This is a genomic window from Acinetobacter sp. 226, from assembly GCF_048147925.1.
GTDB lineage: Bacteria > Pseudomonadota > Gammaproteobacteria > Pseudomonadales > Moraxellaceae > Acinetobacter > Acinetobacter pecorum.
The window spans coordinates 1-57,671 of the sequence record NZ_JAYWYX010000013.1 but is presented as its reverse complement, the minus strand read 5'-3'; the positions used below and the strand labels follow the sequence as shown (position 1 = coordinate 57,671).

Genomic DNA, 57,671 nt, shown 5'->3' with positions numbered 1-57,671 from the left:
AATGGATGAAGATCAGTTATCGGCCGAGCTGATTGATGCCCAATACGATTTAAGAAAAACGCGCGGCCAGAAAAATGCTAAAAGTCTGCTTATTCTGGTCAATGGTATCGAGTTGGCCGGCAAGGGCGAAGCGGTCAAACAGTTGCGTGAATGGGTCGATCCACGTTATCTGAGGGTGAAGGCCGATGAACCGCAAGCGGTCAGTCCCAAACAGGTGTTCTGGCAGCCTTATGCGCAATTTATTCCAGCCGAAGGGCAGATCGTCGTGCTGTTTGGCAACTGGTATACCGATTTACTTAACAGTGCAATGCGGGTATCTGACCCAATTAATGAAGCACAGTTTAATGAATACCTGAAAGAAATGCAGGACTTTGAGCAGGATCTGAAAAATAACCATGTGGATGTGGTCAAGGTCTGGTTCAATCTGTCATGGAAGGACCTACAAAAACGTTTGAAGGCCATGGACCCAAGTGAAACCCACTGGCATCAAATGCAGGGGGTAGACTGGCGGAACAGAAAACAGTACGAGAACTTGCAGCGGTTGCGGCAGCGCTTTACCGAGGACTGGTTTGTTATTGACAGCAAAAATGAAAAATGGCGCGACCAGCAATTTGCCCAGTACGTTCTGAATGCGATGGAAAACTGTCCCGAACATCGAGTCAGAGCCAGCGGTAAATGGAAACAGGCCAAGATTCCCGAGCAGTTGAAACATCCTGCCAATACGCGGGCTACACCAGAAGAATATAAACCGGAACTGAAAAAGTTAAGCGCTAAGGTTGCCCAAGCCATGCGTTCCGATCCGCGTAATGTGGTGATTCTGTTTGAAGGCATGGATGCTGCGGGGAAGGGGGGAGCCATCAAGCGCATTGTAAAAAAACTTGATCCGCGTGAATATGAAATTTACAGCATTTCGGCACCCGAAACATATGAACATAGCCATCCCTATTTATGGCGGTTCTGGACCAAATTGCAAACCGATGATGACATCTGTATTTTTGACCGTTCCTGGTACGGGCGGGTCCTGGTCGAGCGGGTCGAGAGGCTTATCAGTGCGGCAGAATGGCAGCGTGCCTATGGAGAAATTAACCGTTTTGAGCAGAGTCTGGTCAAGCATCAAACCGTTATCGTAAAAATCTGGTTGGCGATCTCCAAAGATGAACAGGCCGTACGTTTCAAGGCACGTGAAGAAACACCGCATAAACGTTTTAAAATTACCGACGAAGACTGGCGAAACCGGGCACGTTGGGATGATTATCTAAAAGCAGCAGCGGACGTGTTTGAACGTACCTCAACCGATTATGCGCCTTGGCACATTATTGCCACCGATGATAAAAACACCGCGCGGGTCGAAGTGTTAAAGGCCATTTTAAAACAACTTCAGGCAGAATAAATCTGCCTGAAGTAAAGGAAAGCAATAGTTTAAAAGATTCAGCTTGCGCAGGATTAAGCCTGTGCTACCTGTTTTTGCTGGATACTTTTAGCCGTGCGATAGCAGTCTTGGACATGGGCATCGGCAATTTTTTTCATGACAAAATAACCCAGACTAGCAGCAACCAGTTGACCCCCTAGCGGAATGAATTTTGTGACTTGCTTTATCAGCACTTTCGCTGCAACATTGTTCAAAGATTTTTTAACTGCCGTCCGTGCGACCACCAGACCAGAAAACTCTACGCCACGTTTACGCAGTTCTTGCCAGTGGATCTGACGGGTTTTTGGATCGTAAACACTGATCTGGTCAGGGGCCAGGCCAAAGCGGGCATTGATCTCGGGAATTAATTGCGACAAGATACCGACATCAATGACCACGTCCATAAAAGGTACCGGAATAACAGCGGCACCGGCAGAATAGTAGGCGCGTTTTTTGGTGAGTTCCAGGCATTCGTCGCGGATTTTTTCCAGATCCAGGTTCGCGTCGAGACGTTCAGGAATTTTATCTAATTTCATGGGCACTACCTAAGCTCTATGTTGTTTTTTTCCATTCAAGCATCTTTAAGATGCTTTTTTCAAAGAAATTTTTCGACTGAAGTGTGGTTTTAAAGTGTCATAGCGCGCTCGGGATGTATAGTAAATAATCTTTATCGTTTTGTAGTAAAAACCACATTCAGCAGTTCAGGGGAACCAATGGCCATCCATGTTATTCAGAGTCAACGTATTGATGTACTTTTGGATAGTATGCTGCATATTGTCAACCAGACTGCCCGAAATCCGTTTGAAGTGTTACAGACCCGGCACTTTATTGTGCCGTCTCCGGCAGTAGAAAGCTGGCTGACCCAGAAAATTGCCGAGAAAAAAGGCATTAGTGCCAATACCCAGTTTCATCACCGGATTCGCGCCTTTCAATGGGCTTCCTATCAGTGGGTATTGAATGCACCCAAAGAGGTGGAACAGGTGCGCGAAGCCAATATTCCGCGCATTATCATCAAATGGCGGGTATTTCAGGCGCTACGTAAATATATTCTGCCCGAACAGATTTCCTTAGACATGGATCATCCGCTGTATTCTATTATCAAACGGATTTATGACAGTGCTGATCGGCTGGAGCAGGGTACAGAGAAGCAGCTGAAAAAACAGAGCATGCTGTACTGGGTAGCCGAGCAGGTATCGCGTTTGTTCAGCCATTATATGGATTATCGCGGTTATTGCGCGCGTAACTGTCCTCCAAAACACTGTAGCTGCCCGACCAACTGGCTCGAGGCCTGGGGGCAGGATATTGCGCTTGATATCGAACAGATGCTCTATAGCCCCAAAGATGAAAATGGTCATGAGATGCAGGTGGCGGATTTTGTCAAGATTCAGGCACGTGAACTGGAAGCTTGGCAACGCTGGTTGTGGCAGCATGTATTTCAAGATGATTATGCCAAAATCCTGGAGATTGAACGCCTGTATTGGGAGCGGCTGGAGAATGCAGAAACCCGCGCCCAGGCTCTAAAACGCCTGCCGGCCCAGATTGTGGTATTTAGCCTGCTGGAACTACCACCGAGCCAGCTGGATTTTTTACGTCGTCTGGGGCAATACATTGATATCTATATTTTTCACTTCAACCCCTCGCAGGAATACTGGGCGGACAGTGTCGATCCTGACTGGAAAGCCAGATTTGATTTGCAGCGCGAAGAGCGCTTTATTCAGCGTTTTGAAAAAACCCGTCAACGTAAACCAAATGATGCGGAAATAAAAGACTTCAGGATCAAGCAACTGAATTTTAATGCCGAAGACCGGGAATCGCGGCATCCGCTTCTGACCCGATTCGGCAAGCAGGCACGGGATCATTTTTCTCTACTCTCTAAACTGTCTTCGGGGGAAGAGGGTCTCTGGGCCGATGTCTTTGTCGATGAATATCAGGACAGGCTGCTGGCCAAAATCCAGTCGGATATCCTGTATTTATTGGAACCCCAACAGCATCAATATGCTTTAAGCCCTGACGATGATTCAGTACAGATTCATGTCTGTCATTCTTCATTACGTCAGCTAGAAGTCCTCAAAGAACAGCTAATTCACTGGCTGGCTCAAGATACGAATGACGCGCCGCGTCAGCCCAGTGATATTCTGGTGCTGACGCCAAGTCTGAAAGAACTGGAACCGGCAATTCGCAGTGTCTTTGCCCCGCCACCGCGTGAGCGCGAGACTGGCAGCAAACGCCTGCAGAAAGATAACCTGTATTTACCGATCCAGATTGCCGGGGTATCACGTCTGGATGTCAGCAATGCCTGGCGCGCGGTACTGGGCCGGATTCAGTGGGTACGGCGCCGTTTCAGTATTGAGGACTTTGCCGACTGGCTCAGCCTGAATGCCACCCAGCAGTATTATGGTCTGGACTATAGTCAGGTAGAACGGATGTTGCAGTTGCTGACAGATGCCGGTTTCAAGCGTGGACTGGACCAGCAGCATTTACAGCAAAGCCTCAGCGCAGGCGATGAAGATTACCGGTTTAGTTTTAAATTCGCGCTGGACCGTCTGGCGTTGGGGCTGGCGATTCCTGAACATACTCTGTTTCAGGATACCTTGAGTTATGCCAAGGTTCTGACTAGTGATTTTCCGCTGATTTCGACCCTGATCCGGATTTATCAGGATCTGGTACAGCGCCGTGACTGGCTGACTTTGCATGAAACTGGACAACGTACGCCAGTCAAAACCTGGCTGGAATATCTGCGTGCCGATCTGAACGAGTTCCGTGATGCCGGGGTAGAATCACTCAAAACCGTTGCCGAAATTATCGACAAGCAAATGCGGATGCTGACCCTGGCCGATTATCATGACCAAGATGATCCGCATGCCAGTCAAGAGCTAGTGGCACTCAGTCTGCCTCTGCCTTATGTGCTGGAAGAAATTCAGAATACCCTGGAGATGCAGCTGGATCAGGCCGAACCGACCGGACAGATTACTTTTAGCCAGATTGGCCAGATCCGACCATTGCCTTATAAACTGGTGGTGATGCTGAATCTGGATAGCGGTAAATTTCCGAGCCGCAATCAACAGGTTCCGTTTGACCTGATGCGCAGCCTGAAGCCGCAACTTGGTGACCGTTCCCGTCTGGATGACGAGCAGGGCGCTTTTCTGGATGCCTTGCTGCTGGCACAGGAAAATCTATGGCTGTTCTATAATGGCTTTGATCTGGAGGATGGTGAAGCTCGCGATCCATCCACTGCCTTGCAGGAACTGGTTCAGCATCTCGCGCTGATCTGCCAGTCTGAACAGCCGGATGCCGAAGTCGATCCGATGGTGGATATGCATGGTCTGTCCGTGGCTCAACATATCCAACAGCTTTATCATGTACATCCCTTGCAGCCTTTTGATCCGGCCGGATTTATAGATATGCAGACACCACGTTATCAGGATCAGTGGTTTGCGGTAGCAGAGTATATCCGTAGTGCCGAAGGCAAACGCAGCAGTTGGATTAATGCACATTATCCGGCACTAGAACAAAAAGAAATCCGGGTACTCAAAGGTGATGAATGGATCCGCGATATGATTTTCCCTGCACGTCTATTCCTGAAAAGTGTCGGGGTTTCCACAATTCGATTTGCCGATTTGCCGAGTTCCCGGGAACCCTTATTATTGAACAAGCTGGAACAGTATCAGGTACGGGATTTCCTGTTGCAACAAGAGCAGGAGATTGAGCCAAATCTGATGTTGGACCGTTTGCCGGTGGGCAAAACCCAGCAAGCCACCTGGCTGGGCAGCCAGCAGGAACAGCAGCTGTTACAAGAACGTTTGCTACAGTTGGGCAAAGAACTGACGCCAGTCACCCAGCAATCCTGGCAGTTCAGTCCTGAACTGATCATTCATATAAACGTACCTCAGGTTCCACACAGCAGCTACTGGCTGAGTATGCAATCCTCTTCGGCCTCGGAAAAACGCCGTGCCCAGATCTGGCTGGAGTATCTGTTGTGGCTGGCTTACTTAAATGATGATGCACGCTCACCAGAACTGGAGCGCATTGTCATTTTTAGTAATAAAACCCTGAAGTTTTCTGGCTTGAGTTCGAGCAAGGCACATGAGTATTTGCAGCTCTGGTTAAAGGCCTGGGAAATTGGTCAACAGCAGCCGCTGGTCTTGCCGGCAGAATTACTAATGAAAAAAGAGTGGCAGTGGGCCGAGAATGAACAGGGCAAGATGACCATTGTGGAAATGCCGGAATTGCTAAAGGCCTGGAACAACAGCTATGAGAGTGCCAAACCTTTGGCTTCGGATGAATCCAGTCTGCTGCATCAGGACTGGCAATTTATTTTGCAGGATCAGGATCCGGATCTGGCCTTGCAAAATTGCTGCCATGATTTTGCCCATGGCCTGTATGCGCCGATTCATCAACATCTGGAGTGGGTGAAATAGCCGTATGACTTTATTAAAGCAGCAGATGCAAACAGCCATTTCCACCAATCCGATTCAGGACATGAAATTCCGTGGCCTGCACTGGATTGAAGCCTCCGCAGGAACCGGCAAGACCTATACGCTCTCCAGTCTGATGGTGCGGATTTTTCTGGATCAGTATTATCCGCATCAGGTGATTGCGACGACATTTACCCGTAAGGCCACGGCTGAACTGAAAAACCGGGTACGGCTCCGGGTTGAGGAAACCCTGGCCTATATCCAGCATCATCAGCAGCTCAATTCAGTTGAAATCACAGCAAAAATCCAGAATGAAACCGATCCCTTATTTCAGCAGGTACTGAAAGATTATGGTTCACGGCCGGATTATGCCCGTCGCCGTTTACGTCTGGTGCTGAACCAGCTGGATGAACTGTTTGTCGGCACCCTGGACAGCTTTAGCCAGAAACTGTTACGTGAATTTGCATTTGAAAGTGGCAAGATTGAACGTGCAGAACTGACCGAAGATCAGGATCTGTATATCCAGCAGCTGATTCATGATGTGCTGCGTGACTGGATTCAGCAACAGCCACAATATATGGTCAATCATCTGTATGTTCAGAATCTGCTGAAACCGGTGGAGCATTATACCGGGCTGGTGCGTGATGCCCTGAATTTCAGCAAGCAGCATTTCCGCAAGATCGAACCGGCTGAATGTGACCTGAACAGATTGGAAGCCTGCATCCGTCAATTAGTGAATATTCAGGAGCATGATCTTGCCGTCATGCGGCGTTATTGTCAGGAAAGTCCGAAGTATTTTCACAAGAGTTTTTTGACCAAGTTAACCGAAATTTGTGAAAACTTTATGACCTGGAGCGCAGCCCTGAAAAATCAGGGTGGCATGAGTTTCTTTGATGCTGAATTACAGCCGATTATACTGAATCTGTGCCATTTGCGCCGCAAGAAAACCGATTTCCAGCCGACCACTCAGGTCTTTAACAAAAGCTGTCCGGATGCAGAGCAACAGCTGATTTTGCAACATCGTCTGATCGTGGCAATTGATGCGCTGTGCGAGGTCAAACAGTATCTGGATGAGCAGCTGCAACAGCTTACGACCCATCTGGAATTTCATATTATTCAAAGTGTGCAGACCCGTTTGCCGCAAACCTTGCAGCAGCAGGGTGAAACCACTTTTTCCCAGCAAATCCGTACATTGGCGGAAGCATTGCAAGGCCAGCAGGGACAGCGTTTTGCCCAGTTTGTGCAGGCACGTTATCCACTGATTCTGGTCGATGAATTTCAGGACACCAATCAGGATCAGGATGATCTGCTGGCCAAGATCTGGCGCGATGCCAACCGGGTGCAGTCCGGCTGCATGATTATGGTCGGTGATCCGAAACAGGCAATTTACGGTTTCCGTGGCGGCGACATGCTGACTTATAACAAGGCACACGCTGATGTACGCCACAAGCAGGGTCGTGAATATACCCTGATGCAGAACCATCGTTCAGTCAAACCGCTCGTAGAAGTGGTTGATGCGCTGTTCCAGCGGCAAATGGATTTTGGCGAACAGGTGCAGTACACCCGGATTCAGGCGGGTAGTCGCCCACATCCAGATCTGGTCGATATGGGCAGGATCAACCCGCAGCCCTTACGATGGATTCAGCTAGGTGAATCGGATCTGGAAGCAGATCAGGTGGCTTGGAAAATCCGTGCATTGCTGAATCAGTCTGCCCAGCAGCAACTGTACTTTCAGCAGCAAGAGCACCAGCAAAGCCTGAGCGCAGATGATATCGCCGTACTGGGATTTGGACATTTTGCTCTGGAACAGGTGAAGCAGCGTCTGCAGCGTATGGGCATTCCCTGCTATAAGGAATCCAAACAGAGCGTGTTTGCCAGTCCAATTGCTCAGGATGTCGCGGCAGTATTGACGGCGATCATGGATCCTTTCAATGAGGCCAAGGTCAAGCGGGCTTTACTAACCCGTCTGCTAGGCTTCAATCTGAAAAAACTGATTGATTTGCAAGGCCAGAGTGAAGGCCTCAGTCGCTATATTGCCGATCTGGATATAATTCGGGAAATGTGGTTTGAGAAAGGCTTTTTGACCGCCTGGAATTATGCACTGAACCTGTTTCAGGTCTGGACCAATCTGGTGGCCAGTCAAAGTCTGGACAATGAGCGGGTGGTGGTCAATTTGCGCCATCTGACCGAGATGCTGAGCCAGCGGAGTGAATATTATCAGGGGGCGCAAAAACTCTATCATTGGTATTTGCGCCAGCTTCAGTCACCTTCAGACAAGGACAGCGAAAAAGAACGCAAGCTGTCTGGGGATCATGGGGTGCAGCTGATGACCATTCATGCCTCCAAAGGGCTGGAATTTAAAGTGGTGTTTTTATTGGGAGCAGATGCTGCTTTTGATGTGAATAAAGGCAACCTGAATTTTTCCCTGTCTGCGCCTGAACAGGACAACATTCTGGAACAATCCCGGGTGATTGCAGTCAATCACAAGAATTTACATGAGCAGGCGATTCTGCAGAATGCAGCGCGTAATGCTGCCGAAAACCACCGGCTTTGGTATGTGGCGCTGACCCGTGCCAGTCACCGGGTATATGCCATGCTGCAGGACCAAAACGCACAGTCCGATTCCGGGCTGGCCTTCTGGCGTGGTCAGGGAGATCAACGGTTTCAACATGCTTTAAGTCTGGTCGAGCCGTCCCTGTCTCAGGAACCACCGCGTCTGGTGGAGCAGTCGAACCATCATCAGATTGACATGCGGGCGCAACCTTTGCCAGAGCGGCAGTTTTATCCGCGAACCAAAACCAGTTTTACTGCCTTGTCACAGCATCAGCTACATGGACATATCTTGCAGGACGATCTGGTCACGGCTTCTGAACAGCCCGATAGTGCCGCCGATGAAATTCATTTTACCGGTCTGGAAGAACAGCCAGCAGCCGTGCCCTTAGACTGGATTAGGCTGAATTTTCCCAAAGGTACCGTAGCCGGAACATTCTTGCACAGCATTTTTGAACATATCGATTTTCAGGACAGCAGTTACTGGAATCTGGAAATTCGGCGCCGTTTTAAAAATACCGCACCGCAAATCTGGCAGGAACTGAAAGAAAAATTTGAACAGGCTTTTTATATACGTAGTGTACTGGAACAGGCCTTTTTCCTGCATTATCAGGATGCTGTGGTGAATCTGCGAACCCTGTTTCAGGCCACAGTTCAGGCAGATTTCAAAGCCGAGGAATTGCGTCATAGCATGCAGCGCGTATTGTCCAGCCTGAACTATAAGTTATTGACCGGAATTCGCCTGCATGATCAAAGTGAAGCTTATCGCCAGCAATGGCAGCAGCTGTTTTACTCGGCACAACAGCTCGAGCGTTCAGCTCTGCTGGAATTTTTAGGTCAGTTTCAAGTGTATTTCGATGGGCTGGAGGATGATTCCTTTATCCAGTTTTTTGAACAGGAAGTGGCCCAGCTCACAGGCCCTACAAGCACTGAAACGCTGAATGTGGACAGTATTTTCCAGACTGCTTTTGAGGGATTGCTGGACGAGATCACAGAAGATATTTTGCTGAATCTGATGCATCACTGGGTACATGACATTCTGGCCACTCCGATCCAGACAGATTTTGCCTTGGCACAGCTGGAGGCTAAACACTATCTGTCAGAATTTCCTTTTTATATGTCCTTGACCGATGCCCCTTTGCAGATTCGGCAAATCCATCAGCTTTTTCTCGAACATGACATGGTCATGAGCGATTTTAATGAGGCCAAATCGGCGCGATATCTGACCGGTTCCATCGATCTGGTGTATTTCGATGGTCAGCGCTACCATATTGCCGATTATAAAAGTAACTTCCTCGGGCCGGATCAGCAGCACTATAGTGCTGAGGCGATTCAGCAGAATATGAGCCAGTCCAGTTACTGGTTGCAGGCTGCTTTGTATTTGGTGGCGCTGCATCGGTACTTGAGTGCCAATAGGCAGACTTATTCGATTCAGCAGCACTTGGGCGGCGCAACCTATCTGTATTTGCGCGGGATGAATGGACAGGCGCAGCAAGGAGCCTATCATTGGCAACCGGACTCTGAATTCATAGAAAAACTGGATCAAATATTGGGCTATTGTGAGCAGAAAAAATCAGCATGATTTTGCGATTTTATAAAATATGTATAGATTAAACATGAAATTATCCTGTGGATAACTTTGAGGATAACTGTGTGGAAAATGAGCAGAATCACGTGTCACAGCAACATTCCGATTTAATGGCCTGGATTGACTATCTGTGTCAGCCTCCATTCAGTACAGCTGCATTTGATCCGGCAGCAAAATTATTGATCGAGCAACTGCTGGAAGCGATGCAGGCGGGAGATAGCTGTATCGAAGTTAATCCTCAGCAGGTTGCATTATTGCATAATCTGGTTCTAGACCACCGTCAGCAGAGTGCAGGAATTGCACCATTTATTTGTGCAGATCAGCATTTATATCTGTACCGCTACTGGCAACTGGAACAGGCAGTCGCTACACAGTTGGTACGGATCAAGTCACAAACGGTGACTCCGGTGAATTTAAGCGAGCATAATCGCAATCTTCTCTCAGATCCACAGCAGAAACTGGCACTGGAAATGGTTGCGCAGCAGGCACTGAATATTATTACCGGCGGGCCTGGAACAGGTAAAACCTATACCTTGGCGCATATTATTGCTGTGCTGTATGAAGCCTTGCCGCATATACGGATCGCTATGGCAGCACCTACCGGAAAGGCCGCGCAGCGAATGAAAGAAGCACTGCAAAAAGCCTTGCACAGTGAAGCGTTACAACAGTTTGAGCTAGAAGCATTAAAACAGTTACAACCGGTGACCCTGCATCGCTTACTAGGTCTGGGTACTCGCGGACAGCCACGCTTTCATGCCAAGCAGCCTTTGCCCTATGATGTGATCGTGGTCGATGAAGCCTCAATGCTGGATTTGAATCTGTCCCAGATGTTGCTGGCCGCCGTACCGCCTCATGCACGGCTGATTTTACTCGGTGATGCAGACCAGCTGGCCTCTGTGGATGTCGGAACGGTACTGGCAGATTTACAGCAAGTGGCCACTCTGAAGGATAACCGGGTCAATTTAATCACCACGCGACGTTTTGCGGCTGGAGCCAGGATTGGGGCAATGGCAGAGTTTATCCAGCAGAGTCATGAGCCTTCGGCAGTACTACGGAAATTTGAGCAGCAGATTGTGGCAGCCAGTGAGTTACAGGCGATCGATTTGGATCAGGTTGAGATCGACCAGTTGCAGTTGCAATACCTGCTCGCTGGCGCCGAACAGACCGCGCATAACTTGAATCAGTATTATGACCAGCTTATGTATGGTTATCAGGCTTATGTACAGGCCATACAATCAGAAGAAAACTCAGCTGATTTTGAGCAGTATGTGCAACAGGTGGTCAAAACTTTTGATGATTACCGGATTTTAACTGCAATCCGTTCTGGTGATCTGGGGCTGCTCAAGATCAATCTGCAGATTGAGCAACGTTTTCTGGCAGCCCAAGGTCAGTTGAAACAGGGTGACTGGTATGTCGGACGACCTGTGATGATGGGGTATAACGACTATCAGTTGGGACTATCCAATGGTGATATTGGCATCTGTTTTTTACGTGATCACTCTGGTCAGCGTCAGTTTGAAGTGTATTTCCCGAGTCTGGAAAAATGGGTATTAGCCACCCGTTTACCTAAAAGCATTGAAACTGCTTTTGCGCTGACCATTCACAAATCTCAAGGTTCAGAGTTTGCCCATACCGCAGTGGTACTGGATCAATATGCAAAAAACTTATTGAGCAAAGAGTTGATTTATACCGCAATTACTCGAGCTAAAAAGGTGGTCAGTTTATTGGTGGATTATGATGCTTTTACACAAGCACTATGTGTTAGAAGCATAAGAAAAAGTGGTTTGAGTCAGAAAATTATTGAACAATCTAGTAATTTGGTTGGCAAAAAATAATCAAATCGTGTAGGTAAAAGCTTACAAGGATTCAGGAAATTGACGCATAGAGCTTTTACTCAGTATTTGAGAAGATTGGTCCTACAAAATAACTCAACATGGAAAGTTGAGCATAATCGCATAATGATAATAATAATGTCGGTAGACAGCGAACTTACAGTGAAGTAAGTAAAAGAGGAAACTTACAGCCGCTAAGCCTTGTAGTTTTGGGAGAGACTACAAGGCTTTTTTATATCCTGTTATTTTTTAACTTCTAAGTTGTTAGATTATTATCTTAATTCCTTAACCTAATTTATATAATTTATTGAGTAGATTTAGGTAACTAAAGTTAAATAAAACGAGATTAATGTAATATTGTGCAACTGTCAGGCGGGAAATTGTACGCAATGGCTTACACCGAGATGCGCTAAATACCTCTATGTGTCTGGAGAGAGTGTGGCAAAATCTACCATACACGGAAGATGAATTTTCAACAGGATGTTTGAAAATAATAATAAGCGTAAAACGCTATATAACAATACAATAAATAATAATGATAAGAGAAAGAACTACAGCGCCAAAAAGCCCGAGTTTACTCGGGCTTTTTTTTATTCATTTTTTCGGAGCAGGCTGACGATGTGGGTAAATTACATCACGCTTGAGCTTTACAGAAAAATTTCAGTCACATTCATTTCATCATTTTTCCCTTAATCATACTGCAGTATATAAATACTTCATGAACCGGAGCTTAGCGGATCAGCACCCAGAAAATGAGCGACCAAAACTATGCGAAAGTATGGATCTCTTTTTGCAATTTGACGCATTTTCCCTTAAAATATGCAACTTGCTGTAGTGATGCACGGCAGTCAAGGTTTTGAATTCTCATTACTTTGATTTTTATCAAAATATATAAGCATCTCGGAGAAATCGAATGGCTTTAACTAACGCAGATCGCGCAGAGATCATTGCTAAATTTGCTCGCGCTGAAAACGACACTGGTTCACCAGAAGTTCAAGTAGCTCTTTTAACTGCTCAAATCAATGACTTACAAGGTCACTTCAAAGAGCACAAACACGACCACCATAGCCGTCGCGGTTTGATCCGTATGGTTAACCAACGTCGTAAGCTTCTTGATTACCTAAATGGTAAAGACCACGGTCGTTATGTAGCTTTGATCGGTGCTTTAGGTTTACGTCGTTAATTCGATTTAAACTTTATTTTCGGGTTTATTGCATGCTTTGTGCTGTATTGCTGAAAACTAAAGTTGGCTTAGCTTATGGCTAGGTCTGTGGAAGGGGCGAATATTTCGCTCCTTCTTTGTGTTTAAAAATAGTATTTAATCTGGTGAGGTCGGCTTCTAAGCTTTGTCATTTATTCGTCCAGCTGGTCGTGAATGCCAAACCTTAGGGGTCTCCACTAGAATAAAATTAGGAAAAAATAAAACATGTCGATGTTTAATATTGTTCGTAAAGAATTTCAATTCGGTCAGCACACTGTAACTTTAGAAACAGGTCGTATTGCCCGTCAGGCAAACAGTGTTGTAATCACCATGGGTGGTGTACAGGTGCTTGTAGCAGTTGTTGCACAGCCTAAAGCAAAAGCAGGTCAAGACTTTTTCCCATTGACTGTAAACTATCAAGAAAAGCAATATGCTGCTGGTCGTATCCCGGGTGGTTATGGCAAGCGTGAAGGCCGTCAGTCTGAAGCTGAGACTTTAATTTCACGTCTGATTGACCGTCCAATCCGTCCGTTATTCCCGGAAGGTTACTTCAACGAAATTCAAGTAACCGCAACCGTTATTTCTTCTGACAAAACGATGGATGCTGACATTGCTGCAATGTTAGGTACATCTGCTGCATTGTCTATCGCTGGTACACCATTCCGTGGTCCAATCGGTGGCGCACGCGTTGGTTTGATCAACGGCGAATACATTCTGAACCCGAACCTTGAACAACTCAAAGAGTCTGATCTTGATCTTGTGGTTGCCGGTACAGAATCTGCAGTGTTGATGGTTGAATCTGAAGCGAAAGAGCTTTCAGAAGACCAGATGCTGGGCGCTGTATTGTTTGGTCATGACGAAATGCAAATCGCGATCCAGGCGATCAAAGAATTTGCTGCCGCTGCGGGTGCAACTGAGTCAACTTGGGTTGCTCCGGTTAAAAATGAAGAACTTCTTGGCAAATTGAAAGAAGCATTCGAAGCGAAAATTTCTGAAGCATACACCATTGCAGTTAAGCATGAACGTTATGCAGCACTTGATGCACTTCAAGAAGAAGCATTGGCTCAATTCGTTCCTGAAAATGACGAAACTGGCATTGCTGATGAAGTTAACGAATTATTCGAAGATCTTAAATACCGTACCGTACGTGACAATATCCTGTCTGGTAAGCCACGTATTGATGGTCGTGATACCAAAACTGTTCGTGCAATTGACGTACAAGTGGGTGTTCTAGATCGTGCACACGGTTCTGCATTGTTCACACGTGGTGAAACTCAGGCGTTGGTAACAACAACTTTGGGTAATACTCGTGATGCACTGATGGTTGATACCCTTGCAGGTACCAAAACTGACAACTTCATGTTGCACTACAACTTCCCTGCATACTCTGTAGGTGAAACTGGTCGTGAATCTGGTCCTAAGCGTCGTGAAATCGGTCATGGTCGTCTGGCACGTCGTGGTGTTCAAGCTGTACTTCCTGCGGCTGACCGCTTCCCGTACGTGATCCGTATCGTTTCTGACATCACAGAGTCAAACGGTTCGTCTTCAATGGCGTCTGTATGTGGTGCTTCATTATCGTTAATGGATGCAGGTGTTCCACTGAAAGCACCAGTTGCGGGTATCGCGATGGGTCTTGTGAAAGAAGGCGAGCGTTTTGCAGTGCTTTCTGACATCTTGGGTGATGAAGATCACTTGGGCGATATGGACTTTAAAGTAGCTGGTTCTGCAAACGGTATTACTGCGCTACAAATGGACATCAAGATCGAAGGCATCACTGAAGAGATCATGGAATCTGCATTGAACCAAGCTTATGCGGGTCGTATGCACATCCTGAATGAGATGAACCAGGTGATTTCACGTGCGCGTCCTGAAATTTCGATGCACGCACCGACATTCCAGGTAATCAACATCAATCCGGATAAAATCCGTGATGTGATCGGTAAAGGCGGCGCGACCATTCGTGCGATTACTGAAGAAACCAAAGCGGCAATCGATATCGAAGATAACGGTACAGTTCGTGTATTTGGTGAAACTAAAGCGGCTGCGCAAGCGGCAATTGCAAAAATCCAGGCACTTACTGCTGAAGTTGAGCCAGGTACCATCTATGCAGGTAAAGTCATTCGTATCGTAGAATTTGGTGCGTTTGTAAACATCCTTCCAGGTACGGACGGTTTACTTCACATTTCTCAAATCTCGAACGAGCGTATTGCGAATGTGGCAGATGTTTTAAAAGAAGGTCAGGATGTGAAAGTACAGGTTGCGGATGTTGATAACCGTGGTCGTATTAAACTGACTATGAAAGACATCGAACAAGCATAATTGATTGCACATTCACATGGCTGAGTCCATGTGAATAAAAGATCAGTAAAAGCCCTGTACTTTGCCAAGGTGATTGCTTTGGCAGGTACAGGGCTTTTTTGTACCTTATTTTAAGCTGCGTAGTCATGAAGACTTATAAATAAAAGCATTATGTGATTGCTTAAGGTTTCAGCCCGACTCATAATTTTAAGGCTGATAGATAAAGTGGCTTAAGTTTCTATTCAGTCATAGAGCAATTAAAATAGTGAATAGAGAATAGTTTTAATGAAAATTTATTATTTTTATCAGCATCTTTCAGATCATTATCTTTCTGTACAAAAAGAACGCATTACAGATGCTGAAACTCAACTTGAATTTATCTGGATTGATTGCACCCGCATAGATGTTGTAAATCGTGTAGAAACTTGGCAAAAAGAAATATATCAACATGCTCATATGTCTTTAAATGAATTTCATGTAAAAGATATTTTAAATTTAGAGCATCCCTGTTCATTTGATACGATGGATGATTATAACTTGCTGATTTTCCGTAAGCTCATTACTCCGGATGATGAGATAGGGACGACAGATGAACAGCATGAACAAATGTTTGGTCTGGCTACCACACCTGTCAGTTTTATTATCACGCCGCAAGTTCTGGTTACGGTACGTGAACAAGGAAATAAAGTCCTACAAAACTATATTTCCCGGATTGAGCTAAATTTTATTCATTCTAACAGGGAACAGAATAAGTCACGTAAACTTCCAGCTTCACCTTTTGATTTGTCCTTGCGCCTACTAAACAGCATGGTGGATGGTTATCTGGATTTGCGTGTACCGCTGACCCGACGGGTTGGATTCTGGCAGCAAGAATTATTGCAAGGGCGTCGCCGATTTAAGAAATGGGATCAGTTATTACAAGAAAGCATCTCGTTTCAGCAGGTTGAAGATTTATGTGAAGAGCAGATTGATACTCTACAAGAATTCAGGGATGAAATTATAGATAATTACCCACATGCGAAAGGTAAGAAAAAGTCTGAACGACTGGATATATTGCTAGTCCGTATCAATGATTTGATCAGTCATGTGGAGCGAATTCAGAAACATATTGTTCGTCTGCGTGCTTCGATCCAAGCTACTATAGATTTACATTTTTCTGCAATCGCCAACCAAACCAATGAAAACATGCGTATATTGGCCATTATCACGGCCATCTTCGCACCTTTGAGCCTGTTAACTGGTATTTATGGGATGAATTTTGAGTTTATTCCAGGTTTGAAATCTCCCACCGGATTTTGGATAATGCTAATCGTCATGGGTATTACGACCATATTATTAATCTATTATTTTTATCGCAGACACTTGGTGGGTTTGGGCGAGAAAAGCGTGATTGATCTGTTAGCACAGCAAAATAAAGATCAACACATCAACCTGCTCTGGTTGCTGGACTATAAGCCCATCAGGCAGTCTGTCAAAAAAACCGTAGAAAAAGTCGAAAAACTGACCAAATTAAAATAAAAACAGTGACATCTTTTTTGTATACAAAGATAACATTTTTAAGCATAGCCAAGCGGATTCAAACATCAGGCACAATGTGCAGGATGATCCTGGCTTGGCTTGCCTGGCTCCTACTTAAGACAAGTTTCCTGCCTCAGCCGTTTGCGTCAGTATTTTATATATTTCGTCTTTTATTTTTAACTTCTTACGCTTAATCAGTTCAATATCGCTATTGATCTGATTGACTGGATCCAGTTCCAGCTGAGTGATTTGCTTGTCCAGTTCACTATGCTCCTCAAATAACTTGGCAAAGTGTGGATCTTCCTCCCGAAGCTGGACAATTAAATCGCGATATTCGGGGAACATGTATTTGATTTTCTTATTACAATCTTTGGTTTTCATAGTAACTCTAATACTCTCATTTTAAAATTAAATAGATAGCTCTGAGCTACCGCAAAAGCATGCAGATAGACAGAGCATTAGAGGATTTACTTGAGTTGCAAATGTTTAACCTCACGGCGTAACTCTTGCACTTCATCGATCAAATCCAGCATCATGGCAACTGCAGTAAACGAAGCATCGAAATCGCGTTGCAGACGGTAGGCGCGTTGTGCGCGTGATATATCTTCACCCAGGAAGATACTGTGCTGGGTTTTGGAACGGTCCGGCAATATTCCATATTCAATCAGTTGCATGACCCATTCCGGGCTTTGTCCGCATGCTTCGGCAAAGTGAGCCAGGTCAAATGAACGATCATCCACAATTTCCGATGGAATATAACCGTGTGAAAAACTTTCTTGGTATTGAATCGTAGTCATGGATCTACTCCTTAAACCGCCTAACTATGCAAAATGAAAGGAAAATTACGGTGCTGGTATAAAGCACCATCTTTTTCCTGATCTGCATATTTGGCATGATGATTCAGCTGATCATAAATGCAGAGAGAATATACGGGAGCATGCAATGATGCGGCCTCTCTGACCAAATCTGCTTCAGTAGCATCTAAATACAAAAGGATGGAGGCTGAACCTGTTTTTATAGTTTTATATTCGATCAGCAGGGCACGTATATTGACAAAGCTGCGATGAACAGGTGGCACCAAATGAGGATGACATAACAGCCCGAAAGGCAGAATTGAGGTTGAACGAGGCTGAAGATTGATCATCATATATACATGAATAAAAAATAACCGTATTCAAACCATTATTATAATTTTCCGCCCTAGGAAACAGTTTTTATTTGTACCTTCTTGTTTCAAATCATGACAAAGTAAAAAGCCCCTGAAAACAGGGGCTTTAAAATCTATATTTTAAATTAATATTTTACCCAGGTTACACTGCGTCCGATCACTGATACGCCGACGTAACCACGTAAGGTCAGACGTTTACCATTCGTGCTTAAGCGTGCTTTACCTTTGTATACTTTGCCGCTGATCGGATCGAGCACTTTGCCATCATGGTATTCACGCGGTTTTTTTGGATCTGCTTTAAAATCCCAGATAAATGGCAACCCTAGGAAAGGCTTGTTCTTGAGCTGATCTGGACACTTATGGCAGATCCCCATTTTTTCTGCACCTGGCAGGCTGCGTGTTTCAACAATAATCCCTTCATAGCTACCATCCGCTTTCTTGCGAATTTCTACATCTGCACGGGAATAGCCAGATTGATCATCAATGGTTTTCCATTTACCCACTAGCGGATCTTCATAGGCAAAGGCCAAACTTGAAACTACGGCCAAACTCATCCCCATTACTAGAGTATTCAATAATTTCTTCATAACATGCCTGTTGGTAAGATAATCTATTCGTTTTAGAATTATTGCTCTAATTTATTTTAAAAGTGTAATTAAATCAAGAAAATAAAATGTGATTATTTTCTCTTAAATTTTCTGAAAATGAGAAATGTTAGGCTTTTATTGATGTAAATAATATCGCAATTTAAGTAGAGGTCTGGGGTGAGATTTACCAGAGAGTGAAACTTAAGGAACGGGCGAATTTTCTACTGTAAGGACATACTTTTTTCTATTCTTCAGCGTTGTAGAGATTCAAATGGAAAAAAAGCATTCCTGAAGAATGCTTTTTAAAACAGAGAAGTAGGGTTGGTTAGCTCAGATGCTCACCGAAAAGACCTAAAGCTTCTTCAGCCGTAAACGTATACTGGCTATTACAGAACTGACAGTCCATCTCGATCGGATTCTGGAATTCCAGTGTTTCACGGATCGACTCTATACCGATTTGCTGCAAGGCAACGGCACAACGCTCTTTAGAGCAGGTACAGCCAAACTTCAACACTTCCGTATCTGGCAGACGCACTTCTTCTTCATTATATAAACGATATAGAATATCAGTAGCTTGCAACCCAACCAGTTCTTCAGCCTTCAAGGTTTCTGTAAGCATGGTCAGACGTGGCCACAGATCTTCATCTACACGGCGTTGTTCTTCTTCACTATTACGTGGTAACAGCTGAATCAGTAAACCGCCCGCACGCTGCTGGTCACTTGCCAGTACGATGCGCGTCGGAATCTGTGCCGACAGATCGTAATACTGCATCAGACAGCCCGCCAGGTTTTCTTTATCAAGGGGTACGATACCCTGATAGCGTTCACCCATTTCTGGTTCGATATTGATGAACAGAACCGGAGAGTTTAGTGCCTTCAAAACCGTACTGCTGTCTTCGCCCACCAGAAAGTGCGGGTCTTCTTCATAATCCGCCAAAGCACGAACTTCACCCAAATGGTTGCATTCTGCCATGGCCCATTTAAATGTACCTGATGCCTGAATTTGCAGGCTGATACGGCCCTTAATTTTCAATGTACTGGCCAGCAGGGCAGTGGCACTGAGCATTTCACCTAACAGGATTTTAACTGCAGGTGCATAGTCACGTTGCGCTAAAATAGTTTGTAAAGCTTCTTCAAGATGCACCACTTCACCACGAACAGGGCTATCTTCAATAAAAAAGCGTTGGCGTAAATCAGACATAAAATTCTCCATAACCCTGTTTTAATGGTGTCATTATTGTAAAACACAAGTTATGACAGATCATCCCTTAACATATCAATTGTTACGCTGTTTGTATCTGGTTGCTGCGACATCTCTGGTTTTGGCACTTTATAGCGTTGATCTTGAGCAAATAGATACTCCAGTTCAGCCAAACTGTTCCGGTACTTTTTATCTGTTGAATGTTGTTCTGGATCCAGATCATACTGGCTGCTTAAAAGCTGTTCATCCTGTTCACGGAAGTTCTGGATCTGTAACTGGCTTTCTTTGGGGTTAGTATTGAGCTGGTCTAATAAGGCGCGACTCAATTCTAATGCAGAAAGATAGGTTTCACGCCAGATGTGTTGCACGCCCAAATCCTGTAATAACTGCACATGATGCCGGTCACGAGCGCGAACCCATAAACTGATTTCAGGATAATTCAGCCGAAGATGCCGCACGATCAACATTGAGTCTTCAATATCATCAATGGCGACAATGACCTGTTGCGCCGTGGCAACCCCTGCCTGCATCAAGGCTGCCGGTTCTGTCGCATCTGCCTGATAGAAAGGGATATCGTACTGCCCCAGAAGCTCAGTGGCTGGCACAGTACTGTCCATGACACTAAATGCATGCTGTTGTTGCAGTAAAATCCGGGCAATGATCTGTCCGAAGCGGCCAAAGCCAATCAGCAGGATTGGCGTATGGGCTTGAGGATTAATATCAGTTTCAAAAGTCGCTGCCAGATGATTGTGGCGATCCAGACGCGGTAAGATCTGACTGTGCAATAACCAATAAAATGCGGGGGTCAGCAGCAAGGAAAAACTCACCATCCACAGCAAGGGAGAGAGCAGATCACCCGTAATAATCTGGTCGGATACTGCAATCATCAGTGCCAGTAAGGCAAGTTCACCCCCCTGTGCCAAGCTGCCAGCCAGCAGGGTAGTATTGCGCCAGCTATTTTGATAATAGCGTGCCAATACCAAAGTAACAGTAAACTTGATCAAGATTAAAGCCAAAGTTCCGCCCAGAATCATCCAGGGGAAATCTAGCAGATCAGACAATTTTAGTGACATGCCCAGACTGATAAATGCCAGGCCGATCAACAAGCCCTGAAAAGGCCGAATAGCACTTTCTACCGCTGGCCTGAAATCTGAATCTGCCAGTAAAATGCCGGCAAACAAGGCTCCCAGGAATAGATTTATTCCGAGGGTATTCATTAATACCAATAATGCCAAGATCACTGTGACTGTCACAATGACATGTAGTTCATGACCGCCGCTTTTGGCAATCCAGCGATATAGCGGTTGCATCAGGTAACGATTACACAGGAACAGACCGCTCAATGTCGCGATGATCGCAGCAAAGTAGGCCACGCCATGTTCAGTGGATCGAATCCCGGCAAATAAGGGAATGGCTGCAATCACCAGAATGGCCAACAGGGCATGAACCAGCAGAATCGAATAGGTCTGTTGACCATAACTGGTGGCAAACTGTTGCTGGTTGTTCAACTGTTGAATGACCAGTGTCATGGCAGACAAACTGCCGGCAAGCCCAATCACGATGCTAGCAAGCAGACCTTGCTGCAAAAAGGTCCATGCCATCAAACTGAAAATCAGCGCGCTGGTCAGTACTTGTAAAGTTGCCATCATCCATAGGGTGGGGTGGATCTGGAGGATGCGTTGTGGTCTGAGTTGCAGGCCGATCCAGAACATGAGCGCCATCAGGCTGACTTGCATGAAACTACGCATGACTTCGGGTGCCTGAATCAGATGCAAAAGGCCTGGGCTCAAGATAATTCCTGTTAACAGATAGCCCAGCACACTTGGCAACCTGAGCCTTTTACTCAGTGGCACCATCAACAGTGCAATGACCAGAACCAGTGTTATTTGTAACAGTATCGACATTTTCCTGCCCTAAATTTATGCTTGATCCAGACTCGCAGTTTCGTATTCTAGAGCGACCCTCAGGCGCAATATCTCTTAGCTCAGTTCCTGAGGGTCGATGTCCAGCGTGAGCTTCATGCTGGAAGGCTTGTCCTGCAGCATGTTTTGCCACCAGCTGCGCACATAGTAATGCAGACGTGGACGATCCGCTGACAATAGCACCATATGTGACTGATAGCGTCCAGCCTTACGTTCCATTGGCGCAGGAATCGGTCCCCAGATGTCCAGCACCAGATCGGGATATTGCCTGAGAAGAGCTGCATGTTTCTGTAAGAATTCGGTATTTTGTGCCTGATCCTTGGATTCACAGCGAATTAGGATGGCATAACGGTAGGGCGGCATCTGGGCCATCTGCCGTTCTTTTAAGGTCTGCTGGGCAAACACGCGATAATTTTCATTGACCAGGGTATTTAGTAGGGCATGATCAGGCCTGAGCGTTTGCAAATAGACATCGCCTTTGTGTTCACCACGTCCGGCACGGCCAGCCACCTGCACGATCAGTTGCGCAGTCCGTTCAGTAGCACGGAAGTCCACACTCAGCAGACCGGAATCAATATCCAGAATCGCCACCAGCGTCACATAAGGAAAATGATGGCCTTTGGCCAGCATCTGGGTGCCGAGCAGAATTGCCGGTTCGCTTTTCTGAATCTTGTCATAGATTTTCTGCCAGCTGCCGACCCGACTGGTGGAATCGCGATCGACCCGAATCACCTCAAAATCCGGAAAGAGTTCATTCAGATGTTCTTCGACTTTGCCGGTGCCCATGCCCAGTGTAACCAGTTCCTGATGCTGACATTGCGGGCAGTGTTCCGGCATACGGTGAATGGTACCGCAATGATGACAATGCAGATGCTGATAAGGCTGACGGTGTACAGTGAAGTTGGCATCACAGTGCGGACATTGTGCCTGCCAGCCGCAACTGCCACAAAGCAGAACGGGGGCATAGCCACGGCGGTTTAAAAAAATCAGCACCTGTTCCTTTTTCTCCAGACGCTTTTTGATGTCCTGAATCAATTGCAGGCTAATCCCATGCTGCTTCTGTGCGACTTTTAAATCCAGAATATGGATTTTGGGCATCAAGGCCGTGCCGGCACGCTGGTTCAGCTCCAGCACCTGCATCTTGCCATGTTGCACCAGCGCATAACTGTCAATGCTTGGAGTGGCTGACCCTAAGATTACCGGACATTGCTGTAAATGGCCGCGGTACAGGGCGACATCTCGGGCATGATAGCGGAAGCCTTCCTGCTGTTTAAAGGACAGGTCATGTTCTTCATCCAGAATGATCAGGCCCAGATTCGGCATTGGCGTATAAATGGCGGAACGTGTACCCAGCACAATCGAGGCTTTGCCGGTTTCCGCCGACTGCCAGGCTTGTAGCCGTTTGGAATCATTCAGCCCGGAATGCAGCAGCGCAATATGGCAATGAAAACGGGACTGAAAACGGCTGATGGTTTGCGGCGTCAGGCCGATTTCCGGTACCAGCACCAGCACCTGTTTGCCCTGTTTCAGTACCTGCTCCATGATCTGCAAATACACTTCAGTTTTACCGCTGCCGGTCAGACCATCCAGTAAAAAAGCCTGATATTGATTGCGATATTTTAATACCTGTTCGACTGCATGTTTTTGTTCAGGATTGGCCGTTAGCGGCATCTGTGCCAGTTGCATCGGCTGCGGACTGAAATCTTGTGGCTCCAGCACACAGGCGCAAATCTCTTTTTTCTCCAGTGCTTTTAAGGTCGCGGTTTCAATCCCGGCCATGTTGAGCACAGTTTCAGTGGTCCCGACCGGATGCAGTTTTAAAATCCGGTAAGCTTCCTGCTGCTTGTCCGAACGGCGAACTTTGGCCTCGGCATTAGTGTCCAGGAGCTTCCAAGTACGGGCCAGCAGGTTATAAGGCTTACCCTGGCGCAGCAGGGTCGGCAGGGCACTGTGGACGACTTCACCGATCGGAAACTGATAATACTGTGCTGACCATGTCAACAAACTTAAAACTTTGCTATCTATAATGGCACGTTCATCGAGCAGTTCGGTCACAGCCTTAAGTTTAAAGCGCGGGTCGAGAGGAGTGTCTGCGGACAGTTTTTCGATAATCACCCCGACCAGATTCTGCCGGCCAAACGACACCAGTACACGTGCGCCAATCTGCGCCTGTTCAAATTGTTCTACACTCATTGTGTAATCAAAACAATCAAATACATGCACAGGTACAGCAATGCGTACGCGATAAAGTGGACTTGAATCTGGGTGAGAATTTTGCATATCTTGGGGTGGAGATCCTGAAGAAATTTCGTCGTGCTTAAAGTTCGATTATGTTAGAGTGAGCAGATAATTTATATCAAAGAATATGAATGATTTGGGTGGTCTGACGCAACAGCGTTAAGCAAAATTTTGGAAAATTAGAGCATTACAATGCCTGCATATCAGTTTATTGCGCTTGATGCTTCAGGGAAGCAGCAAAAAGGCGTGCTGGAAGGGGATTCTGCGCGTCAGATCCGGCAACAATTACGGGATAAAGCGCTTATTCCAGTCTCTGTCGATCCTATCGAGAAAAAAGACCGGCATTATCGACGAAAATGGTTTGAAAAAAGCCTCACCGCCTATGATCTGGCTCTGATGACCCGGCAGTTATCCGTACTGGTCGCTGCCGCGATTCCATTGGAAGAAGCCATTCGCGCCGTCGGCAAGCAAAGTGAAAAAGTACATGTGCAAAACCTGCTGATGTCAGTGCGCTCAAAAGTACTGGAAGGGCATAGTCTGGCGCAAGGCTTGCAGCAATCAGGACGGTTTCCCGAGCTGTATATTGCCACGATTGCGGCCGGTGAGCGTTCCGGGCACCTGGATCTTATTCTGGACCAACTGGCAGACTATACCGAAAATCGTTTCGCCATGCAGAAAAAAATTCAAGGTGCAATGATCTATCCGATTATCCTGATGCTGATGTCCTTTGCAATCGTGATGGGACTGATGACCTATGTGGTGCCGGATATCGTCAAGACCTTTGACCAGAGTAAAGATGCCCTGCCCTGGATTACCGTGGCCTTGATGAAAGCCAGTGATTTTATCCGCCTTGCCTGGCCATTTTTATTGATCGGTGGAGCCTTGGGGATTTTCCTGTTGGTCCGGTTTTTAAGAACCACCGCCGGGCATTATGCCTTTGACCGTCTGACTTTAAAGCTGCCGCTATTTGGGAAACTATCACGCGGGATTAATGCCGCGCGTTTTGCCAGTACCTTATCCATTTTGACCCAGTCTGGCGTGCCGCTAGTCGATGCATTGCGCATTGGAGCTGCGGTCAGCAATAACTGGGTAATCCGTGATGCGGTGAATCTGGCTGCTGAAAAAGTGACCGAAGGCGGTAACCTGGCAACCCAACTGGAACGCAGTGGTTATTTCCCGCCGATGATGGTACAAATGATCAGAAGTGGCGAGGCATCCGGTGAACTCGACCGAATGCTGGAGCGTGCTTCACAGATGCAGGATCGTGAAGTGACCACCCTGATTTCAACTTTACTGGCTTTGCTGGAACCTTTAATGCTGGTTCTGATGGCCAGTATTGTTCTGGTCATTGTGATAGCAGTAATGCTGCCAATTGTGAATATGAATAATATGATTTAAACAGTAACCAGTTAGAATTTTGCTGTGATCAAGATTCAAGTGGTCTGAATAATGCAAATGAATGAGAGAGAGTGAATGAAAAGGAAACAATTAAATAAACAGACAGGCTTTACCTTAATCGAAGTCATGGTGGTGATTGTTATTCTTGGTGTGCTTGCTGCGCTGATCGTTCCGAACGTGATGGGGCGCGGTGAAAAAGCCAAAGTAGATACCACCGTGATCAAGTTACAGAGCATTGCAGGTTCACTGGATCAATATAAGCTCGATAATGGTAAATATCCAAGCATGCAGGAAGGTGGTCTGGATGCACTGGTGAACCAGCCAGCGACTGCAAAAAACTGGATGCCGGGTGGTTATGTCAAAGGCGGTTTTCCAAAAGATAGCTGGGATAATGAACTGCAATATGTGATTCCGGGTACCGACGGCCGAAGCTTCGATCTGTATTCATTTGGGGCAGATGGTCAAGCGGGCGGTGAAGGAACAGATGCCGATATTTATTATCAGCCATAATCGAGAATCATTATAAATTCTCACTGAATGGAATATATCACTTCACTTCATAGCTTATTTTTGTGTTAAGTGAAGTGATAATAGGTATTAATTATAAAATACAATATAAGTTTTTGAAAATTATATAAATTAAATAATAGAAACGATATGCGAGTTATAATAAGAATTATTCCCATGTTTATCTATTACAATTCTCGTAAGATATGAATAAAGCTACACTTTCTATTTATTTGAAAAAGCTCATAATGCTCTGAAAGGCACCTGACTCGCCAACTGAGAAACATATGAAAGCATTTATCTTGAAAGATGAAATCAACCAATTTCACTGGTTGATGCTGAAATCTGTTCTTCTGGTTTTAAGCATGTTGCCGGTCAGTCAGGGAATCGTTCATTTATGGCAGAGCACCGAAGGTAGCAGCCAGATTATAGTGGCTTTCTTTGCCATCAGTTTGATGAGCAGTTTAATGGCTCTATGTTTCTGGTCAGCATTAAATGCGAGTGTTATTCGCATTCAGGCCGAGCAAAGCTCAGCATTTGAACAGGCTGTAGTTCACATTTATCGTCATGTACCGATGCTGTCTTTAGCCAGCATGCTCTGTTATCTGGCAGTACAGTTTTAAATTTTAAAAAGATGAAAAAACCGAGGCTTTGACCTCGGTTTTTATTGCCTTGAGCGTTTCTCCCTTTATTAACGGGAGTTTAGGAGAGGTTGATAAGATTTGATATTCAGGAATCTCCTAAATCCCCCTTTCTTTGTAAAAGGGGGACTTGAAGAAATTACCGTCTAGATTTAAAGCTGACATCCACTTTACGTGGACGGAAGCGCCAGCCTACTAGCAAGAGTAGAACAGAGAAGATCAGGACCGGCCAGTCGCTGAGTTTCATATACGGGGTTTCGCCCTGCATGGCTGGAAGTTCACCACGTAATACCGCTTCCTGATCCATCGGGGCTTTTTTCACAATATGACCATTGTGATCAATAAACGCAGTCACACCAGTATTGGTGGCACGGATAAACCAGCGGCCATTTTCTTTGGCACGCATTTGCACCATCTGCAGATGCTGTAGCGGCCCTGCTGTACCGGTAAACCAGGCATCATTAGATACGGTTACCAGAAAATCACTCTGGCTGGCATTACGGCGGGTCAAATTAGGATAAGCCACCTCATAGCAAATCGCAGAACCCAAAGGATGATTTTTTACATTCAACGGTTCTTGATGATCTGTACCCCGAGTAAAACCACTCATGGACGGATCATTCTGTAAACCCGGCAATACCCAGCTTAACCAGCCTGACAAGGGAATATATTCACCAAACGGAACCAGACGCTGTTTCTTGTACAGTCCATCCGATTCATCTCCGCTCGCCATAATGCTGTTGTAATATTTTGGATAGCCCGCAGTCTGAGATTCGGCCAAATCCCAATACGGAATGCCGGTCACCCAGGCCGTTCCGGATTTTTCAGCCTGGACTTTCATGGCTTCCAGAAAGGCTTCAATATCAGTCTGGAACATGGGAATCGAAGATTCTGGCCAGACGATCAGATCTCGGCCCCATTCGGTTTTGCTCAGATTGGCATAAATCAGTAAGGTCTTTACCTGATATTCTGTCAGCCATTTCAGGTCCTGCGGAATATTGCCCTGAATCAGGGAAACAGTTAAAGGCTTTTGATTTTTCTGCTCAACAAACGTCAGCTGGGCTGCACCCCAGGCGCCGAGTAACAAGATGGCTGAAGGAAGCGCCCAGAACAGGCGTCTATTCAGGATTTCAACCAGCGCACAGGCCAGAATGATCACCACAAAAGAAACCCCGAATACGCCGAATAAGGGCGCATAGGCATCCAGGTAGCGTTCGGTAAAGGCATAACCAGCAAACAGCCATGGGAACCCGGTAAATACCCAGGTCTTGGCCCATTCAAACAGGACCCAGAGCGGGGCAAAGGTTAAAGGGGTTTCCGGGAAAAAGCGCCGGTAAACAAAACATTGAACAGCACTAAACAGACCCATCACCAGCGCCATGATCAGGATCATTACAATGCTCAGAAAGGCACTGGTATCGCCATAGACATGGATGGAGGTATAGAGCCAGAAAGCACCCACAAACCACAAGCCGATCCCGTAAGCCCAGCCAATACCAAAGGCCTGTTTTGCGCTACGTCCACGCAAGCAGGCATAGAGCAGGGCCGGAGACAGAATGGCTAGCCACCAGTAATGATAAGGAGCCAGTGCCAAGCTGAAGATGGCACCTGCAAATAAGGCAATTAAGACAGGATAGATCAGCGGCAAGGTTTTCTGCCGCTGAGAAGAACTCAACAGCTTATCGAAATACGCTCTCATTGGCGCACGGCTCGAATCAGGTGAATAGAACGTGAATCTGCCTCAAGAATGGTAAACTGCCAGTCTTCCAGTTCAATGGTCTGACCTTCAAGATCATTCACCAGACCAATTTCCTGTAATAACAAGCCGCCCATGGTTTCCACTTCATCATCAGGGAAATTCGTATCCAGCATATTATTGAAATACTCGATCGGAGTCAGGGCCTGGACTATCCAGGTATTGGCGGTAGTCGGGTCGTTATCCGGAACAATGTACTGTGCTTCTTCATCGATATTGTCATGTTCATCTTCAATTTCACCGACAATCTCTTCCAGAATATCTTCCAGTGTCACCAGACCCGAAGTCGTACCGTATTCATCAATCACTACGGCAATATGTGTCTGGGTGTTTTTCAGCATGCGCAGTACCTGATCGGAACGGGCACTTTCTGGAACAAACAAAGGCTGGCGCATGAGCGCGCGAATATCGACTTTGGTGGTCGGCTCGGTCAGAAAAGGTAATAAATCCTTGGCCAGCAGAATTCCGACTACATTGTCGGTCTGATCGGATGAGAATACCGGAAAGCGTGAATGTGCAGACTCGACCAGCACATGCAGGATATCCAGTAGTTGGTCATCTTCCTGCAAGCTGATCATGGACGTACGGGGCGTCATGACTTCACGAATTTTGGTTGCCGGGAGGTCAAGTACACCCTCAAGCATGGCAACAGTATCGGGTTCTAAAAATCGACGTGAATCTTGTACTAATTTTAGCAGTTCGTCGCGAGTTTCGGGTGCAGTTCCCAGCCATTTGCGTAAACCGCGCATACCCCACGACGGGCCTGATTCCTCGTGCATGATTTTTCCTGAAGACTCTTAATATCTAAAAAAACGTGGTTTTATCATACCGCAGAAAATACGCTTGTCTATTGTAAATATGATGTGCAGTCTTGATCGCGTAAGTCAGTGCCGATTTTAAACCTGGACCCACCTCCAAAGCAGTCCTGTAATCGCAGGTTTATGTTAAAATATGATGTCTTTTCATCCTGAGTATTTCGATGTCCTCCACTGAAATTATTCCAAGCCTGCAATTGAATACCCGAGGTTTACGTTGTCCCGAGCCGGTAATGATGTTGCATCAGGCGATTCGTAAATCCAAAGCTGGCGACGTGGTTGAGGTGTTTGCCACGGATAATTCAACGTCTTGGGATATTCCAAAATTCTGTATGCATCTGGGGCATGAATTGCTATTGCAGGAAGAGCGACTGGATGAAAATGGCAATAAAGAATTTCATTATTTAGTGAAAAAAGGCGGCTAATTCTGCCAAAATTTTATGCATTTCGTGTACTGATAATTTTGAATTGATCTTGAAAATAAACCCGCTCTGAGGCGGGTTTATTTTATCTTGATTTATAACTTACATATTTGGATAGTTTGGACCACCGCCACCTTCCGGTGTCACCCAGGTGATGTTCTGGGACGGATCCTTGATGTCACAGGTCTTGCAGTGCACACAGTTGGCTGCATTGATCTGGAAGCGCTTGGAACCGTCATTATTTTCCATGATTTCATACACCCCCGCCGGGCAGTAACGCTGTGCAGGCTCATCCCATTTCGGCAGGTTCACTTCAACCGGGATGGATGGATCAGTTAGTTTCAAATGCGAAGGCTGGTTTTCTTCATGGACCGTGTTCGACACAAACACTGAAGACAGGCGGTCAAAGGTCAGCTTGCCATCCGGTTTTGGATAGGTCGGCTTGAAGTTCACTGCATCGACAGTTTTTAATGCCTTGAAGTCAGGCAGCAGATCATGCAAGGTGAACGGTACTTTAAACACGTTCTGGTCGATGAAGTTGAATGCACCACCCATCCATTGACCGAACTTGTGCATCGCAGGACCGAAGTTACGCGAGCTGTACAGCTCTTCTTTCAGCCAGCTATGGTTGAACTTGTCGGTATACGCGGTCAGTTCCTTGACAAAGAAATCTTCGCCCTCTACAACACGCGCCACCGCCAGATCACCGCCTTTTTCTACACCCGCAGCAATGGCTTCAAATACCGCTTCACCGCAGAGCATGCCGGATTTCATTGCTGTATGAGAACCCTTGATCTTGGCGAAGTTCAGGAAGCCGGCATCATCCCCAATTAAAGAACCGCCCGGGAAAGTAAATTTCGGCAGCGAGTTAAAACCACCTTTGGTCACGGCACGGGCACCATAAGAAATGCGCTTGCCACCTTCGAGATACTGCTTGATCAGCGGATGGGTTTTCCAGCGTTGCATTTCCATGAACGGATACATATGCGGGTTTTCATAAGAAAGATCCACGATCATGCCCAGGGTCACCTGGTTATTTTCAGCATGGTAGAGCCACCAGCCACCTGAAGAACCGGTTTCATTCAATGGCCAGCCGGCACCGTGCATCACCAGACCCGGCTTGTGCTTGGCCGGATCGATTTCCCACAGCTCTTTAATCCCGATGCCGTAATGCTGCGGATCGGCGTCCTTGTCCAGGTTAAACTTCTGGATCAGGCGCTTGCCTAAATGACCACGGCAACCTTCAGCAAATAACGTGTATTTGGCATGCAGTTCATAACCCGGAGTAAAGTTATGTGTCGGTTCACCATCTTTACCAATACCCATATCACCGGTCTGGATGCCTTTTACCGTGCCATCTTCATGATAAAGAATCTCCGAGGCAGCAAAGCCCGGGAAGATCGACACTTCCAGTTCTTCGGCTTTCTGGCCTAACCAGCGCACCACGTTGCCGAGCGAGATGACATAGTTGCCATCATTATGCATGGTTTTTGGCACCATCCAGTGTGGTGCTTCCTGTGATTTTTCATCTGACAGCAGGAAGAAGGTTTTATCTTCAGTCACCGGGACATTCAGCGGGGCACCCTGTTCTTTCCAGTCCGGGAACAGCTCGTTCATGGCACGCGGTTCAAGCACCGCACCAGACAGAATATGTGCACCGACTTCGGAGCCTTTTTCTACGACACAAACGGACAGATCGTTTAAGTTGTTTTCAATTGCAAGTTGACGGATTTTGATCGCAGCAGAAAGACCCGCAGGGCCTGCGCCTACGATGACGACGTCAAACTCCATCGATTCACGTTCGATGTGTTCCATGTAGGACTCCTCATATTACTATTCGGTGGCAACCATAATCATATGATTGGGTGCTGCCATAAGTGTTCTTGGTTCCTAGACACAAAAGTACTGGTGTCTTTGATAATCTGGGCTAGTATAGTTTTAAACCCAGTTTTAGCCAATTGGCTGAAACATATTATTTTTCCGTCATTAAGGTCTTCTTTTATGGATAAGCCAGTACCCAGCACAAATCCGACGAAAAAAGTAACTTCTTCCGATGATAAAAATTTAATGGATATCGCACAATACTTAAAAGATGCACAGGGCAGTCACAAAAGGTCAATACCCCCTTTGGAGCAATGGCAGCCAAAGCATTGTGGCACAATGGATCTCAAGGTTTTAGCCAATGGAGAATGGTGGCACGAAGGTCAATTGATCAAGCGTCAGCCCATGATTGACCTGTTTGCAACGGTGCTCTGGAAAGAAAACGATAAATTCTATCTAAAAACACCGGTAGAAATGATTGAAATTGAAGTTGAAGATGAACCTTTATTTGTCAATCAGGTCGATCGGGTTGAGATCAATGGAGTGAACTATCTGCAACTGGGCACGACTACCCAAGACCTGATTATTGTCGATGTCGAACATCCGATCTTTATGCGTGAATACAAAGGTGAGTTGCGGCCTTATGTGCATGTGCGTTTCGGGATTAATGCCCTGATTCAGCGTGCGGCATTTTTACATCTGGTCGAGATGGGAGAGCTTGGGGAAAATCCGGCAGGTGAAACCGTTTTAAGTTTGAAAAGTGGCGATTTAGACTTGCATTTGAGCACCTGAGGTTTAAGCTTGTTCGCTAGAATTTTAGCAACAAGCCCCCTGCAACGTTATGAGCGCTATTCAACCAATTTCCAAGCTATTGGACCCGATGCCCAATGCCACGGCAGATGCCCCGATTGGTATTTTTGACTCAGGCGTAGGCGGCTTGTCGGTCGCCCTAGAAATTGCCCGGTATTTACCCAATGAGCGCTTTGTCTATTATGCAGATACTGCCCATGTTCCTTATGGGCCGAGAGAGGATCAGGAGATCCGCACCCTGACGGCTCAGGCGATTGAATGGCTGTATCGTCAGGGTTGTAAAGTTGCAGTGGTGGCTTGCAATACCGCTTCCGCTTTTAGTCTGGATTATTTACGTGAGCATTATGGTGAAAACTTTCCGATTATCGGTTTGGTGCCCGCACTTAAGCCGGCTGTGCTGAATACCCAGTCAAAAACGGTTGCAGTACTGGCCACACCTGCAACCTTCCGCGGCCAGCTGATTAAAGATGTGATTACCCGTTTTGCCGAACCCGCTCAAGTCAAAGTCCTGCCGGTCACCAGTCTGGAGCTGGTGCCTTTTGTGGAGGCCGGAGAGCAGATGAGTGAAGCCTGCTTGCAGACATTAAAAGAGATTTTACAACCTGTTATAGATCAAGGCGCTGACTATTTAGTGCTTGGATGTACACATTACCCCTTCCTAAAATCGTCAATTCAGTATATTTTTGGTCAAAAGCTGACATTAATTGACTCAGGATTCGCAGTTGCAAGACAAACGGCCCGAATTTTAATTAAAAATGGGTTATTATTTGAGCATAAGTCTGGCAAAAGTGTAACGATTGAACTGGTGGTGAGTGGGCAGAATGCTGAACAGCTCCGACCGATTTTGCAGCACCTGATTCCGGCCGATATAAAATGGCAGGTCAGTAACATGAGTGCAGTCTAAAGCTCATTTTTATAATTTAAAAAGAACTATATTTTTTAATTGGGGTGGCCATATTGCGTAAGGAAACATGTACTTATGCATGTTTACGCAAATGTACAGGAGAAGAGGATAGCCCATGCTGGATAAACGATACCAAGTGTTCATCTCAACCTCTGGGGCAGAAATGCAACCGGAGCGTATCATTTTGTCTCAAACACTGGTGGGAATGGGATTTTTCTCGTGGGGGCTGGAACAGCGTACACCGCTGAATACTGCATTTGCACGCCGCCAGATTGATGACTGTGATTATGTCGTGATTTTGCTGGGTAGCCAGTATGGGGAGCAGTCAGTTTCGGGTGTCGGCTATATGCATCTCGAATATATTTATGCAGTGACCAAGCAAAAGCCGATTATTGTATTTATGCATGATGATCCGGCTTCACGTGAAAGTGCATTGCATGATGCCAAACCGGAATTAAAAGAAAAATTCAGGGAATTCCGTCAACTGCTACAGCAGGAAGTGGATCAGGTATTTACTTACCGTAGTCTGCGCGATCTGGAAATGGCAGTGCGTTTTAATATGCCACAGATGCTGGAGCGCTATCCGGTAACGGGCTGGGTACGTCCGCAAAATACCCAAGCCCTGCATGACGAGATTGACCAGCTTAAAGCGAAAGTCGCGCAACTGGAACGTGATGGCGGAACAGCTCAGCTCGATCCATTCTTAAGCCTGCCCAAAGTGGCGATGCATGAAGTTTTTTCTTTTGAATACCGGATGCATGCCTATCAGGATGGTAACTTCAAGGAAATCAAAATCCAGAAAAAACTCACCTGGGCACAATTATTGGCATTGCTGGGCTCAACCTTTGTCAATCCCACGCCTGAAGAGTTTTTCTCAAAGCGCATGAATGAATATCTGAATGAAACCGGCCTGCCGGATGCGCGGGTGCAGATGCCACGAGCGCATGCTGTCGCGCGTGCCCAGATGAATATTCGTGCCTTGCATAGTTTAAAAATTCAAATGCGCCAGAATGACTGGATTGTGCCATCTGGTCGTGATGACCGCCAGCGCATGCTGTGGCAGATTACCCCAAAAGCGCAAAAGTTGCTGGACAGCAGCTTGCTGGATTTAGATCGTACTTTTCAATATAAGTCAGCGTATTAATCCATATAAAGAATAAATAAAAAGCTGTTAAAGTACAGGGGTTGATATCCTGACGGACGAACTGAATGTATTCTACTGCTAAAGCGAAAGTGACGATTATATTGGCAAACTTGGGCACACCAGATGAGCCTACGATTCCTGCGGTACGCCGTTTTCTCAAGCAGTTTTTATCCGACCAGCGTGTGATTGAGATTCCCAAACCGATCTGGCAAATCATCCTGCGCTTATTCATTTTGCCCTTCCGTCCAAAGCGGGTTTCACAGGCCTATTCACAAGTATGGGGACAGGATTCACCGATGCGTGAAATTCTGTTTGAGCAGGTCAGCGCAGTCAAGACACATCTCACCCAGCTGTATCCACAGTTTGAACTGAATGTGGTACCCGCCATGACCTATGGCAATCCCAGCATTCAGGATGTCTTGGCACAAGTCTCCGCGCAGCCACAGGAACACGTGATTCTATTTCCCCTGTTTCCCCAATATTCAGCCACGTCGACTGCACCTTTATACGATGCACTGGCGAAATGGGTAGTTCAACAGCGCAATTTACCCGGTTTGACAGTGATCCGGGATTATTATCAACATCCTTTATTTATCCAGTCGCTGGCTCAAAGTGTACGGGACTATCAGGCAATTCATGGTCAGCCAGAAAAATTGTTAATGTCTTTCCACGGCATTCCACAGCCCTATGCCGATAAAGGCGATCCTTATGCCGACCGTTGCCGCATCACGGGCAAATTGGTGGCGGAAGCACTAGGTTTAAATGAAGATCAATATGCGATCAGCTTCCAGTCGCGGTTTGGTAAACAGGAGTGGATCAAGCCCTATACCGATGTTTTACTTGAAGATTGGGCGAAGCAGGGGGTGAAATCCATTCAGGTGATGAGTCCTGCATTTTCTGCGGACTGTCTGGAAACGCTTGAAGAGCTGGCAATAGAAAATGCCGAGACCTTTAAAGCAATGGGTGGCGAAAGCTATCGCTATATTCCGGCATTAAATAGCCGTGAAGATCATTTGCGATTGCTCAATAGTCTGCTTCAGGCTAATCTGGATGCATTGACACAGACACTTGCCCATTAACTTGCCCGAGGTTTTTCACCCCATGTTACAAGTCAAAATTGTTCCAGTTACTGCCTTTCAGCAAAACTGTTCGATCATTTGGGATGCGGACACCAAAGAAGCCATTTTGATTGATGCAGGAGGCGAACCTGAAAAACTGAAAGCTGAAGTGGAAGCATTGGGTTTAAAGGTTAAGGCCTTATGGCTCACTCATGGCCATCTGGATCATGCCGGGGCGGTGGGTGCATTAAAAAAGGTCTGGAATGTACCGGTAATCGGACCGCATAAGGAAGATGCATTCTGGCTTGACATGATTCAGGAAGTTTCGGCACGTTATGGTTTTCCGATTCCGGAAAAAGTCGAAGTGACCCAGTGGCTGGAAGGTGGTGAAGTGCTGACCCTTGGCAATGAAGAATTTGAAGTGCGTTTTGCCCCAGGACATACGCCGGGTCACGTGATGTTCTATAACAAAAATTATGACTTGTTATGGACAGGTGATGTCTTGTTTAAAGGCTCAATTGGCCGCACCGATTTCCCGCGTGGCAACCATCAGCAGCTCTTAGATTCAATTCAGCGTGAATGTTTCAGCCTGCCAGATGAAACTCGATTTATTTCAGGACATGGGCCGATCAGTACCATTGGTTTTGAAAAGCAGCATAATCCTTTTGTTGCAGGTAAAGCGGGTTAAAACTTTGAGCCCGGGATTGATGAGCCAGCTTTATCAGTCCCGTTGAAAGGACTCGCTATGTAACTGTCTTAATTCCAACACAATCAGACTGGCTGCCAGAATCAGCAAAAAACCAATTGTAATGATCAGAAGATCGAAAGGATAAATCCCCAAACTCACCAGACTGAAGCTGACAAATAGAAAAAATAGGATTTTTAAGCACCAAAGCCCTCTCGCTTTCTCCGTTACATAATTTTTTAATATTTATAGTTATTACCTCTGTTTGCCCAGATAGGCCATTATTTAAATAGCAGTTGTTAAAAATAATCTAGGGGGTATTATTATCTTGAGAGTATAGCTTGAAAATATTAGTTGTTGTTTTTTATTGATAAACAATTAAATTTTTTATTTGCGGTAAAATGGGTACACTTGTACTTTTATCGGGCAAGGTGAAAACTAGGAGACCTAGTCTATTAACAGGAAAGGATGAGATTTCTCCAAAAATGAATCTGATTGAAGGCTAGCGAACAGCATGCAGTGTGATTTAAAAGGGCCAGAAACTACTCATATTCTATTTATTTAAGGTTAATCAATGGACTTGATTAACCTTGGGATGAATGATTTAAATATAAAGAGCATCTAGCATTTTATTCTTCGCTGTTATCGGCTTGTGGTGCATCCTGGGTAGGCAAACTATATTCTTCATTGGCCCAAGCACCTAGATCAATCATCTTGCAACGTTCTGAGCAAAAAGGACGGAATTTATTATTTTCCCATGTGGTCAGCTTGCCACAGCGCGGACAGTTTAAAGTGGTGGGCATGACAATAACTCCAAAGAAAAATAAAGGTTCGATTAGGCAAATATAGCCGCACTTGTTAGACTTATGCAGTTTTTATTAGTTTGATCTGATTATGCCGATTCGTCAATTTCAAGCACAGCGTATGCATGCGCCCCGTGAGTTTCAAAGCATCAGTCCTGAACCGGTCTGCGTTGAAGTGGGAGCGGGTAAAGGTAAACATGCCTTGTTATTCAGCAAGAACAATCCCGACACTCAACTGATTGCAATTGAACGTACCCGTGAAAAATTTCTGGCGATGCAAAAACAGCATGCTGTTGAGGGTCAAACTAATTTACAAACCGTTCATGCCGATGCTTTACCGTGGATCGTGCATGCACTGTATCCGCAGCAGGTAGAACAATTCTTTATTTTATATCCAAATCCTGAACCGCATAATCCGGCACAGCGCTGGGTCAATATGCCATTTTTTGAGTTTCTGCTTTCGCGCCTGAAAACCGGGGGAACGATTACTTTGGCCAGTAATATTCCTGCCTATATCGAAGAAGCAGAAATACAGGTGCGAGAGCTCTGGAAGCTGCCTTTTGTCAAAGAAGTGATCGCTGCAGATTCGGCGCGTACCCATTTTGAAATTAAATATCTGGAACGTGGCGAATTATGCCAGCAACTGATCATCAGCAAGCCTGAAAGCTATGTAACGCGCTTTGATGATTTCCAGCCTTTACAAGGGCAGAATGCCACCGTAGCGGAATAAGCAGATGAGCAAACGCATTGCTATTGTGGGCGCAGGCCCCGCAGGCTTAATGGCAGCAGAAGTGCTCAGTCAGTTTGGGTATGAGCTGCATGTCTATGAGCAAAAACCGTCTGCTGCACGAAAATTCCTGATGGCAGGCAAGACCGGCCTGAATATTTCCCATGCCGAGCCTGTGCCACAGTTTGTACAGCGTTATGATCAGGTGGAGTGGTTGTCTCCCTGGATCAAACGCTGGGATGCGTTCTGGATTCAAGACTGGATGAAACAGCTCGGTATTGAACCTTATATTGGTTCATCCGGCCGGGTATTCCCGACTGAAATGAAAGCCGCACCCTTGCTGCGTGCCTGGCTCAAGCGTTTGGCCCGTGATGGCGTTCAGTTTCATTACCGGCATAAAGTCAGCCAGTTGCAGCAGCAACAGCTTGAGCTGCATGATCTGAAAAATAATGAACGCCGCACTGAAGATTTTGATGCCATTATTCTGGCTTGTGGTGCAGTGTCCTGGTCAGCGTTGGGTAGTGATGGTGCATGGCAAACCTGGTTAAAGCCGGATGAAATTGAGCCTTTCCAGGCCAGTAATGCCGGAGTGGAATATCCCTGGTCCCGGTTTATGCAGCCAGTCTTTGGTCAGCCGCTGAAACGTGTTGCAGCATGGGTCGGGCAAGGTGAAAAGACCGTTGGCGATATCGTAATTAGCCATTACGGTCTGGAAAGTGGCCTGATCTATAAGCAGGGTCGGAGTTTACGTGAGCAGCTGAAACAGGGCCGAAACATGCAGCTTAGTCTGGATCTTTTTCCTGACCAAAGTGTTGAACAATTGACGAAAAAACTACAGCCAAGCAAGAAGCAGTCTTTAAGTAATGTCTGGCGTAAAGCCGGACTGGATGGTGCCAAGGCGGCTTTAGTACGGGAATTGGTAGCCAAGCCATTATGGCAAGATACTGCTGCATTAGCCGAGCAGATGAAGCATTTGACCATTCCACTCACCGGCTTTCGTCCGATTGAAGAGGCGATCAGCTGTGCCGGTGGTGTAAGGCGTGAAGTGTTGTCGGAACAGCTGCAACTCAAATCCAACCCGTATGTTTTTCTGTGCGGGGAAATGCTGGACTGGGATGCACCGACAGGCGGCTATCTGTTGACCGCCTGTTTTGCCACAGGTCGCGCGGCAGGTGAAGGTGTACATCAGTTTCTCACAGCACATTAACTCATTTTATGGTCAGGACGGACAGGCATTTATACTGAAATACAGCATCAATAGATCTGACCTTGTTGATCCATGCTGTTTTAAAGCTGCGAATAGCTTAGATTGTTTTTGTATTTTATCTAAGCCGTGTGCCATTCTAGCATCCTGGACTATTCCTTCACTTGCCGGGAAGCTGGTTCTTTCTTGGCAAGGTCGGGGTATTGCAAACGCCAGTGTTCCAGCTGCTCTTGGGCATGCAGGTATTTCCCCAGTCCTTTGACGTTCTCACTGGCTTCATTTACAGTCGCTGCCTGAGTCGGCGGACTATTGAGCAACTGTTCCTGATGTTCCCAGTACTGATACATCAACCCTTGAATATAACGGCCCTGTTCGGTTTTCAGCTCTAAGGCTTTTAGCATGTTCAGGGCAGACTGGACATGATCCCGCTGCCGTTGCTGGACAAATTCTGCTGTCATATTTTCATCGTCGCGCATGCTGTTTAACTCTTTTTCCAGATCACTGCTCATTTCCTGAAAACGCTGTTCATAATCCATCAATGCGGCAATATCGTGCGGATCATCGGCAGTTTTGGGAAATTCTTTGAGCGGTTCGGTTTTCAGTTCCTGCATGACCTGATCTGAAGCCATGTTATCTGTTGGAGTTTCAGCTGGAGTTTCGGTCGTTTTCTGGTCACATGCCATCAGAAGCATGGCTGCGGCGAACAGTAGCGTTCGTGTTATTCCTGGTATTTTTTGCATGATCGCCTCCTGTTTTTAAGTACTTTTCTTGAACACATAGATATGGGTGATATACGGAAAATCTATCATTTCTTCTGCGCGTTTGGCGGTATATTGCTGAATGATCTGTTCAAATTGTTGTTTTAAATGGGCCTGCTGCTGTACGGGCAGGGCTGCAATAAAGCTGGTCGAAAGCAGCCGTTTGGATACTACCTGTTCCACACAGCCATGCTGTTGCTGAGCCATTGTGGTTTCTGCATAGGGCTGAAATAGCGTTTGCTGTGTAAAGACCTGGCGCCAGGCGCCGCTATGATAGCGTGGCGTATCGCCTTCCAAGGGGGCAATACAATCGGCCAAGGCCTGAACCCAGTCGACCCGAGTATCGCGCTGATTCCAGATTAACACCAGATAACCCTGTGGTTTGAGTACCCGGGCGAGTTCTTGCAAGGTCGCAGTGTCGGCAAACCAGTGAAATGACTGTGCACAAAATACCGCATTCAGGCTATGATCGGGCAGGGGAAGCTGCTGGCTAGCACCTTCAATCGCATGAATGTCCGGATGGGCCAGTTTTAATTGAGCCAGCATTTCCGGGACAGGATCAATCGCGTTAATATGGGTACTCAGCGAGCGTAAATAGGGGATAAACTTGCCGGTGCCACAGCCCAAATCCAGAAGATGTGCATCTGCAGGCAAAGCCAGCGTTTCACTGAGCCACTGGCTGATTTCTGCCGGATAATCGGGACGCACTTGCTGATATAGCTCAGCCGACGCACTAAAACCCCGTTTTGCTGCCGGATGTAATGATTGTGTCATATTTTGCGCTTTTTAATCTTTTCGATCCCTATAAAATAGCATATTCACTTTTTTGACAGCGTTCATTGACTGAATTGTTGTGGAAGGGTTCGTTTTACCAGTACGGGAAAGTTATGGACAAGCAGATTGTTTTTGAAGATGAACATATACGCGCGATTTTTATGCCGGGATCTTCTTCAGAACTGATTTTTTCATTTGGCGATTTGATTACCCGTGCCAAGGGCCTCAACATCAATGCAGAAAAGTCACTGTCAAAATTTGAATTTAATGTCATTGGCATTATGCCCAAGCATAAATCCTGGTTTCCACAAGGTTCCATGTGGAACATGCTACAGGCAATTGCTGAACTGATCGCGCCGTTTCAGCAGCGTATTGCATATGGCGGCTCGATGGGTGGCTATGCCGCGATCAAATATTCCCGTGCCTTGGGCGTGCAACGGATGGTGGCGATGGTGCCACAATATTCGATTGATCCGGAAGATGTACACGATGCCCGCTACAACATGTTCTATCAACCAGAGCTGAATGCCGGAATGCGGATTGATGCTGAAGACATTGATCCGGCCTGTGAATATATTATTGTCTATGATCCTTACTGTGCCGAAGATCGGGCGCATTATCTGAAATTAGCAGCGTTGATCCCGCATCATCATGTGTTGCATTTGCCTTTTACCGGGCATGATGCCATCGCGGTTCTGGCCAGTTCCGAACTGCTGTATGACTTTTTGCTACATGAATATGAGCCCACTTATTTCTACCAGAAAATGCGCCGGGTCAAGAAAAACAGCAAGTTCTACTACCGCAAGGTAATCGAAAATGTCTTGCCACGGCATCGTATGGCCTTGGGGCAGATTCTGAAAAATAACGATCTGCAACTGGATAACCAGTTTTTTGATGCCAGCCAGAAACAGGTGATTTTGCGGGAATTGTTACGCAATAAGCAGGTCGATCAGCATGACCTGCTCAAGCTCGGCATTCATGTGAATTTGCCGCAGGAAAATCGTCAGTTGCTGTTGGACCAGTATGGACATGGTCTGGTATTTAATGTCATCAGTCATAAAATTGAAAGTTATGCAGAAGGTGCAATTGCACTAAACCATAAATTCCTGCTTCCGATTTATGCCAAAGGTAACGGTTTACTGAGTATTAACCTGAATGATGAACGTTATCTTGTGGTGATGAACGACCGGCATATCATGAAACTGATCAAGGAACAGGATGAGCTCAGTCTGGGCATGCACCCGATTTTAATGAAGCGCTATAGCGATTTTTATATGTTTAGCTATAAGCAGCTGAATCTGAGTACCAATGAATATGGTGCTGCTGTTTTTATAGACGATAGTGACAAAAATACGCATTTTGTGACACACAGTGAGATAAATTAACTAAAAATTTATATAAAAAACAATTACTTGACATGTGATGGGCTTGGCATAATATAGAGATAAGCGGTATAAATAATAAATCAATAATACCGTTCCCGATGGTTAAAACGAAGAAGGGGATCTCTATGATGCGAGCAACTTGGATGATGCAAGTATGTTTTATCTTCGGTTTGGTTCTGCCCAATCTGGCATATGCAGAAAGTGTGCATCCTGCGGTGATTATGGTCAGTGCATCCGTCATTTTTATGATTATTCTATCCGTGTATGTGGTGTATCGAATCCGCAAGTCATTACGTAACCATATGGATAAACCGCTGGATTAATTGTTCCAGGCTGGAAACAGGTTGAAAAGACTCAATGACTTGTTTTAAATCACAAGAATAGATTGTCAAACAGGATTGAGGAAACAGCCGTGAAAGCCGTTTATTTAGATTATGCTTCTTTAGACCAGCAGGATTTGGACTTTCAGGAACTGCATGCAGCATTTGACCAGCTTGTCTTGTATCCTGCCACCTCGGCCAAAGAGGTGCAGTCTCGTGTAGCCGATGTGGAGGTCATCATAACCAATAAAGTTGTGATCGATGCAGCTACCATTCAACAATGCCCTGAGCTTAAACTCATTTTAATCTCTGCAACCGGTACCAACAATGTCGACCTTACGGCGACCAAAGCACGCGGGATCGTGGTATGTAACTGTCAGGCCTATGGCACTTCGGCAGTCGCGCAGCATACCATCATGCTGATGCTGAATCTGGCAACTTCATTCCTGTCTTACCAACGTGCGTTACAACAAGGCGAGTGGCAAAAAGCCAGCCAGTTCTGCTTGCTGGATGCGCCCATTGTCGAGCTAGCCGGAAAAACATTGGGCATTGTCGGTTATGGCGAACTGGGCCATGCGGTGGCGAAACTGGCCGAAGCCTTTGGCATGAAAGTGCTCATTGCCGCGCTGCCAAATCGTCCGGCGGATGCATCGCGTGTACCATTTGCCGAGCTGCTTGCTCAAGTCGATTTTTTAACTTTGCATTGTCCACTCACCGAAGATACCCGCCATTTAATCAGTTATGCTGAACTGGATGCAATGAAAAGCAGTGCATTTTTAATTAACTGTGCGCGTGGGGGTATCGTCGATGAAGCTGCTTTGGCTGAGGCTCTACGTGCAGGCAAGATTGCCGGTGCAGCGACAGATGTTCTAACGGTAGAACCACCAAAACAGGGCAATGTGCTACTTGATTCAACAATTCCCAACCTGATTGTGACGCCACATAATGCCTGGGGCAGTGTCGATGCAAGACAACGGATTGTGGATCAGATGGTGGAAAATGTAGCAGCATTTAAACAAGGTCAGCCGATCCGACAGGTCAATTGATTTCAAAATGCTGATCATGTTAGATCAGCATTTTTTTTGGTTTTCTAGCGTAATGTACTTGGACAACAGTGTAGAAAATTCGTCTTGTACGAGTTGGGAGTTGGGATTGAACACTACTTCCTGATAAATACGTTTGGACTCAGGTACTTCCTGATCAGGGAATTGACCATAAGAAGTTCGATAGTCAGTTTCCAACATGTGAATCAGGCGATTTTTTTGAAAATAAGCCGTTCGATAGCTATAAATAGTTTCTCCATAGATACCAATCGTTAACTTGCACATGCCCGTTAACTGATAGAGATCCGCTTTATTGCCTTCAGCAGATTTAAATTCATCTTCCTCGAGATATTCAATATGCTGAATTTTTTGGCCTTCAGCTTTATGCGTATATCGATTTGCAGTAGAAAGGCTTGGGATCGGGGATAATTCATCATCAATTGCAGCAAGAGTCGTGACAGTTTCGCCAGAAACCAATAAGGTGATGTATAAAATTGTGACACCACAAATAATACCGACAATAAAACTAAAGAGAACTTTTTTCATTTTTATTATTTTCTAATTATTTTATTTAAGTTAAGTCTAAGGAAAGCTTCAAATATATTTAATGACATAAAAGAAAAAGCCCATCACGGGCTTTTTTTATCAATCAGTTATCGCATAACTGGTGGCTGAACCTGAACCAGATTGAGGCTGCATTTGTGGGGGGGGGTGTTTGCTGTGGGGCAGCAGAGGACTCACTTAAAGGTTGCTGCACAATCGGTGCTGCTTGCTGTGAATTGCCACGCCAGACTTCTTTGGTCTGCTGGATTTTCTGACCAGTTTGCTGGGCTGCCTGAGTTGCCCCCTGATCTACTTTCTGAATCGTATCTGATGCTGTGGTCTTGGTATTGTTCCAGGCACGGTCTACACCCGGCTTGATTTTAGCAATGCCTTTTTCCGTTGCTTCACCGACTTTCTCGGCAGTATTCACTACGCCTTCCTGTGCCTTATAGGCAAAGACATGCAGCAGGTTCGGATTTTCACCATAGGGTTTAACCGGTTTAGTAGGCTGAGTGGTGGTTTGTGCAAATGCCGGAGCTGAAAGCATTAAAGCAGTCGTTAAAATAATTGGGGTTTTGATATTCATTATGCATCGACCTCGTATTCGTCTGAGTGCGGTCTGAGTTTGTTTTTCAGTGTAACGGATAATGGGTCAAAAACAATGAATATCCTGTGAAGAGTGCAGGGCTTTCAGTTGGGGCTGTGCCAGAATATTGTAATTTTAAAGAAAATTCGGAAAGGATCTGGAGAAGGCTGGGGTCGTTTTTAACAGAATAAATCGCCCTATTTTTATATGAAAGTTATATTAAAAATAGGGCGGTCTTTTTAGTCACATTGTGTCAGGGCATCTTTGGCAAAATGCTCGCGTAAGCTGACAAAGTTCTTTTGTACGCCTGCATCGTGCAGGTTAAATTTTTGTGCGGTGCTGGTGCCATCGCGCTGGAAAGTCGCTGAGCCGGCATCGATTAGAGTCATGCCTTTAAATGACCATTGTTCAATAACACGGTTATTGCCAATATCGCCGGTGAATTCAATCACGCATTTATCGAGGAATTTGGTCAGTTTTGCCTTGTTGTTGGTCGTGTCTGGAACCACTTCAATATTTTGGACTTCCTGTAAGACACCGACCTGAAGCTGTGGGATTTTTGGCGCAGATGTACAAGCTGTAACTGCGATACTCGCAAGACCAGTCAGAATGAGTGTTTTAAATTTCATATGATTCTTTCTTGTTGAGTGGTGTTAGGTTGAGTATATGAAATATAAGGTGAAATGCCTATAGCCGTCCTTTGAAGAATGATAGAGACCAACGATAAATATATAAATTTTTTATTACTTATAATAAATATTTCTAGCTTGCTTAAATGGGAAATACTTGAAGAGTCAGGTAATTACTCTTTCAAGTCTGAAGAGGTGGGTGTAGTGCATAAACATTATTCTATATAAATACTAAATTGATGAACTATTAAAATATAGGGTAAGTATTTGCATAAGATATTAATATTTATATAAATATTTTGTGATGAATATTTGGGAGGGTTTTTTTAATGATAATATTATTCAAATGAAACTGGTTTATCTCGTATTCTCTTTCAGTCACGGAAGATTAGTCTTTCGGGCCTTATCATATACTTTTATATAGCTTTTAGACCCATAGACCCAGTTATTACTGAATGATCTGTTCCGCTTTATTGAAAACACCTGAATTGTGAAATTGGATTGGTTGTGTGGAGTCTACGCTTTGTTGATATTCAGCTCTTAACCCCAGCCCGGCAAGGTTAATTGAACCAAGTGTATTGATATCAATTTTGCTTAACATTCCTGCAACCTGGATTTTATTAACGGTATTGGCTTTCACACTATTTCTCATGCCTGCAACTGCCATAGAGTTGGTGTGATCTGTATGCAGTTTATTGCCTGTTCCCGCCAACTGTACGGTTTTGGCCTGTTTCACATATACTGTATTTTTAGTGCCTGAAACTTGTAAGGATTGGGTATTGGCAATAATAAAGGTATTGTTTTTACCAACAATTTGTACGCTTTCACACTGTCCGTCCAAGGTAATATTGCTATTTTCCTCACGAAATTTCATTTTGCTTTGCTTATTACAGTCAAATGTCGCCACGGTATTTTCGTTGGCTGGCGTCGTAGAAGAGTCATCACTAGATATCGTGATATCACAGGCTTGTAAACCCCATACACACAGCACTATACAGCCTGTTATTAAGATGTTCTTTTTCAATGTTTTCTCAAGGATTTAATTTTTTATTATTTCTCCAATTTCTAGCATGATCCAAGAGTGAATTGCAAATATTATTTATTTTTCATTAGTTTATGAATGATTTAAATTTCATATGATTCTTTCTTGTTGAGTGTTGTTAGTTTGAGTATAGGGAATCATTTTAAAAAATAAAACTTAATTTCTTTTTTGAGTGGAAAGTGATTACCTTTTTACAGGTCCACTTCTTCTGACGAAATCAGCTTGTTTTTTGTTTTTTCTTGAAAAGTAGTAAAAATAATTACTAGGAATTAGAGTAGTTAAAATTGCATAGGCTTGGAGTATGCTGATTAAGCAGAGGTATGTGAAAAGAAAACTTCTTAATAAATTTTTATATGGTATTAAGAAATTTATATTCTTTAATATATACATCAGAATGCTAGAAAAAATGATTGAGATTAAAATTAAAGTTGTTAAAACTAAACTAAAATTTAACTTTTGGAAAATAGCATCAGTTTCAAAAACCATTTTTTCTTTTTTAACTAAGCTAGATAGATTTTCTGGGTATAGAATGGCAAGCCATATTCCAAGTATTGCAAAAATAATAGATGATGAGGTGAATAAAGATGTTAGAATTTCTTTTTGATCTGTAAAAGGAATAAATCTTCCGATTTGAAAGAATATTACTAACAAAAAGAAGATCATCAAATATTTAAATATCACTGCTATTCTCGAGTTTTAATATTGCATTTTTATTTCTATCTAACCAATAAATAAGACTTTCACTTTCTATAATATTTTTCTGATTTTTTAAAAGTGGTATTTCAAATTCATTTGTAGCAATACTTTTATTCAACCAATATATAGTACTAGCTTCTTTTTCGAGAGAAAATCCTAGATCATCCCACTTACTGTCTATCTCTGTTGAACTATTCCACTCATCAATTATATGATTTAATTCATTTAAACTTTTCGGCGTATAATTGGTTTCGAAAGAAAATTTTACGTTATGTTCATGAAAATTTGGTGTTTGAGTATCTATAAATTTTTTTGTTAGCCTAGATATAAAATTAGATTTTACAAATTCTTTGATGTTAATTTTATTATGCTGATGCATCTTTGTAATTTTGTTCCAATTTTGCTTTAAATGCTCAATCTTTCCTTTATTTCGAATTAACCTTGTTTCAAAGTGTCCAATCAGATTGTAGTGAGTTGTTTCGCCATCTGACCAGCCTGTTATAAAGTGTGTATCATCTCCCTCCAAGCTTATTTGTTGTTCACTAATAACATAATGACTTAATTTTGAAAAAAACTCTTTAAGATATTTTTCTAAATTACTTTTTCCATTGAGTGAGTGCTCAAAAGAAATTGATGCCATTCTCTTTTCTTTAGGCATGATATAAAAATAAGAAGGGTATCCAGGAATATCATCTGCATTAATACTAGTAAAATTGATATCTGCTTCGCCTACTTTAGAAGAGCCTGAAATTGTAGGGAAGGTATTATTAATGGAAGCAGTTTCATTCCAAGTTATAAGTAAAAAATTATCTAAATCAGATTTTCTTATGTCATAACAAAAAGTTCTTTTTACTTCTTTTTCATTTATAGGAGAGAAGGTGCATGTTTCTTTTAAAGGTTTATCATCTAAAGTTGTCCAAGTAATTAGATCATCAAGAAAATCTTCTAAACCACCAAATGTGGCAATATTACTTTTATCACCTCTAGGATATAAGCCACTTTTATTAATTTTGTATAGAGTGATTTGTGCTTGTATTTTATCTGTCATTGAAAGTGCGTAATAAAAAACCCGCTATCAAGATAGCGGGTTTTTTAGTCAATTACAATCTGTAACGATTAGTGCTGTAACACCGAAATATCAGCCACTTTCGTGAACAAGTCACGAAGCTGTGCAAGCATACGTAAACGGTTTGCTTTCAGGTCTGCATCATCAGCCATGACCATGACACCGTCAAAGAATGCATCGACTGGCGCACGAAGTGCAGCAAGTGCAGACAAGGCAGCAGTGTAATCTTTGGCAGCAAATAACGGCTCAACCACAGGTGTGATTTTCGCAAGTTCAGCGAACAATGCTTTTTCAGCATCTTCAACCAGATTTGCTTCAACCACATCACCTTCAGGTGCAGCTTCTTTCGCTAAGATATTCGCAACACGCTTGTTTGCAGCAGCAAGCGCAGCCGCTTCAGGTAATGCACGGAAGTGATTGACTGCATTTACACGCTTGTCAAAATCAAGCGGTGATTTTGGAGACAAGGCTTGAACCGCTTGAATCACATCAACCGCAACGCCTTGGTCTTCGTATTTCGCACGGTAACGACCTTCAAGGAATGCAACAGCATCTGCCAAAGTCTTGTCGTGATCTTTCAATACATCGCCATAAGCAGCCAAAGCCAGCTTGATCAGATCTTCAATTGAAACATCAAGCTCGTTTTCAGTCACAAGACGTAAAATACCAATTGCAGAACGACGTAGTGCAAACGGGTCTTTAGAACCTGTCGGCGCTTGACCAATCCCGAAAATACCCGTCAATGTGTCTAAGCGGTCGGCAAGGGCAATGGTTGTACCTGTTTTGGTTTTCGGTAAAACGTCACCCGCGAATTTAGGCAGGTATTGCTCACCTAGAGATTCAGCGACTTCATCATTTTCGCCTTCAAGACGCGCATAGTAAGTGCCCGCGATCCCTTGAAGTTCTGGGAATTCACCCACAAGCTCAGAAGTTAAATCGCATTTTGCAAGAAGGGCAGCTTTCTCTGCATCAGCAGGGTTTGCACCTGTAATTGGCGCAAGTGCAACAGCCAATTTCGCAATACGTGTCGATTTGTCCCAAAGCGTACCGAGTTCTGCCTGGAACACCATGTTCGCCAGTTTCTCTTTACGCGATGCAAGCGGTTGCTTTTGATCTTGCAAGAAGAAGAATTCAGCATCAGACAAACGTGGACGAACCACTTTCTCGTTACCTTCAATGATTTGAGTCGGATCTTTAGACTCAATGTTTGAAACGGTAATGAAGTAAGGCTGTAATTTGTTTTCAGCATTTACCAAACAGAAGTACTTTTGGTTGTCCTGCATGGTGGTGATCAATGCTTCTTGAGGAACTGCAAGGAAGCGTTCTTCGAAGCTTGCACGAAGTGCAACAGGCCATTCAACCAGTGCCGTTACTTCGTCACGCAGATCCGCAGGTACAATCGCAGTGGCATTGACTTCATCAGCCAAAGCTTTCACTTGCTGGTCGATGATCGCTTGACGCTCTTCAAATGAAGCTACAACGTGCGCTGCTTTAAGCTTGCTTAAGTATTCGTCAGCATGCGTTAAAGTGATCGCTTCAGGTGCATGGAAACGGTGACCATAGGTCACGTTACCTGCTTTATGATCCTGAATGGTTGCGTCAATCACATCGTTATCTTTTAACAACACCACCCATTTCACAGGACGTACGAATTCAGTACGGCTTGCTGCAGAACGCATACGTTTTGCAATTGGCAGGTTGTCTAAAGCTGCTTGTAAAATTTGTGGCAGTAAAACGTCAAGGCTTTGACCTTTTACGTCTTTTAAGTAGCAGACTTTTTCAACTTTACCGGCCTGGAAAGTAGAAACCTGATCTACAGTAATGCCTTGCCCACGCATAAAGCCTTCCAAAGCTTTGGTTGGTTTGCCTTCAGCATCAAACGCTGCCTGTTTGGCAGGGCCGTCAAAACGTTTTTGTGTATCTGCCTGTGCACCATCCACATTGACGATTTTAAGTGCTAAACGACGTGGTGCTGCATAGGCTTCGATTGAATCAAAAGCCAGACCTGCATCTTTTAAGCCTTTTTCACTTTCAGCTTTAAGTGCATCACGTAATTTTTTCAGGCTTTTTGGTGGAAGTTCTTCACAACCCAATTCGAACAAAACGGTATGTTTAGACATTATTTGCTCTCCTTAGATTCAACTTTTGCTTCCGCTTCAACTTGCGCTTTCAATTGTGCCAACACTTCATCACGTAATGCAGGTTCTGCCATCGGGAAACCGAGTTTCGCACGTGCAGCCACGTAGCTGGTCGCGATTGAACGGGCCAATGTACGTACACGTAAAATGTAACGCTGACGTTCAGTCACAGAAATTGCGCCACGTGCATCCAGCAGGTTGAAGCAATGTGACGCTTTAATCACTTGCTCATAAGCTGGTAATGGCAGTTCAGCTTCGATTAAACGCGTTGCTTCAGCTTCATAGAAGTCGAACAGTTCGAACATCTTGTCGACAGGTGCATATTCGAAGTTATAAGTCGATTGTTCTACTTCATTTTGATGGAACACATCGCCATACGTTACGGTACCGAACTGGCCTTTGGTCCAAACCAGATCATAAACCGAGTCTACACCTTGCAGGTACATGGCAAGACGTTCAAGACCGTAGGTGATTTCGCCTGTAACCGGGTAGCACTCAACACCACCGACTTGCTGGAAATACGTGAACTGAGTCACTTCCATACCGTTCAGCCAAACTTCCCAGCCTAAGCCCCAGGCACCCAGTGTCGGAGATTCCCAGTTATCTTCTACGAAACGGATATCATGTACCAGCGGGTCAATACCAATCGCTTTTAATGAATCAAGATAAAGCTGCTGGATGTTGTCCGGGTTTGGTTTAAGCACCACCTGGAACTGGTAATAATGTTGCAGACGGTTCGGGTTTTCACCATAACGACCATCTTTCGGACGGCGTGACGGCTGAACATAAGCCGCATTCCAGGTTTCAGGACCTAAGGCACGTAAGAAAGTTGCAGTGTGGAATGTCCCTGCACCCATTTCCATATCGTAAGGTTGTAAAACGACGCAGCCTTGCTCCGCCCAGTAGTTTTGTAAGGCAAGAATTAAGCCTTGGAAGGTATCAATATGCGATATGGCGCGACTCATGGTCATCCACTTAAAATTAGAGAAAAATTGTGCTCAATTATAAGGACTTTGCAGGGGAGTGGCAAAGGGTTAATGTGTCTATCCTTTTTTGAAAAAATAAAAGAGGCGGGAATGATAGGGCTTGCTGAAAGGCGTACTGCGATTTTAACGTTGCCAATAAATGCCGGCCGAACTGAAAACCAGGAATAAATCAGATGGATGACCTGCTGTAAACTCGAGAGTTATAAAGTTCAACGGAGCTTATACGATTGTTGTTCTAAAATTAGTTTAAGATTCACGCAATATAATAATGTTTAAAAATAAGGAACTTCATGATCACTTACCGTATTCACTGCCATTTAAAATACAAGATCGTGCAACCTACAGAATTTATTTTTATGCTCCAGGCGGCACATCACCCTGATCAGAAGATTATTGAAGAGCAACTGCACTTTAATTTGCCGGTGGTATGGCATGAATTTCAGGATGCACAGCATCAAAACCGCCATGTTCGCTTGCAGGTCGAACCCTGTGAGGTTTTTGAGGTGAATTATATTGCGAACGTGGCTCGGCAACCGGGCATTTCTTTTGAACGGCAGCAAGGTCTGAATGAAGTGCCTATTCCTGATCTACCTGATGAAGTGCTGCCTTATTTGCTGGCCAGCCGTTATTGCAATTCGGATTTATTGCTGGAAATGGCAAAACGTTCGTTTGGCTGGATGACACCCGGCTATACGCGGGTCAAAGCGATTGAGCAGTGGATCTATAACAATATTTTTTATGCTTCTGGCAGTTCTGACCAGTTTACCACTGCTACAGATGTCCTGGTACATCGTGCAGGCGTATGCCGTGACTTCGCCCATTTAGGCATTGCGTTGTGCCGTGCCTTGGGAATTCCGGCACGTATGGTGGTTGGCTATGTAGAAATTGAAAAGTTTTTACCCGATTTTCATACCATTTTTGAAGCGTATTTGGACGGAGGGTGGGTGCAGTTTGATCCGACCCGTCTGGCTCCGGTCGAAAATCTCATTCGGATTGGCACTGGCGTCGATGCCGGTGATGTCGCATTTTCAACCTATTATGGTCAGGTCGAGCTGCTAAAAATCCAGCCACTGATTCAACCTGAAATCAGCCATTAAGCTGCTTTAAAAAGATTTGAACAGCTATTTAAGCAGAAGGTTAGCAAGGATTTTTCCATGCAAATGACTACCGGTGATGAAGTGATCATTCTATAAAAAGCCGAATGAATGTTTTAACCTGAGTGAAATATTTTTTTAAAAAACATGTATTCGCGAATGGTGAAAAGATGTAAAACAGCGATGCCTTTCATCTGGCTTGGTTCTATAATGCGCAAAATCTGCAAACCATAAGATCAGGCGCACTGTGTTTCATTCCCATCTCGACTGGCTCAATACCCTAAAACCAAATTTCAAAGTTCTTCCACTCAAAGACCGCCTGCTCTGCGGAATAGGGGCATTGCTAGGTCTGGTGGTTTCCTCCCTGCTGAGTTTATGGATTCTGGGGGATTTTGAAGCCTGGTACATTGCCCCGATGGGTGCCTCTTCGGTATTGCTGTTTGCGGTACCGGCCAGTCCTCTGGCACAGCCCTGGAACATTCTGGTCGGCAATACCATTGCTGCCGTCATTGGGGTGAGCTGTGCCTTGCTCATTGCCAATCCGACCGAAGCCTTTAGTCTGGCTGTCGCTGCCGCAATTGTCCTGATGATGACCACGGATTCCCTGCATCCACCGAGTGGCGCCGTGGCCATTACCGCAGTGCTGGGTGGTCATCCGGTGCATGAACTGGGTTATGCCTTTGTATTTTATCCGGTGCTACTTAATTCAATTTTGCTCATGGGGATTGCCATTGTCTTTAACCGGATGATTGGCAAGAACTATCCGCAGCAGGCCCAGTTAAATAGCCGTTCCAAGGACCCGACGCCGACCCAGAAAGTGACGATTCAACCGCAGGATATTCAGGAAGTGCTGGACCAGCATACCGAGCTGCTGGACATCAGTGAATATGACCTGCAAAAAATCATTCTGGAGGCACAAAACCGTGCCAATGCGCGTGCGGTGCATGAATTTAGCTGCCAGGATATTATGACGAAGGATGTGGCAACCCTGCATGAAAATGATGATATCCAGCATGCACTGGACAAGTTCAAGCAGATGAACCTGATGAGCCTGCCCGTCGTTAATGCAGATGAACAACTGGTCGGTACGCTGGCAATGTATCAGGTGGTGGAATGGTTCAAGCGTGCTACCGATGTGCGCAGCAGCTGGGAGCATCAGGTCAAACATATCATGACCCGTAAGGTGATCACGGTACAGCCCTTACAGCCCATTCAGGATCTGGTGCCATATTTTGTCGAGCGTTCCTTCAACTATATTCCGGTGGTAAGCAAGCAGCAATTGGTGGGAATTATCAGCCGGGCAGACATGATTGCTGCACTCAACCAGGAGCTGAATCATTTTAAAATGAAAGCTTAAAACCGGATTAAAATGGAATATAAGCGACCATGCCTGATCAGATCTGGTCGGCTTGCCCGCTGAGAAAACTGTAAAACAGTATCATTGGTAGAAAGAAATTCAGTAAAAACAAAAAAATGGGCATTAAAAGCTTTGAGTGGATGATGCGAGAGATAAGCTAGAATCAGGGTTTTCAATGCTGCTCATTAAAATCGAGAGGATATTAAACAGCTGATAACGACGTAGCAGCAGGTGAGCCACTCATAGAAAAGGAAAGATCATCGTCCAATATGTCAGGCAGACAAAAAGCTAATCAAAAGCGCTGAAAACAGGCTTCTGAAAATGGAGAAAATCCCATAACTGACTTCATGAAATAGCGCATAAGAAAATAAAATTAGGGTCATGATCAAAGGTGCAAGCACGAGATTGAGTGTCATTTTCCAGAGAGAGTTTCGGATCGGTTGAGAGATTAAGTGAAATATCCTGTCCAATATCTGTTTGCCACTTTTTGATATTTTTAATGTAATGACTTTATCTTTATCATTGTTAAAAGCATATTATTTTTCGATGAGAGAAAGATTCAACATATAGGCGAATAATACGACAAAGCACACCAGAGTGTGCTTTGTAGAGGGTGTGATGCTTAAGAGCTGTAATGATTAAATAAAGAACCAGTAAATAAACAGTGAAATAATAAAGATACACATAATATTCAGCACAAAACCAACTTTCATCATTTCGCTTTGCTGGATATAACCGGTTCCAAAAACAATCGCATTTGGCGGGGTCGCTACCGGCAGCATAAAGGCACATGAGGCACCAATGCCAATGACAATCACCAGAATTTCTTTGGGCATTCCCATCTGATCCGCAATTGCGGCAAATACTGGTACCAGCAGGGCAGCTGAAGCGGTATTACTGGTAAATTCAGTCAGGAAGATAATAAATGTAGCAACTACAAAAATAATTATCAGTGGGGAGGCATCACCAAAGGCATTGGCCAGCGTTTGACCCAGTACCAGCGAACTGCCTGAATCCTTCAGAATGGCACTCAAGGTCAGACCACCACCGAACAGGTACAAGACCCCCCAGTCGGTATTTTCTGCAATCTGTTTCCAGCTTGCGGTACCCAGAATCACCACCATACAGGCAGCCAAAATTGCAATCCAGGTATCCGGCTGGGAAATACCAAAAATTTCAGTGAATTTTTTACTGAAAATCCAGGCAATTGCAGTACAAAGAAAGAGGATCATGGTGACTATACGGGTACCGGTCCAGGGAATATTTTCAGTTACAAATTGTACTTTGTAATTCAGTTTTGGACGTAGTACCAGATATAAACTGACCAGCATGGCGGGAAGAATAATGAACATCATCGGCAAGCCGATTTTCATCCAGTCGGCAAAATCATAGCCGAGGGCCTTGGCAGCAATGGCATTCGGAGGTGAACCGACCATGGTGCCCAGTCCGCCAATACTGGCCGAATAGGCAATGCCGAGCAGGATAAAGACAAAAGTTTTACGATCCTTGCTGACATCCAGATGTGAAAGCAAGCCTAGGGCCAAAGGCAGCATCATAGCAGCAGTCGCCGTATTGGAAATCCACATGGACAGCAGCGCCGTCACCACAAAAATCGCCAGTACAGAAATGCCCAGATGCCCTCTGGACAGGGAGATGATCCACATGGCAATTTTCCGGTCCAGTTTCTGGATATGCAACGCTGTGGCCAAAGCAAAACCACCAAAAAACAGGAAAATGACAGGATCGGCAAAAGTAGCCAAAGCGGCTTGCGTGGTAATCGGAACCAGTTCTTCACCAGAGGCCATTGGCATGGCCAGCAATACTGCCATCACGGGGATGAGTAAAGCTGTAATCGTGATATGAATGGCTTCAGTCAACCATAAGATACCGATAAAGGCTAAAAGTGCCAGTCCTTTATTGGCATTCTGGTCATAGGGCAGGTAAAGATATAAGCCATAGGCCACAATGGCTGCGACAAGAATAAGAATCCAGCCTTTAAGCAGCCCTTTAGGCATGGCATTGGTCGGGGTAGCTAGGTTGGTCTGAGTCATATGCTCTCCTTGCAAGGTTTTTATTTACATCATTTTTTATATTAACTTTGAATTTGTAATTTTGTTTTGCTTAAAAAGCATCCTATTTAAAGATACTATAACCAGATTGTTGCAATAATCCAGTACTTTGCCATAGGGCATACAGGCCCAAGCCAAAAAGTAAAGCCAGGACAACCCATTTGAAGTGCTGCTGAGACAAACGATGGCGTATTTTGCCTCCGATCCAGACACCAGCAAGGGCGAATAGGCTGATCCCGATCAGAATATGCTGTTGATGGGTTTCCAGTGTGATCAGAATTGGAAACAGTAAAACCAGCTGGATCAGTTTACCGGCAATGAAATTGAGATTGCTGATAATGACAATATCTGTTTTAGACAGCTGGCAACTCATCAGATACATCATCAGAAAAGGTGCCATGGCATTGGTCGCACCTCCAATGATGCCGGCCAGTAAACCAAAACAGAGCATGCTGGAAATATGTGGACTAACTTGCAATGGCCGTGTCCGTAACTGGTCCAAGACATAAAATACAATCACCAGACCCAATAACAGTTTTAAATAAGCCTCATTTAGCCAAAGTAACAGCTTGACCCCGAGTACACTGCCGATCAGGCTACAGAGTATCAATGGCCAATAGCGTTTTATATAATAGCCAATGCTATTCAACATGCTATGCACAGGATCGGCATTCAGCATGATCAGATTCAGCAGCAGGCAGGGCAGAATGACAAGAGTAACCGCGATGCTAAGCGGATATGCACTGGACAGAACAGCCGTACTCATCATGGGAAAGCCAAAGCCGCTTAAACCATGGAGCAGGGCTGCTACGGCACAGAGCCAGAGCATCATCCATTCTGCCTGAGTCATGTGAAATCCATTTCAAAAATTAGAATATTGAACTTATCGTGAATTTAACTGAGAAAGAAAGTGAAAAGCTGTAATACAGCTAAGAAATAACAAAAAATATAGGCAAAAAAAAGCCACAATAACTTGGGGAAATTACCGTGGCATCAAAATTTCATCCCATTTAACTGGGGTGAAAGGAGGAAGCTCTTCGATGAAACCTGTCAAGAACGCTAGTTAAACCTTGCTATACACCTTAATAATCGCGTTTATCCTGATTAACGGTGCGTACAGGATTTTGATAGCCTTGGGGCTGATAAGCGCCATCATGTTCAATACTGTACGGTTGTTTTGGCATGATTAACCAAAGTATCAGATAAACCAGAATACCCGGAAAAGCGGCACTCATCACTGAAACTAGCACAAAGATAAGACGTAATAAATTTGCGTTCCAACCAAAACGTTCAGCAATACCGCCCATCACACCTGCAATCATGTTTGAGCGGTTAGAGCGATATAAACCAACATTGGCCATTAAAATCTCCTGATAAAATAGGTTTGAATCCAGAAAATAGATCCATATTATTAAAAGAAATGGCGTTAGATCGAACTTTTTAAAGTGCTGATTACAAATAAAATCGTTAAGTAATGTTAAGAAAGATTAAAACCCGGTCTAAGAGTCACTAACATATAGAAAATTCTATTGAACTCTTATGTAAAGTTCATCAGCTTTGCTGTGTGTTTTTTACTCGCCATGTTTTAGGTCTGGGTCGGTTAAAAAAAATGAAAGTAGATATATCACGTTTTACATCAAGCAATTTTCTTAAATGTAGCCTGATACTGGGGAGCGTGGTGATTTTTCAGGCCTGTGACCAGCATCAAGTCAAGCCTGAACAGGAAGATCAGCAAGAGGCTGTAGAAGAAGAAGGGGTCAAGGTTTCTGCTGCCAATACGACCGCAGGTGTAGTCGCAGTCAGTGCCAAATCCTTAACTCAGGCTGTAGGGCTGGCTGCTGTTCCAGTTGAGGCGGATCTAAATCCGACCACTGTTCCTGATTATGCCAAAACATTTATTGGTCGCTATCATACCGAAATTGACTGTGATGGGCGTTTCGCACCTTGTACAGAAGGTAAGGCAGAATATATTTTGGCTTTACTGCCGGATGGTACGGTACACCGTAGTATTTTTCAGTATGGCAAAGTATTTATTGATAATACGAGAAGCAGCACAGCTCATAATACCACCTATCGTAAGGATCGCTGGTCGATCAACCCGGAACGTACTGAATTGGTCATAAACCGTAAAGAAGGGGCGAGTTTTTATTATACGATTAAGGATTCGAACCATCTGGTTATGAATCTGGAAAAAATTTACAGTGAGAAGGAAAAAACCAACCGCGAATTATTTGAGCGTGGTTATCCGGCACCTTCGAAAGCCTATGAACTGGTCAAAGATACTTCCTTTCATGTCGAACCATAATGTCAGATAAAGTTGGTCGATCCAGTCTAAGACGTTGTTCAAAGAAGATTTAAATTAATACAATAAATATGAGCTGTTGGACACGTGAGTTTAAAATCTGGATGCAGAAATACACGAGTAGAAATCGTATTTAATAATTAAAATATAAAGAGGTAAATCTGAGAGGGCATTCTTGGAAAAGAATGGTGGGCCGTCCGCGACTCGAACGCGGGACCAATGGATTAAAAGTCCACTGCTCTACCAACTGAGCTAACGGCCC

Annotated in this window: 48 protein-coding genes, 1 tRNA gene and 1 pseudogene (1 of these 50 running past the window's edge); 25 read left to right on the top strand and 25 right to left on the bottom strand. The window is 44.9% G+C overall.

Going from position 1 to position 57,671, the window contains the following annotated elements; all coding sequences use genetic code 11:
• Positions 1-1,390 carry the 3' portion of a phosphate--AMP phosphotransferase gene (locus VXP95_RS07905; protein WP_416681173.1) on the top strand. It extends 29 nt beyond the left edge of the window, so the window shows 1,390 of its 1,419 coding nt (coding positions 30-1,419); the start codon falls outside the window, past its left edge; it ends in the stop codon at positions 1,388-1,390.
• Positions 1,391-1,443: 53 nt separating this feature from the next.
• On the opposite strand, the gene VXP95_RS07900 is transcribed toward VXP95_RS07905, so the two are convergent.
• Positions 1,444-1,944, bottom strand: coding sequence for a hypothetical protein (locus VXP95_RS07900; protein WP_064094946.1), 501 nt, complete (start codon positions 1,942-1,944; stop codon positions 1,444-1,446).
• Positions 1,945-2,121: 177 nt separating this feature from the next.
• Here VXP95_RS07900 and VXP95_RS07895 point away from each other — a divergent pair, with 177 nt between their 5' ends.
• The 6 genes from VXP95_RS07895 to VXP95_RS07870 all read left to right on the top strand — a co-directional run bounded on the left by VXP95_RS07895 (position 2,122) and on the right by VXP95_RS07870 (position 16,810).
• Entirely contained in the window at positions 2,122-5,826 is a 3,705-nt protein-coding gene (locus VXP95_RS07895) for an exodeoxyribonuclease V subunit gamma (RefSeq protein ID WP_416711804.1), read from the top strand.
• 4 nt (positions 5,827-5,830) lie between these two features.
• The gene (locus VXP95_RS07890; protein WP_416711803.1) at positions 5,831-9,955 is read left to right on the top strand and encodes a UvrD-helicase domain-containing protein; all 4,125 of its coding nucleotides are present in this window, start codon (positions 5,831-5,833) and stop codon (positions 9,953-9,955) included.
• Between the two features lie 116 nt (positions 9,956-10,071).
• Complete coding sequence (gene recD / locus VXP95_RS07885; RefSeq protein ID WP_416681172.1) at positions 10,072-11,796, top strand: exodeoxyribonuclease V subunit alpha; 1,725 nt, start codon at positions 10,072-10,074, stop codon at positions 11,794-11,796.
• Positions 11,797-12,706: 910 nt separating this feature from the next.
• Positions 12,707-12,976 (top strand): 30S ribosomal protein S15, encoded by a 270-nt coding sequence (gene rpsO / locus VXP95_RS07880; RefSeq protein WP_004637724.1) that lies wholly within the window; start codon positions 12,707-12,709, stop codon positions 12,974-12,976.
• A gap of 249 nt (positions 12,977-13,225) precedes the next feature.
• Positions 13,226-15,313: a polyribonucleotide nucleotidyltransferase gene (pnp, locus tag VXP95_RS07875; RefSeq protein WP_416681171.1), complete on the top strand. Its 2,088-nt coding sequence runs from the start codon at positions 13,226-13,228 to the stop codon at positions 15,311-15,313.
• A gap of 264 nt (positions 15,314-15,577) precedes the next feature.
• Positions 15,578-16,810 (top strand): magnesium transporter CorA family protein, encoded by a 1,233-nt coding sequence (locus VXP95_RS07870; RefSeq protein WP_064102189.1) that lies wholly within the window; start codon positions 15,578-15,580, stop codon positions 16,808-16,810.
• A gap of 114 nt (positions 16,811-16,924) precedes the next feature.
• Here VXP95_RS07870 and VXP95_RS07865 read toward each other — a convergent pair whose 3' ends face one another.
• From VXP95_RS07865 to VXP95_RS07835, 7 genes are all read right to left on the bottom strand, one after another.
• A complete protein-coding gene (locus VXP95_RS07865) occupies positions 16,925-17,191 on the bottom strand; it encodes a YdcH family protein (RefSeq protein WP_064094940.1) in 267 nt (88 codons plus the stop codon).
• A gap of 86 nt (positions 17,192-17,277) precedes the next feature.
• On the bottom strand, positions 17,278-17,607 hold the full coding sequence (locus tag VXP95_RS07860; RefSeq protein WP_064094939.1) for a chaperone modulator CbpM: 330 nt from the start codon (positions 17,605-17,607) through the stop codon (positions 17,278-17,280).
• 20 nt (positions 17,608-17,627) lie between these two features.
• Positions 17,628-17,957: a hypothetical protein gene (locus tag VXP95_RS07855; RefSeq protein WP_191730322.1), complete on the bottom strand. Its 330-nt coding sequence runs from the start codon at positions 17,955-17,957 to the stop codon at positions 17,628-17,630.
• 146 nt (positions 17,958-18,103) lie between these two features.
• Entirely contained in the window at positions 18,104-18,565 is a 462-nt protein-coding gene (locus tag VXP95_RS07850) for a DUF2147 domain-containing protein (RefSeq protein ID WP_416681135.1), read from the bottom strand.
• A gap of 325 nt (positions 18,566-18,890) precedes the next feature.
• The gene (locus VXP95_RS07845; protein ID WP_064094936.1) at positions 18,891-19,766 is read right to left on the bottom strand and encodes an Hsp33 family molecular chaperone HslO; all 876 of its coding nucleotides are present in this window, start codon (positions 19,764-19,766) and stop codon (positions 18,891-18,893) included.
• 50 nt (positions 19,767-19,816) lie between these two features.
• On the bottom strand, positions 19,817-21,670 hold the full coding sequence (locus VXP95_RS07840) for a cation:proton antiporter (RefSeq protein ID WP_416711802.1): 1,854 nt from the start codon (positions 21,668-21,670) through the stop codon (positions 19,817-19,819).
• 75 nt (positions 21,671-21,745) lie between these two features.
• On the bottom strand, positions 21,746-23,968 hold the full coding sequence (locus VXP95_RS07835) for a primosomal protein N' (RefSeq protein WP_416681133.1): 2,223 nt from the start codon (positions 23,966-23,968) through the stop codon (positions 21,746-21,748).
• Between the two features lie 150 nt (positions 23,969-24,118).
• On the opposite strand from VXP95_RS07835, the gene gspF reads away from it, so the two are divergent.
• From gspF to VXP95_RS07820, 3 genes are all read left to right on the top strand, one after another.
• Positions 24,119-25,324 carry a type II secretion system inner membrane protein GspF gene (gene gspF / locus VXP95_RS07830; protein ID WP_416681132.1) on the top strand — a complete coding sequence of 402 codons (1,206 nt, stop codon included), beginning with the start codon at positions 24,119-24,121 and terminating at the stop codon, positions 25,322-25,324.
• Between the two features lie 75 nt (positions 25,325-25,399).
• Complete coding sequence (gene gspG / locus VXP95_RS07825) at positions 25,400-25,834, top strand: type II secretion system major pseudopilin GspG (RefSeq protein ID WP_064094932.1); 435 nt, start codon at positions 25,400-25,402, stop codon at positions 25,832-25,834.
• Between the two features lie 284 nt (positions 25,835-26,118).
• Positions 26,119-26,454, top strand: coding sequence for a hypothetical protein (locus VXP95_RS07820; RefSeq protein WP_416711801.1), 336 nt, complete (start codon positions 26,119-26,121; stop codon positions 26,452-26,454).
• 157 nt (positions 26,455-26,611) lie between these two features.
• Here VXP95_RS07820 and lnt read toward each other — a convergent pair whose 3' ends face one another.
• Both lnt and VXP95_RS07810 read right to left on the bottom strand, forming a co-directional pair.
• Positions 26,612-28,171, bottom strand: coding sequence for an apolipoprotein N-acyltransferase (lnt, locus tag VXP95_RS07815; RefSeq protein WP_416681131.1), 1,560 nt, complete (start codon positions 28,169-28,171; stop codon positions 26,612-26,614).
• Positions 28,168-29,007 carry an HlyC/CorC family transporter gene (locus tag VXP95_RS07810; RefSeq protein WP_416681129.1) on the bottom strand — a complete coding sequence of 280 codons (840 nt, stop codon included), beginning with the start codon at positions 29,005-29,007 and terminating at the stop codon, positions 28,168-28,170. Before VXP95_RS07810 ends, lnt begins: the two co-directional genes overlap by 4 nt.
• Positions 29,008-29,207: 200 nt before the next feature.
• Here VXP95_RS07810 and tusA point away from each other — a divergent pair, with 200 nt between their 5' ends.
• Positions 29,208-29,468, top strand: coding sequence for a sulfurtransferase TusA (gene tusA / locus VXP95_RS07805; RefSeq protein WP_416681128.1), 261 nt, complete (start codon positions 29,208-29,210; stop codon positions 29,466-29,468).
• A 99-nt stretch (positions 29,469-29,567) separates the two neighbouring features.
• Here the strand turns inward: tusA and VXP95_RS07800 are convergent, their stop codons facing one another.
• The gene (locus VXP95_RS07800; protein ID WP_064094928.1) at positions 29,568-31,280 is read right to left on the bottom strand and encodes an electron transfer flavoprotein-ubiquinone oxidoreductase; all 1,713 of its coding nucleotides are present in this window, start codon (positions 31,278-31,280) and stop codon (positions 29,568-29,570) included.
• A 186-nt stretch (positions 31,281-31,466) separates the two neighbouring features.
• On the opposite strand from VXP95_RS07800, the gene VXP95_RS07795 reads away from it, so the two are divergent.
• From VXP95_RS07795 to VXP95_RS07775, 5 genes are all read left to right on the top strand, one after another.
• On the top strand, positions 31,467-32,078 hold the full coding sequence (locus VXP95_RS07795) for a DUF1285 domain-containing protein (protein WP_416711800.1): 612 nt from the start codon (positions 31,467-31,469) through the stop codon (positions 32,076-32,078).
• 49 nt (positions 32,079-32,127) lie between these two features.
• Positions 32,128-33,000 carry a glutamate racemase gene (gene murI, locus VXP95_RS07790; protein WP_064094926.1) on the top strand — a complete coding sequence of 291 codons (873 nt, stop codon included), beginning with the start codon at positions 32,128-32,130 and terminating at the stop codon, positions 32,998-33,000.
• Positions 33,001-33,115: 115 nt separating this feature from the next.
• The gene (locus VXP95_RS07785) at positions 33,116-34,144 is read left to right on the top strand and encodes a DUF4062 domain-containing protein (protein ID WP_416681126.1); all 1,029 of its coding nucleotides are present in this window, start codon (positions 33,116-33,118) and stop codon (positions 34,142-34,144) included.
• 65 nt (positions 34,145-34,209) lie between these two features.
• Positions 34,210-35,223 carry a ferrochelatase gene (gene hemH / locus VXP95_RS07780; RefSeq protein ID WP_144724202.1) on the top strand — a complete coding sequence of 338 codons (1,014 nt, stop codon included), beginning with the start codon at positions 34,210-34,212 and terminating at the stop codon, positions 35,221-35,223.
• Between the two features lie 22 nt (positions 35,224-35,245).
• On the top strand, positions 35,246-35,890 hold the full coding sequence (locus VXP95_RS07775; RefSeq protein WP_144724201.1) for an MBL fold metallo-hydrolase: 645 nt from the start codon (positions 35,246-35,248) through the stop codon (positions 35,888-35,890).
• 626 nt (positions 35,891-36,516) lie between these two features.
• On the opposite strand, the gene VXP95_RS07770 is transcribed toward VXP95_RS07775, so the two are convergent.
• Complete coding sequence (locus tag VXP95_RS07770) at positions 36,517-36,690, bottom strand: DNA gyrase inhibitor YacG (RefSeq protein ID WP_416681124.1); 174 nt, start codon at positions 36,688-36,690, stop codon at positions 36,517-36,519.
• Positions 36,691-36,775: 85 nt separating this feature from the next.
• Between VXP95_RS07770 and VXP95_RS07765 the strand changes: the two genes are divergently transcribed.
• Positions 36,776-37,420 (top strand): SAM-dependent methyltransferase, encoded by a 645-nt coding sequence (locus tag VXP95_RS07765; protein ID WP_171254905.1) that lies wholly within the window; start codon positions 36,776-36,778, stop codon positions 37,418-37,420.
• A 4-nt stretch (positions 37,421-37,424) separates the two neighbouring features.
• The gene (locus tag VXP95_RS07760; RefSeq protein WP_416711799.1) at positions 37,425-38,624 is read left to right on the top strand and encodes a TIGR03862 family flavoprotein; all 1,200 of its coding nucleotides are present in this window, start codon (positions 37,425-37,427) and stop codon (positions 38,622-38,624) included.
• Between the two features lie 149 nt (positions 38,625-38,773).
• Here VXP95_RS07760 and VXP95_RS07755 read toward each other — a convergent pair whose 3' ends face one another.
• On the bottom strand, positions 38,774-39,361 hold the full coding sequence (locus VXP95_RS07755; protein WP_416681121.1) for a hypothetical protein: 588 nt from the start codon (positions 39,359-39,361) through the stop codon (positions 38,774-38,776).
• Positions 39,362-39,376: 15 nt separating this feature from the next.
• A complete protein-coding gene (locus VXP95_RS07750; protein ID WP_416711798.1) occupies positions 39,377-40,153 on the bottom strand; it encodes a class I SAM-dependent methyltransferase in 777 nt (258 codons plus the stop codon).
• 113 nt (positions 40,154-40,266) lie between these two features.
• Between VXP95_RS07750 and VXP95_RS07745 the strand changes: the two genes are divergently transcribed.
• The 3 genes from VXP95_RS07745 (at position 40,267) to VXP95_RS07735 (ending at position 42,904) form a co-directional block, all read left to right on the top strand.
• A complete protein-coding gene (locus tag VXP95_RS07745; RefSeq protein WP_416711797.1) occupies positions 40,267-41,538 on the top strand; it encodes a hypothetical protein in 1,272 nt (423 codons plus the stop codon).
• 125 nt (positions 41,539-41,663) lie between these two features.
• On the top strand, positions 41,664-41,861 hold the full coding sequence (locus VXP95_RS07740) for a hypothetical protein (protein WP_081406315.1): 198 nt from the start codon (positions 41,664-41,666) through the stop codon (positions 41,859-41,861).
• A gap of 89 nt (positions 41,862-41,950) precedes the next feature.
• Positions 41,951-42,904, top strand: coding sequence for a 2-hydroxyacid dehydrogenase (locus tag VXP95_RS07735; protein WP_416681118.1), 954 nt, complete (start codon positions 41,951-41,953; stop codon positions 42,902-42,904).
• A 24-nt stretch (positions 42,905-42,928) separates the two neighbouring features.
• Here the strand turns inward: VXP95_RS07735 and VXP95_RS07730 are convergent, their stop codons facing one another.
• The 4 genes and pseudogenes from VXP95_RS07730 to VXP95_RS07715 all read right to left on the bottom strand — a co-directional run bounded on the left by VXP95_RS07730 (position 42,929) and on the right by VXP95_RS07715 (position 45,650).
• Complete coding sequence (locus VXP95_RS07730; protein ID WP_144724196.1) at positions 42,929-43,447, bottom strand: hypothetical protein; 519 nt, start codon at positions 43,445-43,447, stop codon at positions 42,929-42,931.
• 99 nt (positions 43,448-43,546) lie between these two features.
• Positions 43,547-44,030 (bottom strand): annotated as a pseudogene (locus VXP95_RS07725) (hypothetical protein).
• A 239-nt stretch (positions 44,031-44,269) separates the two neighbouring features.
• Positions 44,270-44,659: a hypothetical protein gene (locus VXP95_RS07720; protein WP_064094915.1), complete on the bottom strand. Its 390-nt coding sequence runs from the start codon at positions 44,657-44,659 to the stop codon at positions 44,270-44,272.
• Positions 44,660-45,107: 448 nt separating this feature from the next.
• Entirely contained in the window at positions 45,108-45,650 is a 543-nt protein-coding gene (locus VXP95_RS07715) for a DUF3060 domain-containing protein (protein WP_144724194.1), read from the bottom strand.
• Between the two features lie 352 nt (positions 45,651-46,002).
• Between VXP95_RS07715 and VXP95_RS07710 the strand changes: the two genes are divergently transcribed.
• Positions 46,003-46,305, top strand: coding sequence for a hypothetical protein (locus VXP95_RS07710; protein WP_416681115.1), 303 nt, complete (start codon positions 46,003-46,005; stop codon positions 46,303-46,305).
• A 66-nt stretch (positions 46,306-46,371) separates the two neighbouring features.
• Here the strand turns inward: VXP95_RS07710 and VXP95_RS07705 are convergent, their stop codons facing one another.
• The 3 genes from VXP95_RS07705 to glyQ all read right to left on the bottom strand — a co-directional run bounded on the left by VXP95_RS07705 (position 46,372) and on the right by glyQ (position 50,566).
• Complete coding sequence (locus VXP95_RS07705) at positions 46,372-47,445, bottom strand: hypothetical protein (protein WP_416711796.1); 1,074 nt, start codon at positions 47,443-47,445, stop codon at positions 46,372-46,374.
• A 68-nt stretch (positions 47,446-47,513) separates the two neighbouring features.
• Entirely contained in the window at positions 47,514-49,583 is a 2,070-nt protein-coding gene (gene glyS, locus VXP95_RS07700; RefSeq protein WP_416711795.1) for a glycine--tRNA ligase subunit beta, read from the bottom strand.
• Entirely contained in the window at positions 49,583-50,566 is a 984-nt protein-coding gene (glyQ, locus tag VXP95_RS07695; RefSeq protein ID WP_064094911.1) for a glycine--tRNA ligase subunit alpha, read from the bottom strand. The genes glyS and glyQ overlap by 1 nt, the downstream gene beginning before the upstream one ends.
• Positions 50,567-50,877: 311 nt before the next feature.
• On the opposite strand from glyQ, the gene VXP95_RS07690 reads away from it, so the two are divergent.
• Both VXP95_RS07690 and VXP95_RS07685 read left to right on the top strand, forming a co-directional pair.
• Positions 50,878-51,684, top strand: coding sequence for a transglutaminase-like domain-containing protein (locus VXP95_RS07690; RefSeq protein ID WP_416711794.1), 807 nt, complete (start codon positions 50,878-50,880; stop codon positions 51,682-51,684).
• Positions 51,685-51,928: 244 nt separating this feature from the next.
• A complete protein-coding gene (locus tag VXP95_RS07685; protein WP_416706271.1) occupies positions 51,929-53,038 on the top strand; it encodes an HPP family protein in 1,110 nt (369 codons plus the stop codon).
• A 638-nt stretch (positions 53,039-53,676) separates the two neighbouring features.
• Here VXP95_RS07685 and VXP95_RS07680 read toward each other — a convergent pair.
• The 3 genes from VXP95_RS07680 to VXP95_RS07670 form a co-directional block, all read right to left on the bottom strand.
• Positions 53,677-55,089, bottom strand: a complete 1,413-nt coding sequence (locus tag VXP95_RS07680) for an SLC13 family permease (protein ID WP_416681110.1) — start codon at positions 55,087-55,089, stop codon at positions 53,677-53,679.
• A gap of 82 nt (positions 55,090-55,171) precedes the next feature.
• Positions 55,172-55,957 carry a sulfite exporter TauE/SafE family protein gene (locus tag VXP95_RS07675; RefSeq protein WP_416711793.1) on the bottom strand — a complete coding sequence of 262 codons (786 nt, stop codon included), beginning with the start codon at positions 55,955-55,957 and terminating at the stop codon, positions 55,172-55,174.
• Between the two features lie 232 nt (positions 55,958-56,189).
• Positions 56,190-56,468 (bottom strand): PspC domain-containing protein, encoded by a 279-nt coding sequence (locus VXP95_RS07670; protein ID WP_416681108.1) that lies wholly within the window; start codon positions 56,466-56,468, stop codon positions 56,190-56,192.
• Positions 56,469-56,716: 248 nt separating this feature from the next.
• Between VXP95_RS07670 and VXP95_RS07665 the strand changes: the two genes are divergently transcribed.
• A complete protein-coding gene (locus tag VXP95_RS07665; RefSeq protein WP_416681107.1) occupies positions 56,717-57,412 on the top strand; it encodes a hypothetical protein in 696 nt (231 codons plus the stop codon).
• Positions 57,413-57,595: 183 nt separating this feature from the next.
• Here VXP95_RS07665 and VXP95_RS07660 read toward each other — a convergent pair.
• A tRNA-Lys gene (locus tag VXP95_RS07660) sits at positions 57,596-57,671 on the bottom strand.

What these genes read in the sequence shown, in the direction of transcription:
- recD (WP_416681172.1), top strand. Translation starts at nt 10,072, where the DNA reads ATGGCCTGGATTGACTATCTGTGTCAGCCTCCATTCAGTACAGCTGCA.
- VXP95_RS07835 (WP_416681133.1), bottom strand. Translation starts at nt 23,968, where the DNA reads ATGCAAAATTCTCACCCAGATTCAAGTCCACTTTATCGCGTACGCATT.
- VXP95_RS07870 (WP_064102189.1), top strand. Translation starts at nt 15,578, where the DNA reads ATGAAAATTTATTATTTTTATCAGCATCTTTCAGATCATTATCTTTCT.
- VXP95_RS07785 (WP_416681126.1), top strand. Translation starts at nt 33,116, where the DNA reads ATGCTGGATAAACGATACCAAGTGTTCATCTCAACCTCTGGGGCAGAA.
- VXP95_RS07770 (WP_416681124.1), bottom strand. Translation starts at nt 36,690, where the DNA reads ATGCCCACCACTTTAAACTGTCCGCGCTGTGGCAAGCTGACCACATGG.
- VXP95_RS07900 (WP_064094946.1), bottom strand. Translation starts at nt 1,944, where the DNA reads ATGAAATTAGATAAAATTCCTGAACGTCTCGACGCGAACCTGGATCTG.
- VXP95_RS07820 (WP_416711801.1), top strand. Translation starts at nt 26,119, where the DNA reads ATGAAAGCATTTATCTTGAAAGATGAAATCAACCAATTTCACTGGTTG.
- murI (WP_064094926.1), top strand. Translation starts at nt 32,128, where the DNA reads ATGAGCGCTATTCAACCAATTTCCAAGCTATTGGACCCGATGCCCAAT.
- VXP95_RS07720 (WP_064094915.1), bottom strand. Translation starts at nt 44,659, where the DNA reads ATGAAATTTAAAACACTCATTCTGACTGGTCTTGCGAGTATCGCAGTT.
- VXP95_RS07730 (WP_144724196.1), bottom strand. Translation starts at nt 43,447, where the DNA reads ATGAAAAAAGTTCTCTTTAGTTTTATTGTCGGTATTATTTGTGGTGTC.
- pnp (WP_416681171.1), top strand. Translation starts at nt 13,226, where the DNA reads ATGTTTAATATTGTTCGTAAAGAATTTCAATTCGGTCAGCACACTGTA.
- tusA (WP_416681128.1), top strand. Translation starts at nt 29,208, where the DNA reads ATGTCCTCCACTGAAATTATTCCAAGCCTGCAATTGAATACCCGAGGT.
- glyS (WP_416711795.1), bottom strand. Translation starts at nt 49,583, where the DNA reads ATGTCTAAACATACCGTTTTGTTCGAATTGGGTTGTGAAGAACTTCCA.
- VXP95_RS07675 (WP_416711793.1), bottom strand. Translation starts at nt 55,957, where the DNA reads ATGACTCAGGCAGAATGGATGATGCTCTGGCTCTGTGCCGTAGCAGCC.
- VXP95_RS07890 (WP_416711803.1), top strand. Translation starts at nt 5,831, where the DNA reads ATGACTTTATTAAAGCAGCAGATGCAAACAGCCATTTCCACCAATCCG.
- VXP95_RS07845 (WP_064094936.1), bottom strand. Translation starts at nt 19,766, where the DNA reads ATGTCTGATTTACGCCAACGCTTTTTTATTGAAGATAGCCCTGTTCGT.
- VXP95_RS07860 (WP_064094939.1), bottom strand. Translation starts at nt 17,607, where the DNA reads ATGACTACGATTCAATACCAAGAAAGTTTTTCACACGGTTATATTCCA.
- lnt (WP_416681131.1), bottom strand. Translation starts at nt 28,171, where the DNA reads ATGAGAGCGTATTTCGATAAGCTGTTGAGTTCTTCTCAGCGGCAGAAA.
- VXP95_RS07755 (WP_416681121.1), bottom strand. Translation starts at nt 39,361, where the DNA reads ATGCAAAAAATACCAGGAATAACACGAACGCTACTGTTCGCCGCAGCC.
- VXP95_RS07665 (WP_416681107.1), top strand. Translation starts at nt 56,717, where the DNA reads ATGAAAGTAGATATATCACGTTTTACATCAAGCAATTTTCTTAAATGT.
- VXP95_RS07670 (WP_416681108.1), bottom strand. Translation starts at nt 56,468, where the DNA reads ATGGCCAATGTTGGTTTATATCGCTCTAACCGCTCAAACATGATTGCA.
- VXP95_RS07800 (WP_064094928.1), bottom strand. Translation starts at nt 31,280, where the DNA reads ATGGAACACATCGAACGTGAATCGATGGAGTTTGACGTCGTCATCGTA.
- VXP95_RS07745 (WP_416711797.1), top strand. Translation starts at nt 40,267, where the DNA reads ATGGACAAGCAGATTGTTTTTGAAGATGAACATATACGCGCGATTTTT.
- VXP95_RS07760 (WP_416711799.1), top strand. Translation starts at nt 37,425, where the DNA reads ATGAGCAAACGCATTGCTATTGTGGGCGCAGGCCCCGCAGGCTTAATG.
- VXP95_RS07850 (WP_416681135.1), bottom strand. Translation starts at nt 18,565, where the DNA reads ATGAAGAAATTATTGAATACTCTAGTAATGGGGATGAGTTTGGCCGTA.
- VXP95_RS07705 (WP_416711796.1), bottom strand. Translation starts at nt 47,445, where the DNA reads ATGACAGATAAAATACAAGCACAAATCACTCTATACAAAATTAATAAA.
- hemH (WP_144724202.1), top strand. Translation starts at nt 34,210, where the DNA reads ATGTATTCTACTGCTAAAGCGAAAGTGACGATTATATTGGCAAACTTG.
- VXP95_RS07740 (WP_081406315.1), top strand. Translation starts at nt 41,664, where the DNA reads ATGATGCGAGCAACTTGGATGATGCAAGTATGTTTTATCTTCGGTTTG.
- VXP95_RS07810 (WP_416681129.1), bottom strand. Translation starts at nt 29,007, where the DNA reads ATGCACGAGGAATCAGGCCCGTCGTGGGGTATGCGCGGTTTACGCAAA.
- VXP95_RS07795 (WP_416711800.1), top strand. Translation starts at nt 31,467, where the DNA reads ATGGATAAGCCAGTACCCAGCACAAATCCGACGAAAAAAGTAACTTCT.
- VXP95_RS07775 (WP_144724201.1), top strand. Translation starts at nt 35,246, where the DNA reads ATGTTACAAGTCAAAATTGTTCCAGTTACTGCCTTTCAGCAAAACTGT.
- VXP95_RS07690 (WP_416711794.1), top strand. Translation starts at nt 50,878, where the DNA reads ATGATCACTTACCGTATTCACTGCCATTTAAAATACAAGATCGTGCAA.
- VXP95_RS07680 (WP_416681110.1), bottom strand. Translation starts at nt 55,089, where the DNA reads ATGACTCAGACCAACCTAGCTACCCCGACCAATGCCATGCCTAAAGGG.
- VXP95_RS07895 (WP_416711804.1), top strand. Translation starts at nt 2,122, where the DNA reads ATGGCCATCCATGTTATTCAGAGTCAACGTATTGATGTACTTTTGGAT.
- VXP95_RS07865 (WP_064094940.1), bottom strand. Translation starts at nt 17,191, where the DNA reads ATGAAAACCAAAGATTGTAATAAGAAAATCAAATACATGTTCCCCGAA.
- VXP95_RS07710 (WP_416681115.1), top strand. Translation starts at nt 46,003, where the DNA reads ATGCTGATTAAGCAGAGGTATGTGAAAAGAAAACTTCTTAATAAATTT.
- gspG (WP_064094932.1), top strand. Translation starts at nt 25,400, where the DNA reads ATGAAAAGGAAACAATTAAATAAACAGACAGGCTTTACCTTAATCGAA.
- gspF (WP_416681132.1), top strand. Translation starts at nt 24,119, where the DNA reads ATGCCTGCATATCAGTTTATTGCGCTTGATGCTTCAGGGAAGCAGCAA.
- VXP95_RS07750 (WP_416711798.1), bottom strand. Translation starts at nt 40,153, where the DNA reads ATGACACAATCATTACATCCGGCAGCAAAACGGGGTTTTAGTGCGTCG.
- glyQ (WP_064094911.1), bottom strand. Translation starts at nt 50,566, where the DNA reads ATGAGTCGCGCCATATCGCATATTGATACCTTCCAAGGCTTAATTCTT.
- rpsO (WP_004637724.1), top strand. Translation starts at nt 12,707, where the DNA reads ATGGCTTTAACTAACGCAGATCGCGCAGAGATCATTGCTAAATTTGCT.
- VXP95_RS07855 (WP_191730322.1), bottom strand. Translation starts at nt 17,957, where the DNA reads ATGATGATCAATCTTCAGCCTCGTTCAACCTCAATTCTGCCTTTCGGG.
- VXP95_RS07840 (WP_416711802.1), bottom strand. Translation starts at nt 21,670, where the DNA reads ATGTCGATACTGTTACAAATAACACTGGTTCTGGTCATTGCACTGTTG.